Source organism: Bacillus cereus group sp. MG20 (assembly GCF_040459885.1).
GTDB classification, from domain to species: Bacteria; Bacillota; Bacilli; order Bacillales; family Bacillaceae_G; genus Bacillus_A; species Bacillus_A cereus.
Genome location: NZ_JARVHF010000001.1, coordinates 1,499,145 through 1,556,815, shown reverse-complemented (window position 1 = coordinate 1,556,815; position 57,671 = coordinate 1,499,145). Strand labels below are relative to the sequence as shown.

Below are 57,671 nucleotides of genomic sequence, written 5' to 3'. Positions count from 1 at the left end.
GCTATTTTTTTCATCGCCTAAAGAAATATGGTTTATAATAGGATTAAGGCGCAATAGACTGGTTAATAGCGGGACAAGACGAAAAATAGAAAAGAGAATTTCTTGTTTTGTGTAAATGTTTTTTATAATATTTGACATGTTGACAGATTATGAAATGAAAGTGAGTGATCCATGTGGATCTAACGCAAATTCAAAACCCTAGTTTTTTGAAAGATATGTCTATCAGTGAACTAGAGGGATTGAGTGAGGATATTCGTAAGTTTTTAATTGAAGAGCTCTCTCAAACAGGTGGACATATTGCACCTAATTTAGGTGTAGTAGAACTCACAATTGCTCTGCACAAATTATTTGATAGCCCGCAAGATAAATTTTTATGGGATGTAGGACATCAATCCTATGTACATAAAATTTTAACTGGACGCGCGAAAGAGTTTGGTACATTAAGGCAATATCAAGGTCTATGTGGTTTCCCGAAACGTTGCGAGAGTGAGCATGATGTATGGGAAACTGGTCATAGCTCGACTTCGTTATCGGCTGCAATGGGAATGGCTCTGGCACGTGATTTAAAGAAAACGAAAGAATATGTTATACCAATTATTGGAGATGGTGCTTTAACAGGTGGAATGGCCTTAGAGGCATTGAACCATATTGGACATGAAAAAACAGACATGATTGTTATTTTGAATGATAATGAAATGTCAATTGCACCAAACGTTGGTGCGCTTCATAATGTACTCGGTCGTTTACGTACCGCAGGAAAATATCACTGGGTAAAAGATGAATTAGAGTATATATTAAAGAAAATCCCAGCAGTTGGCGGGAAAGTGGCTGCGACAGCAGAGAAAATAAAAGATAGTCTTAAATATTTACTAGTATCTGGTGTCTTTTTCGAAGAGTTAGGCTTTACATATTTAGGTCCAGTCGATGGGCATGATTATGAAAAGTTATTCGAAACGTTGCAATATGCAAAGAAAACAAAAGGCCCAGTACTTGTTCACGTTATTACGAAAAAAGGAAAAGGTTATAAACCGGCTGAGAGTGACGTTATTGGAACTTGGCATGGAACAGGACCTTATAAAATTGAATCAGGTGACTTCGTTAAGCCAAAAGAAGTTGCACCAGCATGGAGTGCTGTCGTTAGTGAAACAGTACTTAAGCTGGCGAGAGCGGATGAGCGTATCGTAGCAATTACACCTGCAATGCCTGTTGGATCAAAACTTGAGAAATTCCAAAAAGAATTCCCAGATCGTATGATTGATGTAGGTATTGCAGAACAGCACGCTACAACAATGGCAGCAGGTATGGCAACGCAAGGAATGAAGCCATTCTTAGCAATTTATTCGACATTTTTACAAAGAGCATATGACCAAGTTGTTCATGATATATGCCGCCAAAATTTAAATGTTTTCATCGGAATAGATCGCTCGGGATTAGTAGGAGCAGATGGTGAAACGCATCAAGGCGTATTTGATATCTCATTCTTACGTCACTTGCCGAATATGGTGCTTATGATGCCGAAAGATGAAAATGAAGGGCAACATTTAGTTTATACGGCGATGCAATATGAAGATGGACCAATCGCATTGCGTTATGCTCGTGGTAATGGACTTGGCGTTCATATGGATGAAGAATTAAAGGCGATTCCAATCGGTACGTGGGAGACGTTAAAAGAGGGTACACAAGTAGCTATTTTAACGTTTGGTACGACAATACCAATGGCAATGGAAGCAGCTGAGCGTCTTGAAAAAGCTGGGGTTTCAGTGAAAGTAGTGAATGCTCGCTTTATTAAACCAATGGATGAAGCATATTTACATGATCTTCTAGGGAAGAATATACCGATTTTAACGATTGAAGAAGCTTGTTTAATCGGTGGTTTTGGAACAGGAGTAGTTGAATTTGCATCTGAAAATGGTTACCATAGTGCATTAGTTGAACGAATGGGTATTCCAGACCGCTTCATAGAGCACGGAAGTGTAACAAAATTATTAGAAGAAATTGGTTTAACGACAGATGCTGTTGTAGACCGTATTCATACAATGATTCCATCAAAACAAAAAAGGGCGTAACAAATGAGCGTAAAAAAAGAAAGAGTAGATGTACTATTAGTAGAGCGAGGACTTATAGAAACGCGTGAGAAAGCAAAGCGCGCCATTATGGCCGGACTCGTATATGCAAATGAGATGAGACTTGATAAGCCAGGAGAGAAAATCTCGCAAGATACTGAGATTACGGTGAAGGGACAAGTTATGCCGTATGTAAGTCGTGGTGGTTATAAACTTGAAAAGGCATTAGAGACATTTCATCTTGATTTACAAGATAAAGTTATGATAGATATTGGTTCATCAACTGGTGGCTTTACAGATTGCGCGCTTCAAAATGGAGCGAAATTATCTTATGCATTAGATGTAGGATACAATCAGCTAGCGTGGAAATTACGTCAAGATGAGCGTGTTGTTGTAATGGAACGAACAAACTTCCGTTACGTGACACCAGCAGACTTAGAACGTGGTTTACCTCAATTTGCAAGTATTGATGTTTCATTTATATCATTAAAGCTTATACTGCCAGTTTTAAAAACAATGCTTATGCCTAACGGAGATGTAGCAGCGTTAATTAAACCGCAGTTTGAAGCTGGAAGAGAGCAAGTTGGGAAAAAGGGTATCGTTCGTGATAGAAAAGTACATGAAGCTGTTGTAGAGATGATTGTCGAGTTTGCTTTAAAAGAGGGCTATGATGTGGAAGGTTTAACATTCTCACCAATTACGGGTGGGGATGGTAATATTGAATTTTTAATTCATCTGAAATGGCATGGTGAACGTGAGAATGGCGAAAATCATTCTCCGATTTCTATAGAGCAAGTTGTTACAGAAGCGCATGACGTTCTAAAACAAAAAGGGAAAGGGGAATAACATATGTTGTTCCTCTTTTTGCTGTAATTGTATAATGATTGTAAAAACAATTGTGTACAAGAAACGAATTATAAGTTAACATAAATAAGTGAAGTATACCAATGTTTAAACTATGGTAAGAGATAGTGTGAGGTGCAAATGTATGAATAAAGGTCAGCGCCATATTAAAATCAGGGAAATTATTGCAAACAAAGAAATTGAAACACAAGATGAATTAGTTGATATTTTACGTAATGAGGGATTTAATGTAACGCAAGCAACAGTATCGCGCGATATTAAAGAACTGCACTTAGTGAAGGTGCCATTACATGATGGGCGCTATAAATATAGCTTGCCAGCAGATCAACGATTTAACCCGTTACAAAAATTAAAACGAAATCTAGTGGATTCATTTGTAAAATTAGACACGGCAGGACATATGCTTGTGCTAAAAACATTGCCTGGTAACGCTCATTCACTTGGAGCACTTATTGATCATTTAGAGTGGGATGAGATCATCGGAACCATCTGTGGTGATGATACTTGCTTAATTATTTGCCGTACACCTGACGATACAGGTGTTGTCTCTGATCGTTTCTTAAATATGTTGTAACAAAAAATCTTGTTTGCTTTCCATCGTAAAGTGGGAAGTGAACAAGATATTTTTATTGGTCAAAAATATGATTTTTCAATTGTAATATAATATTTTGTTTGCATAAAGTTAGAAAATAGATGGATTGACCCGTAAAACAAATGTTTGGTACAATGAAGCGGGTTAGAAGAGTATATACATACAAATATATAGCATGATTATTTGAATGAAGAACTGAGAAAATCCTTTAGTAAGGGATTATTTTATAACGAGGTGAATGGGGCATTGTTATCGGAATTATCGATTAGAAACTTTGCTATTATTGAAGCATTAAATATTTCTTTTCAAAAAGGTTTAACGGTTTTAAGCGGTGAAACAGGGGCCGGAAAATCGATTATTATTGATGCGATTAGTTTACTTGTAGGTGGCCGTGGGTCAGCAGAATTTGTTCGATATGGAACAGAAAAGGCTGAGATTGAAGGGCTGTTTTATGTTGAAGATGATAAGCATCCATGTATTGAAAAGGCAGAAGAGTTAGATATAGAAATAGAAGATGGCATGATTATTTTAAAGCGTGATATTGCTGCGAACGGGAAGAGTGTATGTCGTGTAAATGGGAAGCTTGTTACACTTAGCATATTAAAAGAAATTGGGAAAACACTTGTTGATATTCATGGACAGCATGAAACGCAAGATTTAATGAATGAAGAACGACATCTGTTTATGCTTGATCACTTTGATGGGGATCGAATCGTTAAACAACTAGACATATATCAAAACGTATACGCTGACTATGAAAAATTAAAAAAACAATTGAAATCGTTAAGTGAAAATGAACAACAGATGGCACATCGCTTAGATTTAATTCAATTTCAGCATGAAGAAATTCGCAAAGCCGATTTAAAGATGGATGAAGAAAATGAATTAACTGAGGAACGATTGCAAATTTCTAATTTTGAAAAGATTTATAAAGCATTAGGTGATGCATATCGTTCATTGAGTGCTGACGGACAAGGATTAGATAATGTAAGAAGCGCAATGGGACAAATGGAAAGTATTACACATTTAGATGAAATGTATCAAGAGAATCATGATTCAATTGCAAATAGCTATTACTTATTAGAAGAGGTTGCATATCAACTGAGAGAAAAGCTCGATATGATGGAATATGATCCAAATCGTTTAGATGAAATCGAAACACGTTTGAATGAAATTCGTATGCTAAAGAGAAAATATGGAAATACTGTAGAAGAGATTTTAGCGTATGCAGATAAAATTGAACAAGAAATATTTACAATTGAAAATAAAGACGTTCATATTGAAACGACGAAGAAACAGTTGAAGGAATTAGAAAGTGTTATTCTGAAAGAAGCAACGTTGTTAAGTAATATGCGTCATGAGCTTGCAGAACACCTTACAAATGCAATCCATCAGGAATTAAAAGAATTATATATGGAAAAAACGAAATTTGAAGTGAGAATTATGAAGAGAGAAGGAAATGCAGAAGAGCCCCTTGTGGAAGGTGCACCGGTAAGACTTACGGCGGATGGTTACGATCATGTGGAATTTTATATTTCGACGAACCCAGGAGAGCCGCTAAAACCACTTTCAAAGGTTGCTTCTGGCGGAGAGTTATCTCGTATCATTTTAGCTTTAAAAAGCATTTTTTCTAAGCATCAAGGGGTTGCATCTGTTATTTTTGATGAAGTGGATACGGGTGTAAGTGGCCGGGTCGCACAGGCTATTGCTGAAAAAATTTATCGAGTATCAGTAAACTCGCAAGTGCTTTGCATTACGCACTTACCTCAAGTAGCTTCAATGGCAGATTCGCATTTATTTATTCGAAAACAAGTAGCGAATGATCGGACAATTACATCAGTTACTGTTTTAACTATGGAGGATAAAGTAACAGAAATAGCTCGAATGATTTCTGGTGTGGAAATCACAGATTTAACGACGGAGCATGCGAAAGAATTACTTACGCAAGCGCATCATTTTAAACAGACAGCAGAGGCTATCCAGTAATGGATAGCTTTTTTTCTCAAATGACGATTTCTTAATTCTTCCGGTTATAAATAAAGCACTGCAAGGAGAGATTAAAAAGTGAAGCCAAGAGGCTGAATGTGGGGTAGGAGCGAGGAGAGTGAACAAGTTGAAATTAGAAAAATTTCGAAAAATAATAGGTCTTTGTCTCCTTGTTTCTTTAGTTTTTATTGGATGTTTTAAACCGCTTCGAACGTTTATTTCATCACCGAAACAACTTGTTGTTTTTGAAGGACAACAATCAGAAATATCATCATTACCAGTTTTCAAAGCTTCATCCACAAATCGTCATGTATTTACAGTGAGTTCGAATGAACAAAAACAAGGACTTATGGTAAATTCTCATCAAAATGGTGAAGCTGATATGGTATTTCAGCTTGCGGGTTTTCCAGTGAAAAAAGTAAATGTGAAAGTGTTAAAAGATTTTAAAGTGATTCCAGGTGGACAATCAATTGGTGTGAAATTAAATACAAAAGGTGTACTTGTTGTAGGCCATCATTTAATTCAAACTGAAAAAGGTAAAATATCTCCTGGTGAAACAGCAGGTGTACAAATTGGAGATATGATTACTGAAATTAATGGTAAAACCATTGAAAGAATGAGTGATGTAGCACCGTTTATTCATAATAGTGGAGAAACAGGTGAACCGCTTAATCTTGTATTGTTAAGAGATGGAAAATATATTCGCACGAAGCTAACGCCGCAAAAAGACAATGGTGAATCGTCTTATCGAATTGGTTTGTATATCCGTGATTCGGCAGCTGGAATTGGAACGATGACATTTGTTCATCCGGATTCTATGAAATATGGGGCGCTTGGTCATGTTATTTCTGATAATGATACAAAAAAGCCGATTCAAGTCGAAGATGGACAAATTATGCGCTCGACAGTTACATCAATTGAAAGAGGCAGTCATGGGAATCCAGGCGAGAAATTAGCAAGATTTTCACCAGATCGTGAAGTGATTGGCAATATTACAATTAATAGTCCATATGGTATTTTTGGAAAATTAAATACGAATATGAAAAACGGTATAATGGATAAAGCAATGCCTATCGCATTATCTCATCAAGTAAAAGAAGGACCGGCAAAAATATTAACAGTTATTGATCAAGATAAAGTAGAAGCGTTTGATATTGAAGTCGTTAGTACAGTGCAGCAAAAATTCCCAGCTACAAAGGGTATGGTAATAAAAGTAACAGATAAACGTCTATTAGCGAAAACGGGCGGTATCGTACAAGGAATGAGTGGAAGTCCAATTGTACAAAATGGAAAAGTAATTGGTGCTGTTACACATGTATTTGTAAATGATCCAACATCAGGATATGGTGTTCATATTGAATGGATGTTACATCAAGCTGGAATTAATATTTATGATCAAGAGAAAAAAGCGAGCTAATACATATTAGCTCGCTTTTTCTGTTGAAAAATTCGTTGAAATTTTGTAAAAGCTCCGCAAGAGGTGTTTTTTGTTGTAAAATAAAAGAAAAGGGTTGAACGTTTCGTTGTATTTCTATGATGGAATGTGTTGCGAAAGGGAATAAATGAACGATAAACATATTTTTTTGTGATTTTATCGGAAAGTAAGAAACTTTAAAAGGGAATTTTCACACAATTGTCGAACAATTCATGTAGCCTAGAAGGATACACATGTCGGAGAATCGATTCGGTAAGGGAGGAAAAGCTGTGGAGAAAATTAAAGTATGTCTTGTGGATGATAATAAAGAACTAGTGTCAATGTTAGAGAGCTATGTAGCTGCTCAAGATGATATGGAAGTAATCGGTACTGCTTATAATGGTCAAGAGTGTTTAAACTTATTAACAGATAAGCAACCTGATGTACTCGTTTTAGACATTATTATGCCACACTTAGATGGTTTAGCTGTATTGGAAAAAATGCGACATATTGAAAGGTTAAAACAGCCTAGCGTAATTATGTTGACAGCATTCGGGCAAGAAGATGTGACGAAAAAAGCAGTTGACTTAGGTGCCTCATATTTCATATTAAAACCATTTGATATGGAGAATTTAACGAGTCATATTCGTCAAGTGAGTGGTAAAGCAAATGCTATGATTAAACGTCCACTACCATCATTCCGATCAGCAACAACAGTAGATGGAAAACCGAAAAATTTAGATGCGAGTATTACGAGTATCATTCATGAAATTGGTGTACCCGCTCATATTAAAGGATATATGTATTTACGAGAAGCAATCTCCATGGTATACAACGATATCGAATTATTAGGATCGATTACGAAAGTATTGTATCCAGATATCGCAAAGAAATATAATACCACAGCAAGCCGTGTGGAGCGAGCAATTCGTCACGCGATTGAAGTAGCTTGGAGCCGTGGGAATATTGATTCTATTTCGTCCTTATTCGGTTATACAGTATCCATGTCAAAAGCAAAACCTACGAACTCTGAGTTTATCGCAATGGTTGCGGATAAGCTGAGACTTGAACATAAAGCTAGCTGAGAGTAAAGATAGTAAGGGTTTACTCTTTAGCTAAGCCGACAAATTCTTGAAATCTATACTTAATATCAATTTTAAAACCAATAAACTTTTCACTCAATGACCAATGAATTTTATGATTCGTTGGTCTTTTTATTTTGTTGAGAAAAAGAGATTATTTCATACTATGGAAAATAAAACCTATTTTTAGTAATATTACATATAAGTGAGTTTTTTATAAGGTAATTAAATAGGTATAGATAGGGAGAAGGGGAATGAAAAATAAAATTTTAACTTGGTTAGGAATAGTAGCAGCTATGGGAGTTCTTGCTGTAGCAGTTACATTTGGAATGTTAGAACTTGCCGATAATCCAGCAGATAAAGAGGTGAGTGCTCAAATAGACAAAAAAGAAGACCAAACGATAGTAGGTAGAGAGGTAGATGGAGTCTTTGTTGATGTGTATGTTACTGAAAATTCTACTGAAAGCGAAGTCATTACAGCGATGCATCACATGACTCATCAAAAAGTGGTGGCAGAACGAAAATCGGGCTCTATCCCAATGGTTCAAAATAATGCTAAAAAGTTAAAAGAAATCATAAATAAGAGTAGCTTTGCGAAGAAAAATGAGCTTTTAGCAATTGCTGATAGATGGGTGAAAAAAGATTTTAGTAAAATTGTAGAAGATCACAATTATTTCTCGGATGCTCAAGAAGATAACGTTTGTAAAGCAACTAGAGCAATGGATGCGTTAGAAGAGCAACATTATATTTTAACTACATTCGGGGAGGAAAAGGCGAAAGAACTATACGAATCAGGGGATGCTCCGCACGTTCAATAAAAAATAATATAAAGGCTTTCTAGTTTTGTATTATCGTGTTTTAAGGATGCAATGGGGACTTATAAATAAATAGTCTGCTTTCTTTATGACTTGTAACAAAAAAGAAAAGATATGATTCATTATTAAATGATGAAGGAACGGCTAAATTGCACCGAAGTACATCTATTAAAGAATTTTAGTAGGGAAAGTATCCATGGTATAATGGAGGGCAATAAAAAGCCCTGCAAAACAGGACTGTATTATTCTTCGTCTTTATTTTGTTTTTCTAATTCAACTAGCTTTTGAATTAAAATGTGCTGCGGCATGTGCATGAGTTGTTCAAGTGGAACACCTAGTGCTTTTGATAAGCGGACTGCAGTATCTGGAGAAATTTGTAATGGTCTCATAGAAGTACCTCCTTTTTCGTATAGTATAGCATAAGATTGGGGGAGTGAGGATGACTCTTATATTTGCACATCGTGGTGCGGCTGGAATGTACCCAGAAAATACAATGATTTCATTTGAAGCGGCTGAGTCTTTTAGAGCGGATGGAATTGAACTTGATGTTCAATTAACGAAAGATGGAAAAGTTGTCGTCATTCATGATGAAACGGTGGACCGAACAACAAATGGAAAAGGTGCGGTTCGGAATTATGTATATGAGGATTTATGCAAGTTAGATGCAAGTTATAAATTTGGTGATAAAGTGGGGTTTTGTAAAATACCACTTTTAGAAGAGGTATTAGAATGGCTTGAACGAACGAGTTTGCTACTTAATATTGAACTTAAAAATAATAAAATTCCATACAGAGGTTTAGAGGAAGAAGTTATAACGCTTGTACGGAAATTTAGTTTAGAGGATCGTGTTATATTTTCTTCGTTTAATCACTACAGCATGAAACGGTGTCATATGATGGCTCCTGATATTCAAACAGCAATTTTATATCGCGAAGGTTTGCATAGTCCGTGGGCATACGCGAAAAAAATGGGGGCTACAGCAGTACATCCGAATTATCGTTACCTTCAAGATGCTATTGCTGAACTAACGATGGAAAGTGGTGTAGAGGTTCGCCCTTATACAATTAATGAAGAAACGCTTATGCGTAAATATTTTGATATGAATATATCGGCGATTATTACTGATTACCCTGAAACGGCAAGAACGTTGTTGCCAATAAAAAAATGAGACCGCGTGTAACGGTCTCATTTTTTTATTTATAAATAGTGGGGCCTTCCTATCTTCTAAAGCGAGCCTGTACTTTATTTCGTTTACGGTCTCGGTGCAAGACGAAGCCACCGAAGATATAAAACCCGAGCCCGAAGCAGAGAGCACCGATTAAAAATTGTAACCACAGTATAGAGATTGGTGGAAATAGAATCCCGAATACAGTATCTCTCATTAACTTTATACCAAACACAGCTAATGAAATAGGGATGAGTGCTAATAGTAGAGCAACGTAACGCTGCATACATAACTCTCCTTTTCAGATTATTTCGTATATTTTAATGATGTTATACGGAAAGGGGGTTTGTCAAGAGGGTGCTGAACGAGTAAGATAAGGGTGTGAAAAAATTTGCAGAGTTACTTCGAGAGGAAGTGTAATATATGAAACAAAAAGTATTAATTGTTGGTGCAGGTGAAGGCGGGAGCGCACTGCTGAATCTGTTACATAGTTCGAATATATTTCAAATTATAGGGATTATTGATATAAATCCGTTGGCAAAAGGATTACAAATTGCTAAGGAATATAGAATTGCAATTGGAGAAAGTGTAACTCCATTTCTTTCTATGCATATCGATGTAATATTTGATATGACAGGTGAAGATGATGTACATAAAGTTTTATTGGAAAAAAAGAAAAAAGACACTCTTCTTATACCAGGTGATATTGCAAAAATTGTTACAGGATTAGCGCATGAGAAGGAAGGGTTAATTGGGCGGTTAGAGGAACAAACGCAACAAGGAGAATTAATTTTAAATTCTACGCATGACGGCATGATCGTAATTGATCGAGAGGGACAAGTTCGTCTTTTTAATAAAAGTGCGGAGCGTATTATCGGATATAAAAAAGAAGAGGCGATAGGAAAATATATTTTAGAAGTCATTCCCACTAGTAAATTACTTCGCATTATACGTACGAAACAAATAGAAGTAAATTATGAACTAACATTAGAGAATGGAAAGAAAATTATTACAACGCGTATACCGATATTAAAAGAAGGCGGAGAGGTACAAGGGGCATTTGCAATTTTTAAAGATATAACAGAAGTTGTAGATTTAGCGGAAGAAGTTACAGACTTAAAAGAAATTCAAACACTATTAGAGGCAATTATCAACTCATCTGAAGAAGCGATTTCGGTTGTGGATGAAAAAGGAAGAGGTTTAGTCATTAACCCGGCATATACGAAATTAACGGGTCTAACAGAAGAAGATATTATTGGGAAGCCTGCTACAACTGATATTGTAGAAGGCGAAAGTATGCATATGAAAGTACTTCGAACGCGTCGTGCGGTGCGCGGAATACATATGAAGATTGGGCAAAAAAAGCGCGATGTAATTGTAAACGTAGCGCCAGTTATTGTGGATGGAATATTGAAAGGAAGCGTTGGCGTTATCCGTGACGTGTCGGAAATTCAAAAGTTAACAAATGAATTGAATAGAGCAAGGCAAATTATTCGCACATTAGAAGCAAAATATTCATTTGATGATATTGTCGGAAATTCAGATGAAACAACGGCAGCTATCGAACAGGCGAAGCTAGGAGCGAATACACCAGCAACGGTACTGTTACGCGGTGAATCTGGGACTGGTAAAGAATTGTTTGCACATGCAATCCATAATGGAAGTAATCGAAAATACAATAAATTCGTCCGTGTAAACTGTGCGGCTATTTCGGAGACGTTGTTAGAAAGTGAATTATTTGGTTATGAGGAAGGGGCGTTTTCTGGAGCGAAAAGAGGCGGGAAACGTGGGTTCTTTGAGGAAGCGAATAACGGTAGTATTTTTTTAGATGAAATAGGGGAGTTATCTGCAAATACACAAGCGAAACTCCTTCGTGTATTGCAGGAAAAAGAAATTGTAAAAGTTGGTGGGACGAAAGCGATACCCATTAATGTTCGAGTAATTGCAGCGACACATGTGAATTTAGAAAAGGCTATTCTAGAAGGGAAGTTTAGGGAGGATTTATATTATCGATTAAATAAAATTCCAATTCAAATTCCATCTCTTCGTCAACGTAAAGGAGATATACCGAAAATTGCGGACAGGTTGATTCAAAAAATTAATCAAGATTATGGTCGTAATGTAGAAGGGCTCACTGATTCAGCTATTTTATATTTACAATCATACGAATGGCCAGGAAATGTGAGAGAACTTGAAAATATTTTAGGACGAGCGATTATTTTTATGAATTATAACGAGATCTATATTGATGTACAACATTTACCACCATTACATAATGAAGAGCAGGTGGAGTCAAAGCAATCTCATTTATTACCTGAATTAGAAGAAAAGCCACTTGAACATTTAGTAACAGAGTTTGAAGGGAATATTATTCATGAATATTTGGAGAGATTTGATGGGAATAAAACACAAACTGCAAAAGCGTTAGGAATTTCCGTTCGAAATTTATATTATAAGCTAGAAAAGTATGACCATGCAAAAAATAGCATGCAATAAATTGCGTACCGTGCAATTTATTGCATGGTATACAAAAAGCGACAAAATAAGACAGAATCTTTCGTTATTTTCCAAAGTATTGATTTTACTGCATTTTGAATGCGTTTTCATTATTGGTAAGACCACTTTTAAAAGTTGGCACGGTATTTGCTTTATAAATAGACGAGGGACGACGGAAAGGGTTGATTACAAAATATGAAGTTAGAATACTTAATTGATCAAGCAGCGGGACAGCCTAAAAAAACTGTAGCTGTAGCAGTAGCTGAAGATCATGAAGTAATTGAAGCTGTAGCGAAAGCAATTAAATTACAGCTAGCTCAATTTCGTCTATATGGAAATCAAGAAAAAATAATGGGGATGCTACAAGAACATGGTTTACAAACTTCAGAACATGTTGAAGTGATTGCAGCAATGTCTAATGCAGAGGCTGCAGAACTTTCTGTTAAAGCTGTGAGAAATGGTGAGGCAGACGTGCTTATGAAGGGTAACATCCCAACAGCGAATATTTTGAAGGCTGTGTTAAACAAAGAGTGGGGCCTACGTAAAGGTAGCGTACTTTCACATGTAGCAGCATTTGAAGTTCCAAATTATGATCGTCTTATTTTCGTTACAGATGCAGCGATGAACATCGCACCTGATGTAACACAAAAAGCTGCTATTATACAAAATACTGTAGAAGTTGCCCGGGCAATAGGAATCGACTTGCCAAAAGTGGCACCAATTGCAGCAGTAGAAGTTGTGAATCCAGCGATGCAGGCGACAATTGATGCAGCGATGTTAACACAAATGAATCGCCGCGGACAAATTAAAGATTGTATCGTTGATGGACCACTTGCTTTAGATAATGCAGTATCACAAATTGCAGCAGAGCATAAAGGCATAGTAAGTGATGTAGCAGGTAAGGCAGATATTTTACTCGTCCCAACGATTGAAGCTGGAAATGTGCTATATAAATCACTCGTATACTTTGCGGATGCAAAAGTAGGAGCAATGATTGCTGGCGCAAAAGCACCGATTGTTTTAACATCTCGTGCTGATTCAGCAGAAACAAAAGTATATTCATTAGCATTGGCAGTTGCGACTGCTTCAAAATAAACCAAAAAGGGTAAAACATTAGGGGGAAACGACAATGACATTAGAAATCTTCGAATACTTAGAAAAATATGATTATGAGCAAGTGGTATTTTGTCAAGATAAAGAATCTGGTTTAAAAGCAATTATTGCAATTCATGATACAACACTTGGACCGGCTCTTGGTGGAACAAGAATGTGGACATATGATTCTGAAGAAGCGGCGATTGAAGATGCATTGCGTCTTGCAAAAGGGATGACATACAAAAACGCAGCAGCTGGTTTAAACTTAGGTGGTGCGAAAACAGTAATTATTGGTGATCCTCGTAAAGATAAGAGCGAAGCAATGTTCCGTGCACTAGGACGTTATATCCAAGGACTAAACGGACGATACATTACAGCTGAAGATGTTGGTACAACAGTAGATGATATGGATATTATCCACGAAGAAACTGACTTTGTAACAGGTATCTCACCATCATTCGGTTCTTCTGGTAACCCATCTCCAGTAACTGCATACGGTGTTTATCGTGGTATGAAAGCAGCTGCAAAAGAAGCTTTCGGTACTGACAATTTAGAAGGAAAAGTAATTGCTGTTCAAGGCGTTGGTAACGTAGCATATCATCTATGCAAACATTTACACGCTGAAGGAGCAAAATTAATCGTTACAGATATTAATAAAGAAGCTGTACAACGTGCTGTAGAAGAATTCGGTGCATCAGCAGTTGAACCAAATGAAATTTACGGTGTGGAATGCGATATTTACGCACCATGTGCATTAGGCGCAACAGTTAATGATGAAACTATTCCACAACTTAAAGCAAAAGTAATCGCAGGTTCTGCAAATAACCAATTAAAAGAAGATCGTCACGGTGACATCATTCATGAAATGGGTATTGTATACGCACCAGATTATGTAATTAATGCAGGTGGCGTAATTAACGTAGCAGACGAATTATATGGATACAATAGAGAACGTGCACTAAAACGTGTTGAGTCTATTTATGACACGATTGCAAAAGTAATCGAAATTTCAAAACGCGATGGCATAGCAACTTATGTAGCGGCAGATCGTCTAGCTGAAGAGCGCATTGCAAGCTTGAAGAATTCTCGTAGCACTTACTTACGCAACGGTCACGATATTATTAGCCGTCGCTAATCATTCATATATAACTTTTACAAAAGGTGTGGTTACCTCTTATGAGGTTTCCACTTCCTTTTGAATTTATTAGTGGAGGTAGCAACATTGTCTGTAAATCGAATTCTTGTTATTAACCCAGGTAGTACATCCACAAAAATTGGTGTTTTTGATAATGAAAGACCCGTTCTAGAAGAAACGATTCGTCATGACGTAGAACAGATTGGAAAATATAAGAGAATTATCGACCAATATGAGTTTCGAAAAGAAACGATTTTAGAAGTTCTACATTCTCATGGTATTAACATTTCAAAATTAAACGCTGTTTGTGGGCGTGGTGGATTACTTCGTCCAATCGAAGGCGGTACGTATACAGTAAACGATGCGATGTTAGAAGATTTGAAAAATGGCTTTAGCGGTCATCACGCTTCAAACCTTGGAGGCATTTTAGCATATGAAATTGCTTCTGGATTAAACATTCCTGCATTCATTGTAGATCCTGTCGTTGTAGATGAGATGGAGCCGGTTGCTCGTATAAGTGGCATTGCTGGTATGGAACGCAAAAGTATCTTCCATGCATTAAATCAAAAAGCAGTTGCTCGTAAAGTAGCTGAACAGTTAAATCACAAATACGAGGATTTAAATTTATTAGTTACACATATGGGTGGCGGTATTACAGTTGGTGCTCATAAAAAAGGAAGAGTAATCGATGTGAATAACGGTTTAAACGGAGAAGGACCATTTAGTCCAGAGCGCGCTGGTACAGTACCAGTAGGGCAACTAGTAGAAATGTGTTTCTCTGGTGAGTATTACCGTGATGAAATGATTAAAAAACTTGTCGGACAAGGTGGACTTGTAAGTTTAATCGGTACAAATGATGCGATTAAAGTAGAGCAAATGGTTGAAAAAGGTGATCCTGAAGCAACTCTTATTTATAAAGCAATGGCATATCAAGTTGCAAAAGAGATTGGCGGAGCTAGCGCTGTACTTCACGGGAAAATCGATGCAATCGTATTAACTGGTGGATTGGCATACAGTAAAATTCTTGTCGATGAAATAAAAGAGCGAGTGGACTGGATTGCAGATGTTATCGTACATCCAGGCGAAGATGAGTTAGAAGCGTTAGCAGAAGGAGCACTTCGTGTATTACGTGAAGAAGAAGCTCCAAAAGAATACGTTGTACGTGAAAAAGAAACGGTAGCTAGGGGTTGAGATAATGGCAAAAGAATATGATTTAGTCATCGTTGGCGGCGGTACTGGTGGATATGTTGCTGCAATTCGTGCATCACAATTAGGGTTAAAAACAGCACTAGTCGAAAAAGAAAATCTTGGTGGTACTTGTTTACACAAAGGATGTATTCCTAGTAAGGCTCTTTTACGTAGTGCGGAAGTATATGCAACTGCTAAAAAAAGCGAAGAGTTCGGAGTTATTGCAAGCAATGTAGAACTAAACTTTGCGAAAGTACAAGAGCGTAAAGAGAAGATTGTAACGCAGCTTCATAAAGGCGTTCAACATTTAATGAAACAAGGTAAAATTGATGTGTTTGAAGGTATTGGTCGTATTCTTGGCCCGTCTATTTTCTCTCCTATGCCAGGGACAATTTCAGTTGAACTTGCAAGTGGAGAAGAGAATGAAATGTTAATTCCAAAAAATGTACTTGTTGCAACAGGTTCTCGTCCAAATTCATTACCAGGTTTAGAATTAGATGGAGAATACGTAATGTCTTCGGATCATGCCCTAAAAATGGAAACGCTTCCTAGTTCGATTATTATCGTTGGTGGCGGTGTAATCGGTATTGAGTGGGCATCTATGCTTGCTGACTTCGGTGTAGAAGTTACAGTATTAGAGTATGCAAAAACGATATTACCACTAGAAGATCAAGACGTTTCAAAAGAAATGCAACGTCTATTCAAGAAAAAAGGTATTAAAGTGGTAACTGGTGCAAAAGTATTACCAGAAACATTGGTAAAAGATAATGGAGTAACAATCCAAGCTGAACACAACGGTGAAAATAAAGAATTTAAAGCAGAAAAAATGCTTGTATCTGTAGGAAGACAAGCGAATACGCAAAATATTGGCTTAGAGAACACAGATATCGTTGTGGAAAAAGGATACATTCAAACAAATGAGTTTTATCAAACGAAAGAATCGCATATTTACGCAATTGGAGATGTAATCGGTGGCCTGCAACTTGCTCACGTTGCTTCTCATGAAGGAATTGCTGCAGTAGAACATATTGCAGGGAAAGAAGTTACACCAATTGATTACTCTATGGTATCAAAATGCGTATATAGCAGTCCAGAAGTTGCTTCTGTTGGCTTAACAGAACAAGAAGCGAAAGAAAAAGGCTATAAGTTAAAAGTAGGTAAGTTCTCATTCCGCGCAATCGGAAAAGCACTTGTATACGGAGAATCAGATGGTTTCGTAAAACTTGTAGTTGATGAAGAGACAAATGACATTCTTGGTGTTCATATGATTGGACCACATGTAACAGATATGATTTCTGAAGCTGGTCTTGCAAGAGTACTTGATGCAACACCTTGGGAAGTAGCACATACAATTCATCCGCATCCATCATTATCTGAGGCGATTGGTGAAGCAGCACTTGCTGTAGATGGAAGAGCGTTACACGCATAAAAATGTGGATTTAGGAGGTTATGAAAAATGGCAGAAGTAAAAGAAAAGCGCCATGAAGAGCTTGGCTTAAGTGATGAGCAAGTATTAGAAATGTTCCGTACGATGTTACTTGCACGTAAAATCGACGAACGTATGTGGTTATTAAACCGCGCTGGTAAAATTCCATTCGTAATTTCTTGTCAAGGACAAGAGGCTGCACAAGTTGGAGCGGCGTTCGCTCTTGATAGAGAGAAAGATTATGCATTACCATACTATCGTGATATGGGTGTTGTACTAGCATTTGGTATGACAGCTAAAGAGCTTATGTTGTCTGCTTTCGCGAAAGCTGGAGATCCAAACTCTGGTGGTCGTCAAATGCCTGGTCACTTCGGTCAAAAGAAAAATCGTATTGTTACAGGTTCATCTCCAGTAACAACGCAAGTACCACATGCAGTTGGTATTGCACTAGCTGGAAAAATGGAGAAGAAAGATTTAGTAACGTTCGTTACATTTGGAGAAGGTTCTTCAAACCAAGGTGACTTCCATGAAGGGGCAAACTTTGCTGGTGTACACAAACTACCTGTTATTTTTATGTGTGAAAATAACAAATATGCAATCTCTATTCCGGTTGAAAAACAATTAGCATGTAAAAACGTATCAGATCGTGCAATTGGTTATGGTATGCCTGGATATACAATAGACGGAAACGATCCGCTTGCAGTATATAAAGCTGTAAAAGAAGCAGCAGATCGCGGTCGTCGTGGTGAAGGCCCAACTTTAATTGAAACAGTATCATATCGTTTAACAGCACATTCTAGTGACGATGATGATCGTGTTTATCGTGATAAAGAAGAAGTAGAAGAAGCAAAGAAAAAAGATTCAATTATAACATTCGCGGCTTATTTAAAAGAAGCTGGTGTGTTAACTGAGGAATCGGAAAAACAAATGTTAGACGAAATTATGCATATCGTAAATGAAGCAACAGAATATGCAGAAAATGCTCCGTATGCAGCACCTGAAGATGCATTGAAGCACGTATACGCAGAATAGGGGGAACGTTTCATGGCTGTAATGTCTTATATTGATGCTATTACATTAGCAATGCGCGAAGAAATGGAACGCGATGAGAAAGTATTCGTTTTAGGAGAAGATGTTGGTAAAAAAGGTGGCGTGTTTAAAGCGACACACGGTTTGTATGATCAATTTGGTGAAGATCGTGCGCTTGATGCACCGCTTGCAGAATCTGCAATTGCTGGGGTAGCAATTGGTGCAGCAATGTATGGTATGCGTCCAATCGCTGAAATGCAGTTTGCTGATTTCATCATGCCAGCAGTAAACCAAATTGTTTCTGAGGCAGCAAAAATTCGTTATCGTTCTAATAATGATTGGACTTGTCCAGTTACAATCCGTGCACCATTTGGTGGGGGTGTTCACGGTGCATTGTATCATTCACAATCTGTAGAAGCGATGTTTGCAAACCAGCCAGGTTTAAAAATCGTTATCCCTTCTACACCATATGATGCAAAAGGCTTATTAAAAGCAGCCATTCGTGATGAAGATCCAGTATTATTCTTCGAACATAAACGTGCATATCGTTTAATTAAAGGTGAAGTGCCGGAGGATGACTACGTATTACCAATCGGAAAAGCAGATGTAAAACGTGAAGGTGATGATATTACAGTTATCACGTACGGATTATGTGTTCATTTTGCTCTTCAAGCAGCTGAAAAGTTAGCACAAGATGGCATCTCTGCACACATTCTTGATTTACGTACTGTATATCCATTAGATAAAGAAGCAATCATTGAAGCAGCTTCTAAAACAGGTAAAGTTCTTCTTGTAACAGAAGACAATAAAGAAGGAAGCATTATGAGTGAAGTGGCAGCAATTATTGCTGAAAACTGTCTATTTGATTTAGATGCGCCAATCGCACGTCTTGCAGGTCCAGACGTTCCAGCAATGCCATATGCACCAACAATGGAAAAATTCTTTATGGTAAATCCAGATAAAGTTGAAAAAGCAATGCGTGAACTTGCGGAATTTTAATCGGGGGGACTATACATGGCTGTAGAAAATATTACAATGCCTCAGCTCGGGGAGAGCGTTACAGAGGGCACAATTAGTAAATGGCTCGTTAATGTTGGCGATCACGTAAACAAGTATGATCCGCTTGCAGAAGTAATGACTGATAAAGTAAATGCTGAAGTACCATCTTCTTTCACTGGTATTGTGAAAGAGTTAATCGCTGGTGAAGGTGATACGTTAGCTGTAGGTGAAGTAGTTTGTGTGATTCAAGTAGAAGGCGCAGACGAAGTAGCAGCAACAGCTGTTGAGGAAAAAACGAAAGAAGAACCAAAGGCAGCAGCAATTACGCCTGAAAAAGCACCGAAAGTAAAACAACCAACTGATGGAAAACCACGTTTTTCACCAGCTGTGTTAAAACTTGCGGGTGAGCATAACGTTGATTTAGATCTAGTAGAGGGTACGGGAGCAAACGGCCGTATCACTCGTAAAGATATTTTAAAGCTAGTGGAATCTGGAAATATTCCGCAAGCAGGTGCGGCGAAGAAAGAGGAAGCTGTAGCGGCAGTAGTAGAAGCTCGCCCAGAAGCACCAAAAGCAGCACCAGTAGCGCAAAAAGTAGAAGCTGCGAAACCAGTTTCTGTACCTACAATGCCTGGAGATATCGAAATTCCAGTAACAGGTGTGCGTAAAGCAATCGCAGCGAACATGTTACGTAGTAAACACGAAGCACCACATGCTTGGATGATGATTGAAGTAGATGTGACAAACCTTGTGTCATACCGTAACTCAATCAAAGGTGACTTTAAGAAGCGTGAAGGCTTTAACTTAACGTTCTTTGCTTTCTTCGTAAAAGCAGTAGCACAAGCGTTAAAAGAGTATCCTCAAATCAATTCAATGTGGGCTGGCGATAAAATTGTTCAGAAGAAAGATATTAACCTTTCTATCGCTGTTGCAACAGAGGAAGAACTATTTGTACCAGTAATTAAGCAAGCGGACGAGAAAACAATTAAAGGTATCGCTCGTGAAATTACAGAACTTGCAGGAAAAGTACGCACGAAATCGTTAAAAGCAGACGAAATGCAAGGTGGAACATTTACAATTAATAACACAGGATCATTCGGTTCTGTTCAATCTATGGGTATTATTAATTACCCACAAGCGGCTATTTTACAAGTTGAATCAATTGTAAAACGCCCAGTAATTATGGATAACGGTATGTTCGGTGCTCGTGACATGGTTAACTTATGTTTATCACTTGATCACCGCGTACTTGATGGTTTAATTTGTGGTAAGTTCTTAGGGCGTGTTAAAGAAATTTTAGAAAACATGTCAGAAAATAATACATCTGTATATTAATAAAAAGCTCGCTTATGCGAGCTTTTTATCATCTTATTTCTTCATCTACATCCTACTATATGTATAAATACCTTTCCCAGTAATCTTACAATAAACGATTATGTATTAGGAATTTACGAAAATACATTGCTGATATATGGTATATGGATATAAAATAAGAAAAGAATAATTTTTTTGGCAAATCTTACTGATGAAACTGTAGTATAATATATTGTATTGTATGAAAAAGAGAGTTATTCTATATAAGTGTTTTATAGATAATGTGTAATCAGTCGTCAAAACATGAAGAATGTTGACTCCTGGTTTTTTATTTTTGCCGTAACAATGTTTCAGGAGGATGTCATGAAAAGAAGTACCGAGTTTCTAAAAAGTTTAGATGTAAAATTAATTTTAATTTTGTGTGCACTATGTGTGACGAGTATAGCTGCTATATATAGCAGTCAGCAAACGGGACAGTATGGAGCTGCAAACTTTGCTATGAAACAAGGTGTTAACTACATAATTGGGGTTGTATTGTTACTTCTTGTTGCAAGCATTGATTTAGATCAGTTACAAAAATTATCTTGGCCGCTTTATATTGCTGGGTTTGCTTCACTTATTCTTTTGAAAGTATTACCACCATCAGGTTTTACACCTGAAAAATTAGGTGCAAAAAGATGGTTTGTTTTCCCAGTATTTGGACAAATTCAGCCGTCTGAGTTTTTCAAAATTGCATTGCTACTTGTAGTAGCGAGTATAGCAGTAAAACATAATGCACAGTATATGGCAAGGACATTCCAAACAGATTTAAAGCTAGTAGGTAAAATTATGCTAGTGTCACTTCCACCTATGGCGGTTGTATATAGTCAACCGGATACAGGTATGGTGTTCTTATATGCTGCTGCTATTGCATGTATTTTATTTATGTCAGGTATTCAAAAGAAATTGATAGCATTATGTACAGTTATTCCGTTGACCATATTATCTGCTTTAATATTTATTTTCTTTAAGTATCAAGATTTTTTCTATAATAATTTAGTTACTTTACTAAAACCTCACCAACAGTCGCGTATTGTAGGTTGGTTAAATCCATTTGAAAATGCAGATCAAGGTTATCAAACGCAACAATCGATTTTAGCTGTAGGTAGTGGAGGAATGGAAGGTAAAGGGTTTGGGGGAGGAAGCGTCTATATCCCAGAGAAGCATACTGACTTTATTTTCGCTACAATTGCCGAAGAAGGTGGATTTATCGTAGCAGCGTTAGTTGTCTTCTTGTTCCTGTTGCTACTATATCGAACAATTATTATTGGTTATTCCGCTGATAATTTATTTGGTACATTATTATGCGCTGGATCTATCGGTATATTAACAGTTCAAATATTCCAAAACATCGGTATGATCGTTGGGTTAATGCCTGTAAAAGGTATTGCATTACCTTTCTTATCGTATGGGGGAAGTTCCTTATTCTCGAATATGATTATGATGGGGCTAATACTATCGGTACGGAAAACTTATAAAAAATATATGTTTTCAGTTAAGTAAAAAAAGCTGGTTCGTTTTTAAACGAACCAGCTTTTTTTACATATATGCTCATAAACGTTGCAAACTAAAACAGGATAGCAGTTTGAGACGGGTAAGGAGTGCAAAGTGATGCATATGCATATTTTTGAAGGAGCACGGCATCTTTCTAATAGTGAATGGGTTATTCGGGCTATTATAGCATACATATTTTTAATATTAGTTGCGAAAGCAATGGGGCAAAGGTCTATCGCACAACTTCGTTTTTTAGATGTTGTATTAGTGTTATTGCTGGGTGGGAATATTTCTAACGCATTGTCTGATGAAAAAGTAGGGTTACTGGGCTCGATGATTACAACGTTCATACTCGTTGTACTTCATATTATAAGCTCAGTTTTAATGCTGAAATGGGATAGATGGAGACGCTTTTTAGAGCCAGCACCTATCATTCTTATACATAATGGTTCCATTGATTTTAGCAATTTGAAAAAGGCGAGAATTACCGTGGAATATTTGTTTTCGGAACTTCGTATGCGAAATGTGAGCGATATTCAAACGATTAAATTAGCATTATGGGAAGCGAACGGTGTCGTTTCTATATTTCGGTATCCAGAATATGAAGCAGTTTCGCGGCTTGATCTTAAAGTGGCGGGAAGAAAATCTCCAGTTTCTTTTATATTAGTAAAGGATGGGAGGATTCAGAAAGATGTTCTTGCATTATTAGGAAAAACAGAAGCGTGGGCGAGAGAATTTCTAGAGGAGAGTACAGAAGTAGAATCCATTATGTTAGCTACAGTAGATGAATCACATAAAATAAATATTTTGTTAAAAAAATGAAAAATATACGCATTTTGTCTTTTCGTACATATGATACAATAGTGTGGACAACGAAAAAGGAGGCGATACGGTGGGATATGTAGAAGAATTACGAAAAATAGTTGGTCATCGCCCTTTAATTTTAGTTGGTGCTGTTGTACTCGTTATAGATGAAAATGGTTATGTTTTATTGCAGCAGCGGACAGAGCCGTACGGAAAATGGGGGCTACCTGGCGGGCTAATGGAGCTTAGTGAATCACCAGAAGAAACAGCTTATCGTGAAGTATATGAAGAGACAGGAATAAAAGTGAAGAACTTGCGACTAATCAATGTATTTTCTGGAGCGAACTACTTTACAAAATTAGCAAATGGTGATGAATTTCAATCTGTAACAACCGCCTATTATACGGATGAATACGAAGGGGATTTTGTTATGAATAAAGAAGAAGCTGTTCAGCTTAAATTCTTTTCAGTAACAGAACTACCTGACTATATTGTAGGATCGCATAAAAAAATGATTGTTGAATATATGAAGATTATGGAAAAAAAGATATAATAAAAGTGAAAGAAATACAAAAACACAGCTCTGGTTGGTAGTCCAGACGCATGATTTCATGTCAGTAACCTTCCCCTCCGGGATGTCCCGTATTTCTAATTTTTTAAAGGAGGGGCTGTCAATGGAGTTGACAGTATATCACGATGGCCAATTTTTTGTTGGAATCATTACATGTAAAGAACAAGGGAAATTGTATGGAGCAAGGTATATTTTTGGAGCGGAACCGTCAGATGAAGAAGTGCTTATGTTTGTGAATAGTTCACTTTTAGAGCATTTTCAGCATTTTGCAAAATGTGGTGTAGAAGTTAAAGAAAAACAGCGTCCTAAAAACATAAAGCGTATCATACGACAAGCAGCAAAAGAAACAAATGTTAAACGTTTTACTAAGGCGCAAGAGGCGATTAGTTTATCTTATGAATTGCATAAACAAGAAAAGAAAGTGCAGTCTAAGGAGAAGCGAGAAGCTGAAAAAGAAAGAAGACGTTTAATTAAAGTACAAAAAGCAAAGCAAAAACATCGTGGTCATTAAAGAAAAGGTGTTAGAGCAATTGCTCTAACACCTTTTCTATACTTAAATACAAGTAAACTTACTTGTATTTCATAAACATTAACTGGTAAGATACAAATAGGTAGTTTTAGAGGAGGGAAAAGAGTGATTAATTTTAACTTTTTTATGAATGATGTTGTCCGCCAAGCGCGTGAAGAGATTGTCTCTGCTGGATATACAGAATTGACGACGCCAGAAGCGGTAGAAGAAGCGTTTAAAAGAAATGGAACAACACTTGTAATGGTAAACTCTGTATGTGGTTGTGCAGGTGGTATTGCTCGTCCTGCTGCTGCGCATTCCGTACATTATGATAAACGTCCTAACCACCTTGTAACGGTGTTTGCAGGTCAAGATAAAGAAGCGACAGCAAGAGCGCGTGAATATTTCGAAGGGTACCCACCTTCTTCTCCATCATTTGCTTTATTAAAAGATGGAAAAATTGTAACGATGGTAGAGCGTCATGAAATTGAAGGTCATGAACCGATGCAAGTTATTGCGAAACTACAATCATATTTTGAAGAGAATTGTGAAGAACTATAAAAAATAAGAGAAAAGGCGGCACGTCCACAATCAAGTGGATGTGCCGCCTTTTTTATTTATTATTAAAATTTCAGAGATATGCATAGTTATGTTATTTTATGCATTATTTTATACATAACAAATAGCATTTATATTGTTTTATTATTTATTTTTATTTTATATATTGCATAAAAATAAAAGTGCTGATACAATACAAACATCGAATAAATATTCTATTAAACTTTTAAATATACATTATTAGGGGGAAGAAAGATGAAGAAGTTAGTATCAATATCGTTTGCACTTATTTTAATTGTAAGTATATTCAGCGCTTGTAGTAATGGGGAATCGAAAGAAACAAAAGGAAATAAGAAAGTACTCGTAATGGGGACTTCAGCAGATTATAAACCATATGAATACGTGGAAGCTTCAAAAAGTGATGAAATTATTGGTTTTGATGTTGATGTTGCTAAATATATCGGAAAAGAACTTGGGTATGAAGTGAAAGTGAAAGATATGGATTTTGGTGGTTTATTAGCATCTCTTAGTTCAGGAAAAGTTGATTTCGTAATGGCAGGCATGACGCCAACTGCAGAGCGTAAAAATAATGTTGATTTTACAGATATTTATTTTGTTGCGAAAAATATGGTTGTTTCTAAAAAGGATTCTAACATTAAATCTGTAGAGGATTTAAAAGGGAAAAAAGTAGGGGTACAAACAGGATCTATTCAAGAAGAGAAAGCGGCAGAATTTAAAAAACAAGTAGATTTCCAAGTTGAGGGACGTGACCGTATACCAGAAATCGTACAAGAAATTAAAGCTGGTCGTTTTGACGCTGCAATTATAGAAGACACAGTTGCTAAAAATTATTTAGAGAAAATGAAAGATTTACAAGGAATTGAAATTAAAGAAGCGCCAGAAGAAGTTGGAGCAGCAATTGCCCTTCCGAAAAACAGTGATAAAACAGCTGAATTTAATAAAGTAATTAAAAAAATGCAAGAAAATGGAGAAATGGATAAATTAGTGAAGAAATGGTTTGGCAGCGGAAAATAAGCTGCCTTTCACTTTTCTGTGAGGGGAATGAAAAGAATGAACTTAGATTTTTCGGCGATTACGCCTTCGATACCATATATACTAAAAGGTTTAGAAGTTACTTTGAAAATTGTAGCGGTATCAGCTTTAGCAGGATTTATTTTAGGAACGTTATTAGCACTTTGTAAAATTGCTAGAATACGAGCATTAAATATAGCAGCAGATTTTTATACATCAATTTTTCGTGGTACACCACTTGTATTGCAATTAATGATTATTTATTTCGGTGTCCCGCAAATAATTGGTTATGAAATACCAGCATTCTTAGCAGCTGTACTTGCATTTAGCTTGAATTCAGGTGCATACATGTCAGAAGTAATTCGTGCTGGTATTCAAGCAGTTGATAAAGGACAAACAGAAGCAGCAATGGCTTTAGGGATACCATACGGAAAAATGATGAGAAATATTATTTTCCCTCAAGCATTAAAAAATATATTACCAGCGCTTGTGAACGAATTTGCGACACTTACGAAAGAATCAGCTGTAGTAACAGTAATAGGCGCGACTGATTTAATGCGTCGTGCTTACATTGTAGGTGGTGAGACATTTAAATATCTTGAACCATTACTTTTTGTTGGACTGATTTATTATATGTTAGTCATTATTCTTACATTAGTCGGGAAGGCAATTGAAGGGAGAATGAAGAAAAGTGATTAAAATTGAAAACCTTCATAAATCATTTGGTAAAAACGAAGTATTAAAAGGAATTACAACAACGATTGAAAAAGGGGAAGTAGTTGCAATTATAGGACCTTCTGGATCAGGAAAATCAACATTTTTACGTTGTATGAATATGTTAGAAGCACCAACGGATGGTCACATTTGGATTGGAACGGAAGAAGTAACGAATCCGAAAACGAATGTTATGCATGTTCGTGAAAATGTCGGTATGGTATTTCAGCATTTTCACTTATTTCCTCATATGACTGTATTAGAAAATATTGCGTATGCCCCTATCAATGTAAAAGGGGTAACGAAGCAAGAAGCTGAAAAGAAAGCTGAGAAACTTTTAGAAAAGGTTGGATTAGTAGATAAAAAAAATACGTATCCGAATCGTTTGTCGGGAGGACAAAAGCAACGTGTAGCAATTGCAAGAGCGTTAGCGATGGAACCGGAAGTTATGTTATTTGATGAACCGACATCGGCGCTAGATCCAGAGATGGTGAAAGAAGTGTTAGAAGTTATGAAATCGTTAGTTACGACAGGAATGACGATGGCTATTGTTACACATGAAATGGGCTTTGCAAAAGAAGTGGCAGATCGTGTTCTTTTCTTGGACGGAGGAAAGCTTGTAGAAGATAGTGCGCCAGAAGAATTTTTTGCAGCGCCGAAAAGTGAACGTGCGCAACAATTTTTACAAAAAATATTGTAATATGAAAAGGTTATGTGAATAATAAGTAGAAAAGGATGACATTGTGTCATCCTTTTTTTATACTAGCTGTAAATACGTTTATACATATAGGAGCAATGATATGTTCAAAATTGGATACCGTACAGTAAAAACAGCAATAGGGACAGGCGCGGCAGTTTTTATTGCTCAGTTATTAGGATTAGAATTTTATAGTTCAGCAGGTATTTTAGTTATTTTATGTGTACAAAATACGAAGCGCAAATCGCTTCAAGTGTCGTTACATCGTTTTCTAGCGTGTGTATTATCAATGGTATTCGCGTTTTGTATTTTTGAAACGATCGGCTATACACCACTTGCAATTAGTATATTGTTACTTACATTTATTCCGACTGCAGTAATGCTTAAAATTCAAGAAGGTATTGTCACGAGTTCAGTTATTGTTATGCATCTATATTCATTGAAGCAAATTACATGGCTTATAGTTGGAAATGAAATTGCTATATTAACAATAGGAATTAGCGTGGCGTTATTAGTAAATATGTATATGCCGAGTAGTGAAAATAAGCTAAAAGAGTATCAGGATAAAATAGAGAGTAATTTTAAAACGATTTTGTTTGAAATGGTTGTGTATTTACGAAATCGAGAAAGTAGTTGGAGTGGAGCAGAACTCATTGAAACCGAGAATATGTTAAATGAAGCAAGAGATTTATCGTTTAAAAAACTTGAGAATGCATTTATGCGAGAAGATGATTATTACTATCGTTATTTTAATATGCGTATGCAACAATTCGAAATTTTAGAGCGAATGATACCATTAGCAGCTTCTTTATCGTGGACGTATGAACAAGCTGACATGATTGCAGATGTTGTTGAAAACATTGGTAATGCTATTAGCCCTGAGAGTACAGGCGTTATTTCCTTAAGGCAGCTTCAAGAAATGAGGGAATTATTTAGAGACATGCCATTGCCAGCTACACGCGAAGAATTTGAGATACGTGCGAAACTTGTTCAACTTGTGTATGAAATGGAACAATATTTACTCATTAAAAGTCGCTTTAAGGGAAAGGATAATATAAAAGAACTTATATAGAAGGTAGGAATTATCTATGCCGTATCTTCTCTCTATCATATTATGTCTTTCTTTATCACCGATTTGGCCTCTTGGGGATAATCCACGTGCCGGAGATCCTTTTATTATTGTAAATAAAGCAACGAATAAATTAGCTTACATTGACGATGGAAAGATTCAAAAGGTTTTTCCAGTAGCGACAGGGAAAACGAATGAATTAACTCCAGAAGGAACTTTTGATGTTGTAATGAAAGCGAAGGATCCGTATTACATTGCGAAGGATATTCCAGGTGGATCGCCAAAAAATCCACTTGGATCAAGGTGGATTGGATTTAATGCAAGAGGAACTGATGGAAGTAAATATGGAATACATGGAACAAACCAACCGAGTTCAATTGGAAAGTATATTTCACAAGGATGTATAAGAATGAAGAAAAACGATGTGGAATATTTGTTTGATCGTATTCCAATTGGAACGAAAGTATGGATTGTGAAATCGAAAAAATCATTTCAGCAATTGGCAAAAGAAAAAGGAGCCGTTGCATATGAAGAAGCCAACGAAAAGGTTGGCTTTTTCTATTGTAATAAGTTGTCTTGACATGTGTACATAACCATGCGTTAATGAAAGTATAGAAAGATAAAATTAGATAAAGGGGTTGCTCATATGTACTTGAATCCAAAACTTTCGTATATGCAGTTTTTTATGGGATTTCTATTTGTTATTACATTCATATTGGCAACTTTTAATATATGTTCTTATCTTGTAGCGATTGTATGTATGGCATTACTTAATCTCACTTTTGTTATTGGGGCATTTCAGCAGAAACAATATACAAGTTTTGTAATAGCACTTGTAATGTCATTTTCCTTTAGTATTGTAGCGATTGTGTTTTATATAAAATAAACCATCTCGATGTCGAGATGGTTTATTTTGTCATGTGTAAAAAGTAAAAAAAGGACGAACACATCGCCCTTTTTACCAAAACATACTCGCGCCAGCAAGTAATGTTGTTACAAGCATAGAAATTAGCATCACATAAACCATAATTTTTTGAGCTTTTTTATGCATCGTTATACCTCCTTGCAAATCAGTACAATTTCATTGTAACGAGAAATGAAATTATGGACAAGGGGAGAGTAAGGACAAAATTCGGGAAGGGGTTGCAAAATATAACAGGAAATTTGAGTGTGTGTAGAGAATATAGTAAAAGGGTATATTGTTAATTTTTAGTTGGGCAAGCTGAAGAATGGAGATACGATGATGAAAATATACGAAACAGATCGTTTATATTTAAAGGAAATTGATGAGTCGTATGCTGAAACAGTTCTTCAATATTACGACAGAAATCGTGAGTTTTTAAAAGCTTGGGAAGAGTATAGACCGGATGATTTTTTTACGCTAGATTATCAAAAGAAAAAGTTGCAAAAGGATAGAAAAGAGTTCGAAGAAGGGAAAATCATCAGACTATGGATTTTTAAAAAGGGTGATGATACGAAAATAATTGGGTGTATTTCATTTAATTTAATCGTTCGTGGCATTTATCAATCTTGTGTACTCGGTTATAAATTAGATAAAGCAGAGTTAAACAAAGGGTATACGACAGAAGCGCTTAGAAAAGCAATTCAAGTTGCTTTTGAGGGATTTCAGTTACATCGTATAGAAGCTCCGATTATGCCTCGTAATTTAGCATCTATACAAGTAGTGACGAAGATAGGCTTTCAATATGAAGGCGTGTCTAGGAAGATGTTAATGGTAAATGGCGTGTGGGAGGATCATATGCGCTGGGTATTGTTAAATGAGTAATAGAAAGCAGATGGTTATCTAGACATGTAAACCATCTGTTTTTTGTCTTGTATTTCGAAACTTTTGCGAAATTCTGTTATAATTAATAGTGTTACATACATAATGGTAGTGCAGGAGGCGCAGTCTTATGATTAATCAAGAACGTTTAGTAAATGAATTTATGGAATTAGTACAAGTAGATTCTGAAACGAAATTTGAAGCAGAAATCTGCAAAGTATTAACGAAGAAATTTACAGATTTAGGTGTAGAAGTATTTGAAGATGACACAATGGCTGTAACTGGTCATGGTGCAGGTAACTTAATTTGTACTTTACCAGCAACAAAAGATGGTGTTGATACAATTTACTTTACTTCTCATATGGATACAGTAGTTCCTGGTAATGGAATTAAGCCTTCTATTAAAGATGGATATATCGTATCAGATGGTACAACAATTTTGGGCGCGGATGATAAAGCTGGATTAGCATCAATGTTCGAAGCAATCCGTGTTTTAAAAGAGAAAAATATCTCTCACGGTAAAATTGAATTTATTATTACAGTCGGAGAAGAATCAGGTCTTGTTGGTGCAAAAGCTTTAGATCGTGAGCGTATTACAGCGAAGTATGGCTACGCATTAGATAGCGATGGAAAAGTTGGTGAAATCGTTGTTGCAGCTCCAACACAAGCGAAAGTGAACGCAATTATTCGCGGGAAAACAGCTCACGCTGGTGTAGCACCGGAGAAAGGTGTATCTGCAATTACTATCGCAGCGAAAGCAATTGCGAAGATGCCACTTGGTCGCATTGACTCTGAAACGACTGCAAACATTGGACGTTTTGAAGGTGGTACACAAACGAATATCGTTTGCGATCATGTACAAATCTTTGCAGAAGCTCGTTCTTTAATCAATGAGAAAATGGAAGCACAAGTTGCGAAAATGAAAGAAGCATTTGAAACAACTGCAAAAGAAATGGGTGGTCATGCAGACGTTGAAGTAAACGTTATGTACCCAGGATTTAAATTTGCTGATGGCGATCACGTTGTAGAAGTTGCAAAACGTGCAGCTGAAAAAATTGGTCGTACACCTTCTCTTCACCAAAGTGGTGGCGGAAGTGATGCAAACGTAATTGCAGGACACGGTATCCCAACAGTTAACTTGGCAGTTGGTTATGAAGAAATTCATACAACAAACGAGAAGATTCCTGTTGAAGAGTTAGCAAAAACAGCAGAATTAGTTGTTGCAATTATTGAAGAAGTAGCGAAGTAATAGAATAGAAAAAGCGTGTAAATCAATTGTGATTTACACGCTTTTTATTTTGATTCGATTGTTTTTACAAGGCGTATAAGCCAATACAAGAAAAATCATAGCAGTATATAATATTAGACGAGAGAAAAATCCAAACGTATTCATGTTGAAAATTGGAAGGAGTAAATAATTATGATGATTAATATAACTACAAGGAACATATAGTTAATTTCACCATAATCAGCCTCTTTCACATGTGTATCCTCTTTATATGGATTATAAAAAAGAACAAGTAATTATTATAACTATTGTGCAAAATTTGATATAATAAAAGAACGAACGTTCTGATTAGGGAGTGAGTACTATGCGAGAAATGTATCCGAAAAATGGTCGTGTAATTTTACATGTAGATATGAATTGCTTTTTCGCATCTGTTGAAATTGCTCATGATCCATCATTACAAGGAAAGCCATTAGCGGTTGCTGGAAATGAAAAAGAGAGAAAAGGAATTATTATAACATGTAGTTATGAGGCGAGAGAATACGGAATACGTACGACGATGCCCCTTTGGGAAGCGAAAAGGTTATGCCCGCAATTAGTTGTAAGGCGTCCTAATTTCACATTATATCGCGAAGCTTCATTTCAAATGTTTCAAGTCCTTTCCCGTTTTACAGAAAAGATACAACCAGTCTCAATAGATGAAGGGTATTTAGATATTACAGATTGCTACGCACTTGGTTCTCCTCTTGAAATAGCAAAGATGATTCAACAAGCACTATTAACAGAGTTGCAGCTTCCGTGTAGTATTGGAATCGCTCCAAATCTTTTCCTAGCAAAGACCGCTTCAGATATGAAAAAACCACTTGGTATTACCGTGCTTCGAAAACGCGATATTCCAGAACTGATTTGGCCACGTCCAGTTGGAGCAATGCATGGAATTGGTGAGAAAACAGCTGGAAAATTAAATGATATTCATATACAGACAATTGAACAGTTGGCAAAGGGAGACGAGCATATCATTCGCGCTAAAATTGGCAAGCACGGTGTTGATTTGCAAAGGCGTGCAAAAGGTATGGATGATAGGGAAGTGGATCCGAGTCAAATGGGACAGCATAAAAGTGTCGGTAACTCGATGACTTTTTCAAAGGATATGGATGAAGAGAAAGAATTACTTGATATGTTAGAACGTTTATCAAAGTCAGTGAGTAAAAGGTTACAAAAGCGAACCCTTGTCAGCTATAATATTCAAATTATGATTAAATACCATGATAGGCGAACAGTAACACGGAGTAAGCAATTGAAAAATGCGATTTCGGAAGAACGCGATATTTTTCAAGCAGCATCCCGTTTATGGAAGCAACATTGGGATGGTGATTCCGTTCGTTTACTAGGTGTTACAGCTACTGAAATAGAGTGGAAGACAGAATCGGTGAAACAATTAGATTTGTTTTCATTTGAAGAGGATGCAAAAAAAGAACCGCTACTTGCTGTCATTGATCAAATTAATGATAAGTATGGAACACTGCTTTTACAACGAGGTAGTCAACTACTACGTAAGCAAGAGAAGTCGTTTCAACAAAAGTTAGAAAATAAATTTATGTAGAAGGTGTCATGAAGTAGTAAAAATCATGACACCTTTCCTATTTAACTCGCTTCTAAATCTAAAGAAGTCTTCCATCCAGCTCCAGTAACGCCAGATTCTAATAGCATTCTACTTACTATTTTTTCAATTAAGATAGCTGCATTTGTCTTGCAATGTAATGTAGCCTGTATACAAACTTTTTGATTAGAATCTACATCTTCACTATACAACTCTTTTAAACTGAGCCCTTCTGTACTTACCATATGCATAAGTAAAAAACGAATATGTGCTTCAGTTTCTTCTGAACAAGTAAGGGAAAGTAAGTAGTTCGTTTGTTCAGGTGATTCTTCTTTTGATTTTTTATTCATAAAAAGAGCAATTGGGCGAAGAAGTATATTTGCTAGTAACACGCCGGCTGCACCTAATATAGCTGCAACGAGGAAACCGGCGCCTGTAAGAGTACCGACAGCAGCTGCACACCATAAAGTAGCTGCCGTATTTAGCCCTCTAATACTAAAACCATCGCGGATAATAACGCCACCCCCTAAAAAACCAATGCCACTAACGACTTGAGCAGCAATGCGTGAGGGGCTAGCATCATGATCAAGCATGACGGATAATAAAACAAATATACAGGCACCAAGTGATACGAGAGCATTTGTCCGTAACCCAGCCATTCGATGTCTCCATTGTCTTTCCATTCCGATGCAAGCTCCTACAATAATTGCTATAACTAATCTGAATATAATATCGTACCATACCATCATGGTCACCTCCATATATAAATATGTGTTATGTCTTTTAGAATGAGCGGGGAATACCCACTCATTCTTATTTTTACAACCAGCTATGAAACTTTTTAATATAAAGCTTTTTCAGGAATTGTGTTAAAAAAGCGTAGCCTAATAGTATTCCTACTAACCAAGGGAAGTAGCTAAGTGGCAATGCTTGTAAACCAACGGCTGCACCAAGTGGTGAGAATGGAATATAAATCCCGATTGCCATAATAAGAGCGGTTAATAAAACGACGGGTGTTGATGCAGCACTTTGAATAAATGGAATCTTCTGTGTTCGTATCATGTGAACAATTAAAGTTTGTGTTAACAATCCAACCACAAACCAACCGGACTGGAATAATGATTGCTCGCTCGGTGTATTTGCGCCAAATACATTCCACATGACTACGTATGTGATAATATCAAATATGGAACTAATTGGGCCGATACAAATAATGAAGTTTCGTAAGTTTGCAGTATCCCATTTTCGGGGTTTTTCTAGAAACTCTTTATCCATTTTGTCCCATGGAATAGAAAGTTGTGAAATATCATAAAGTAAGTTTTGAATTAAAAGATGAATGGCAAGCATCGGTAAAAAAGGAATGAAAGCACTTGCTACTAACACGCTAAACACATTACCGAAGTTAGAGCTAGCTGTCATCTTAATATATTTTAAAATATTTCCGAATGTAGTACGTCCTTCTACAATCCCGGCTTCTAATATAGTTAAACTTTTTTCGAGTAGAATAATATCAGAAGCTTCTTTCGCAATATCAGTAGCAGTATCAACAGATATTCCGACATCAGCTTCACGTAATGCTACAGCATCGTTAATGCCATCTCCCATGTAACCTACAGTGTGTCCGTTTCCTTGTAATGCGTGTATAATGCGAGATTTTTGCATTGGATTAAGCTTCGCAAATACAGTCGTTTCTTCAGCAAGTTTTGCTAATGCTTTATCTGGTAAAGAATCAATCTCGTAACCGAGGATTGGTTCGCCGATATCTAATCCAACTTCTTTACAAACTTTTCGTGTAACAATTTCGTTATCGCCAGTTAAAATTTTTACTTGTACACCATGCTTTTGTAATGCTTGAATTGCAGCTGCTGCAGATGGTTTCGGTGGATCTAAAAAGCCGATATATCCAGCGAGAATCATATCAGTTTCGTCTTTTACTGCGTACTCTTTATCATTTATGTTTCTATCTTTTTTATAAGCCACAGCAATAACCCGCATACCTTCACTATTCAATGTCTCGCTTAGTTTTTTGACATTTGAGCGTATTTCCTCAGTGAGTGTAACGATTTTTTTATCCACTTCAGTGTAGTTGCAAATTGATAAAATTTCTTCTACGGCACCTTTACAAACCATTGTATGTTCACCTGAAATATCTTTTACGATGACTGACATACGCCGGCGGGCGAAATCGAATGGAATTTCATCTAGCTTTTGAAAAGCTGATGGGTCAAATGTATTGTTTTCCTCTGTATGCTTAATAACAGCTTTATCTATTAAGTTTTTCAATCCAGTTTGATAGAAACTATTTAAATAGGCAAATTGCAAGACACGATTGCATTTATTTCCATTAGAATCTAAGTGACGAACAAGGACAACTTTATCTTCTGTTAAAGTTCCGGTTTTATCTGTACAAAGAATGTTCATAGCACCTAAGTTTTGAATAGAATTTAGCTGTTTTACAATTACTTTTTGTTTAGACATGTTAACGGCACCTTTAGCTAAATTAGCAGTTACAATCATTGGTAACATTTCAGGTGTAAGGCCAACAGCAACGGCAATAGCGAAGAAGAAAGCTTCTTGCCAATCTCCCTTTGTCAATCCGTTAATGAGAAGGACGATAGGCGCCATAATAAGCATGAATGTAATTAAGAGCCAGCTTACTTTGTTTACACCTTTATCAAAGCTTGTTTCTACACGCTTTCCGATCACCTTATTTGTTAAAGAGCCGAAATACGTATCGGTACTTGTTGAGATGACAACAGCTTTTGCGCTACCACTTACAATATTTGTTCCCATGAAGCAAAGGTTTTCCATATCGAGTGGATTGTAATTTTTTTTCATGTTTTTCGGTAAGATATGCTTATTTTCTGTATGGTAGCAGTGTTCGTATTTTTCTATAGGAAGTGCTTCCCCTGTCAAAGAAGATTGATTAACAAATAAATCTTTAGCGGATACAACACGCACATCAGCTGGAACGATATCACCTGCTGAAAGGGAAATAATATCGCCAGGTACAAGTTCTTCAATTGGAATTTCTGTTGTGTAATTTCGATTTAAATTCGTTACATTTTTTGTTTCATGTACAAATCCATTTATTCTAAATACGCTCGCAGTTGTTCGAACCATAGCCTTTAACTTATCGGCAGCTTTTTGAGAACGAAATTCTTGGGAAAACCGAATCGTTGCACTAAGTAGTACCATTGCAGATACGACAATTGTTCCTTGTATGTCATCTGTGAAAAAGGAGAGTGCTCCAAGAGCTAATAAAACGAAAATAAATGGATTTTTAAATGCCAGCAGAAATTGAATGTACCACGGCGCCATTTTATTATGAGCTATTTCGTTCGGACCGTATAAAGAAAGTCTACGAGCCACTTCTTGTTTAGATAATCCATCTTGTGTTGTTTCTAGAAGTTTTAACGCAGAGATTACATCTTGTGTTGCAACCTCCACTAATAATTCGTTATTTGTTTTCATGCTATCTTGCTCATAAGCATGCTTTGTTTCTTGTCTTTGTAAATTAAACATCGGTAGTTCCTCCTCTGTCATGAAGGAGGAAACAATCTGTTACCTAACTATTTGAAATGGTGAGGAACAGTTTCTTTCCTACCTACATGATGAAATATGAATGTAAAACGTATGGGTATCTGGGCCGAATCATCAATTGCCAACTGTTCCTCACCTCCGTACAATTTAGTAGTTTCTGAATATGCTATGTTTGTTTCATAGTAAGGTGCATATAGACGTAAAAAGACCTTTACTCAAAACGAGTAAAGGTCTGAATTCGCAGTTAAAAGAGTCCACAACAAAGACTGCTAGTAGACATAAATAAAAACAGTTTTTGTGTATGACAAAATACATGCACCTCTCCCTCGTTGAGTTTTAGCACTGTATAGCATAGGTACTGAAACCAGCTACGTTAAAAAAGGCCTTCATTCCGACCTTTCCTGTTGACCCATTGGCGTCTCTCGACATTTTTGGGCAGCAGCGTTTCTCTATACAGGAGCCTCACCTAACAGAGACCATATTCAATTACATGTTGAATGTTAGCACTGTAAAATCGTAGTGTCAATATCTTTTTTATCTGTGTTTTTAAAATATTAAATGGATTTATAATAGATATATGGGATGAAATGCATGATATTAATTATAAATAATGTGGAAAATAAGTATTTTTATAAAAGGGGAATTTGTAATGGTACCACAAAATTTTATTATAAATATTGAGAATCAAAAGTGGTTGTTTAATGAGCAGGAAGATTTATGTTCTCACGGGGAAATTTATTTAAATGTGGATGGAACGATTATTACACAAACAGGTATGGATGAGGAATGGGGAATAAGTGAATCAGCTTTAGCTCTGTTACGAACTTTAGATAAAGAATATATTTGTGATATTGAAAATGAAGAGGGGCTTATTTTGCACGGATGTGGCACTATGCTCATGTTAGGATGCCCAATTTCAATTCATTGGACTATAAACCATATAGGTGAAAATGTGGTTTTAAAGGATTTTATCAAAGTTATTTCTACTGATCAAAAGGCTATATACTATGAAGGCTTCATATAGAAGTAAATGAAAATGAATATAGAAAACAAATTGTTTCTTTTGCGCTACAAGCAAAAGAATTATTCAATAAATCAAGTGAAAAGATAATTTTAGATGAGTTTGATCAAAGTATGTATACAGACTTTTGGACGGAATATAATCATTTGCTAAATAAGTATAAATAAAAAAGCACTGTAACCAGTGCTTTTTTATTATAGATTACGAGATTGTAGGGTTTTCAAAAATAACAATCTCTGAACTGTTTGTAGTTGAAACGCGTTGGGCGTAATATGTTAAAGCTGAAGAAATATATGCTGGTAACGTATCATTTGTATGTGATGTTGTATATTCATGGATTAATTCCTTTAAAGTTGTCCATTCTAATTGTGCTGGGTGATCAGACACGAAAGAACTTACCCAGCGATCAAATGAAGATGAAAAATCAGTTTGTAAACGAAATACTTCTTTCATAATAAAACGCTCCCTTAAAATGTAGTATAATCATTTTAACACAAAACACGAACGTTTGCTAAATTTTTTAAGTATAATGTTCGTGTTATATAGTTGTCTAGATGATTGGTTATGTAAATTCAATTTGCCATTTGAAATAACATTCCGTAAGATGAGAGATAGAGTATATTTAGAGCTGGAGGAAAGAAAGTGGAATTTGTATTTTTAGGAACTGGTGCAGGTGTTCCTTCAAAAGGAAGGAACGTTTCAGCAATTGCTTTACAATTGTTAGAAGAACGAGGACAAACTTGGTTATTTGATTGTGGCGAGGCCACGCAACATCAAATATTACATACATCTGTACGTCCGCGCCGCATTGAAAAAATATTTATTACGCATTTACATGGCGATCATATTTTTGGATTGCCTGGTTTATTAGGTAGCCGTTCATTTCAAGGAGGAACTACGCCTTTAACGGTGTATGGACCGAAAGGAATTAAACAATTTATTGAAGTGGCATTATCGGTAAGTACGACACATGTGAAATATCCACTTGAAGTTGTGGAGATAACAGAAGAAGGTACCGTATTTGAAGATAATGAATTTTATGTAGAAACGAAAAGATTGTCACACGGTATAGAATGTTTTGGATATCGTATTGTAGAGAAAGATATACAAGGTGCTCTTTTAGTTGATAAGTTGCTTGAGATGGGTGTGAAACCAGGTCCAATCTTTAAACGTTTAAAGGATGGAGAAGTAGTTGAATTAGAGGATGGCACGATATTAAATGGAAATGAGTTTATCGGCCCACCTCAAAAAGGAAGAATTATTACTATCTTAGGTGATACGCGATATTGCGAAGCGAGTAGGGAGCTTGCGCAAGATGCAGATGTACTTGTCCATGAAGCGACTTTCGCAGCAGAAGATGAGCAACAAGCGCATGATTATTTTCATTCCACATCTAAGCAAGCTGCGAGCATTGCACTTCAGGCAAATGCGAAGCGATTAATCTTAACTCACATTAGTTCTCGCTATCAAGGAGATACATATAAGGAATTATTGAAAGAGGCAAGAGAGTTGTTTTCTAATACAGAAATAGCGACAGATTTGAAATCATTCCCAGTAGAAAAATAATAATTTTGTAAAAAATGGTAACGGTGGGTTACCATTTTTTTATGTCTAAAAAAATTTAAAAATAAAACTGTTATTATTTTATACTTATACTTGGATGATACAGAAAATTAGAATGGTTTGAATATATACGATAAAAATACGAAATAATGATTATTTAGAAAAACTGTTATATAAGTCAGATGACATACAAGTGATACAAATAGCAGGAATGGACTTTTATTCAGAACTTTTAAAATTCAACAAAAGTAAGCGTTTTATAAAAAACAAGCTATAATGAGGGCAGATTATAATTTATGATAAGTCACATGCTTTTTAGTTATTATCGTAACAAGTGAAGTTGACTAAACCATGAGAGAGTAACATGAGAATTATAATAGGAAAGATATCGCTTGTTTATGCTATCCTTGCAATGGCTTCTGTGTTAAACTTTGGATTGCTACCAGACTTTATTGTGGATTATCTTATATCATTTTTTAATGAAAATAATGCTAAGATTCTTATGTATTATTATAACTGGTATTATTTCAGGTTATATTGGATTACTTTTATTTAAAAATTATCCAATTCATACAGCAGAACAAATTCGTGGTACAACTGGAAAAGCGACAGATGTAGCAGGTTAATAGAATAGTAGAATAAATTTTTGCATAGAGGTTTAGGGGGAGTTATGATGAAGTATCGCTCAGTATTTGATATTATCGGTCCAGTTATGATTGGACCATCAAGTTCACATACAGCAGGCGCGGCAAGAATGGGGCAAGTTGCTCGCCAGCTGTTTCGTCATGAACCAGAAAGAGTAAGCATTTCGTTATATGGATCATTTGCAAAGACGTATCGAGGGCATGGTACGGATGTAGCACTAATCGGTGGAATATTAGGATTTGAAACAGATGACTTACGTATTCCAGAGGCGCTAGAAATAGCAAAAGAGCGCGGAATTGAAGTGGAATTCATTGAAGAAGATGCCAATGCACCTCACCCAAATACAGCGAAAATTCGTTTGTATAAAGGTGAAGAAGAAATTGAAGTTGTTGCTTGCTCAATTGGTGGCGGTAAAATTGAAGTTGTAGAATTAAACGGATTCGATCTTCAATTATCAGGCACAAGTCCAGCACTACTTATTGTAAATAACGATCGCTTTGGTGCTATTGCAGCAGTAGCTTCAATCCTTGCTACAAACGAGATTAACATTAGTACAATGAGTGTTTCTCGTAAAGAAAAAGGAAGAAGAGCGCTTATGGTTATTGAAACAGATGAATTATTAGCAGATGAAGTGATTGAAGAAATAAAAGCGCAACAAAATATTTGTCAAGTAACTATTATGGATTAATTGCAGGGGGGACACACCATGTTTCGGAACGCAGCGGAACTAGTGGCGCAAGCTAAAGAACAAAATGTAAAAATCGCAGAAATTATGATTCAATGTGAAATGGAAACAAGAAGTATTTCACGTGAAGAAGTAATTGCTGGTATGGAAAAGAACTTAGTCGTGATGGAACAAGCAGTAGAACGTGGTATTCGCGGCGTGAAATCACCAACTGGTTTAACTGGTGGAGATGCTGTAAAAGTTCAAGCGTATATGAAGAGTGGAAAAGGCTTATCTGGAGATACGATTTTGGATGCAGTAAGCAAAGCTGTTGCAACAAATGAAGTAAACGCAGCGATGGGAATTATTTGTGCAACACCAACAGCAGGGTCTGCTGGAACAGTGCCAGGTGTACTATTTGCGCTAAGAGAAAAATTGCAGCCTACACGTGAAGAAATGATTGAATTCTTATTTACAGCAGGAGCTTTCGGTATGGTTGTTGCGAATAACGCTTGTATTTCTGGTGCTGCAGGAGGATGCCAAGCTGAAGTTGGTTCAGCAAGTGGAATGGCGGCTGCAGCTGCAGTTGAGATGGCTGGTGGAACACAAGATCAAGCAGCTACAGCGATGGCAATTTCATTAAAGAACATGCTTGGTTTAGTGTGTGATCCTGTTGCAGGACTTGTAGAAGTACCTTGTGTAAAACGTAATGCAGCAGGAGCTGCAAATGCGATGATTTCAGCAGATTTAGCATTAGCTGGTGTAACGAGTACAATTCCATGTGATGAAGTAATTGAGGCAATGTTTAGAATCGGACAAACGATGCCAGTAGCACTTCGTGAAACAGCGGAAGGTGGACTTGCAGCAACGCCGACTGGTCGTCGCCTGCAAGAAGAGATTTTTGGGAAGAACAATAACTAAGTGTAATTATAGAAAAAGGAGCTCAAATAAACTTGAGCTCCTTTTTTTATTTTTCTTTTGTTAGTTGTTCTAATGTTTTTCCAAGATTATGTGATCGTTCCGTTGCCTGTGTAATACAAGAAATAAGTGCTTGTTGAAATTTATGTTCTTGTAATACTTCAATACCTGCTTCGGTAGTTCCGCCAGGAGAAGTAATTTCCTTTCGCAAAATAGAAGGGTGTTTGTCACTTGCTTTTAGCATTTCAGCAGCACCAATCATCGTTTGAAGAATAAGTGATTTTGCAACATCTTCTTTTAAACCAATTTTTTTTGCAGCTTCTTCCATAGCTTCCACTACGTAATAAATATAAGCAGGTCCACTTCCGGATAATGCAGTGACAGCATGCATATCTTCTTCCTCTACAACAGAGACGAGACCAATCGTTTCAAATAAAGATGTTGCAGTGCGAATATGTTCCGCTGTTGCATGTTTCGAAGGGGAGATAGCGGTAGCTGATTTTAAAATGGCTGCGGATGTATTTGGCATTGCACGAATAATTGGAACGTCTTTTTGAAGTAGTTTTCTAATTGAGTGAGTAGAAACACCTGCTAGTAATGAAATAATAAGCACGTTATTATTTATGTATTCTTTAAAAGGGATAAGCGCCTCTGCAACATCCTTTGGTTTCATTGCTAGAAAAAGAATATTTGCATCAGTAAGTAATTCTTTTTTATTATGAGTACCTTTGACACCGTATTTTTTATGTAGCTCTTGTAATCTTGTCTCGTTAGAACGATTACTTACAGTAATTTGTTCACATTTAACAACATTTGCATGTAACAAGCCACCAATAATAGCTTCAGCAATAGAGCCTGCACCGAGAAAGGAAATGTTTTGAATAGACATGATGTTCCTCCTTTAATTTTGGTTAGAAATTCTTATAAATGTACATACATTCGTTTTTTTATAGGAAACACCTCTTTTTATCTGAAAATAATGACAAATATATATAGAAGTTGTAAACTGAAGAAGTATTCATTTTTGAACCGGAAAGAGACAGGGGGGCTAAGCATGACGGCGATTCACCGAATGGAGATTCCTGTACCATTTGCAGTGGAAACTGTGAATGTGTTTTTAGTTGAGGGGGAGACATTAACATTAATTGATACAGGGACGAATACAGAAGAGGCAAGAAATGCGTTAGAAAGTCAATTAGGTGCATTAGGACATACGATAGAAGATATTGAAACAGTAGTCATTACGCATCATCATGCAGATCATTGTGGACTTTTAAATATATTTTCTGAGAAGACGAATATTATTGGACATCCTTGGAATGAGCCTTGGATCACACAAAATCCAGAGTTTTTAAAGCGGTATCATGAATTTTTTAGAGAGACGGCCTTACAGTTTGGTGTGCCAGTAGCATTTTTGAAAGACGAGTCGTTATTGACGACGAGGACACTTAAATATTCTTGTAATAGATCGTTAACGCATACTGTGAGAGAAGGAGATCGTATTAATTCTTTGCCTGGATTTACAGTGCTTGAAACACCAGGTCATGCTTCTACTCATATTTCTTTATATAGAGAATCTGATGGAATATTAATTGGTGGAGATGCTCTCATTAGTCATATTTCTTCGAATCCAATACTAGAACCACCATATGAAGGGCAAACAGAACGGGCACGCCCATTACTACAATATAATCAAACATTACAGCGTTTAAGCGAAATGAATATTTCACGCATTTTATCAGGGCATGGGGAAGATGTTCTAAATGTGAAACAACTTATTGAAACGAGATTACAAAAGCAAGAAACACGTGCTTTTAAAGTACTTGAGTTATTAAAGGAAAAACCAATGACAGCATTTGAAGTATGTGTAAAACTATTTCCGGTATTATATAAAGAACAATTACCACTTACTATTTCAGAAACGGTTGGACAATTGGACTATTTAGCATATAATCAACAAGTGATGATTGATGAGTCATCGCAACAATTGATTTATTATGCAAAGTAGGTGACAGCAATGACAGTACGTTTACAAAATAAAGTAATCGTCATTACAGGTGCTTCTAGTGGGATTGGTGAGCAAGTTGCAATGCAAGTTGCAGCACAGGGAGCGACTCCAGTATTAATGGCTCGAACAGAAGAGAAACTACAAGCGTTAGTAGACAAAATTAAAGAAACTTATAATACGCCTTGCTATTATTATGTATTAGATGTAAGTGATGAGATGGAAGTACAGTCTGTTTTTTCAAAGGTATTACAAGAAGTGGGACGTATTGATATATTAGTAAACAATGCGGGATTTGGTATTTTTAAAACGTTTGAAGATGCGTCAATGGGTGAAGTAAAAGATATGTTCCAAGTAAATGTATTTGGATTAGTAGCATGTACGAAAGCGGTACTACCTTATATGGTAAACAAGAATGAAGGACATATTATTAATATTGCTTCACTTGCTGGAAAAATTGCAACTCCGAAATCGAGTGCTTATGCAGCAACGAAACATGCCGTATTAGGATTTACGAATAGTTTACGCATGGAATTAGCCAATACAGATATTTATGTTACAGCAATTAATCCAGGTCCGATAGATACAAACTTTTTTGAAATAGCGGATCAATCTGGTACATATGTAAAGAATATGGGACGTTACATGTTAAAACCAACATACGTAGCAGAACAAATCGTAAAGTCGATGCACACGAAAAAACGTGAAGTAAACTTACCGAAGTGGATGGGAATTGGCCCGAAACTTTATGCTTTATTCCCAGGTTTATTTGAACGTGTAGCAGGTAAATCATTAAGTAAAAAATAGGAGATTTCCATATGGAAATCTCCTATTTTTTATTGTTTTCCAGTTACATAATCATAAACAATATCCTCAATTTCCTCGTATAAATCAATTTCAATATTTGAATGAGTCACCGTTTGAATATGTTTCACTAGCATTTCCTGATCTTCTTTTGATATTGGACTGCATTGATATTGTTGAAAACTTTTTATAATCATTTTCTCAATTAATTTTTCGTTCATATTTTTCCCCGCCTGTATGTACGTATGTATTGTTTTATTGTACTTGAAGTGAAATAAAAAAACTACTATGCACTATTTTTGTATAAAAATTCGGTTGAGTATATTATTTTTCTAATAAAATTAAGTTTTTTTAGATTTAAAAATTTATAAATATTTAATTGACTCTATAAATATACAATATTATAATCATACTTAATTTAAAGAATCGATATGAGGAGGAACTTATGAAAGTCGCAATTATTGGAGCCACTGGATATGGGGGCATTGAGTTAATTCGTTTATTAGAACAACATCCATATTTTTCGATAGCATCTCTCCATTCTTTTTCACAAGTTGGTGAGTGTATAACAAATGTATATCCGCATCTTCGAAATGTCCTTTTTCATACGTTACAAGAAATTGATGTGGAGACGATAGGAAAAGAAGCAGAAATCGTATTTCTAGCAACCCCAGCAGGAGTATCGGCGGAGTTAACTCCCAAGTTATTAGCAGAAGGTTTAAAAGTAATTGACCTATCTGGAGACTTTCGTATGATAGATCCTTCGTCATATGAACTGTGGTATAAAAGGCCAGCAGCGAAAGAAGAAATTCTTAGAAAAGCAGTGTATGGGTTAAGTGAATGGAAAAGGACTGGGATTCAAAAGGCAAATTTAATTGCAAACCCAGGATGTTTTGCTACAGCCACATTGCTAGCGATAGCGCCGTTAGTACGTAGCGGCATGATTGAAGAAGATTCGATTATTATTGATGCGAAATCAGGGGTATCAGGAGCAGGTAAAACACCAACAACAATGACTCATTTTCCTGAGCTATATGATAACTTGCACATTTATAAAGTGAATGAGCATCAGCACGTTCCAGAGATTGAGCAAATGCTTACAGAATGGAATAGTGAATCACAGCCAATTACATTTAGCACACATTTAATACCGATATCACGAGGAATCATGATTACACTTTATGCAAAAGTAAAACAAAAGATGGAAATAAAGCAAATTCAAAAATTGTATGAAGAAACGTATGAACAATCGCCTTTCATCCGAATTTGTACGCAAGGGAAATTTCCAAGTCCAAAAGAAGTGAGAGGCTCAAATTATTGTGATATTGGCATAGCTTACGATGAAAGAGCTGAAAGAGTTACGGTCGTTTCTGTTATAGACAATATGATGAAAGGCGCGGCTGGGCAAGCGATTCAAAATGCAAACATAATAGCGGGACTAGAAGAGACAACAGGTTTACAACATATGCCGCTTTATCTATAAGGGGGACATGATGATTAAAGTAGCGTCTATTACAAAATTAGAAAATGGTTCAATTGTAACGCCGAAAGGCTTTTCTGCAATTGGTACTGCAAATGGTTTAAAAAAGGAGAAAAAGGATTTAGGTGCCATCGTTTGTGATGTACCTGCATCATGTGCCGCTGTGTATACAACGAATCAAATACAAGCAGCTCCTTTGCAAGTAACGAAGGATAGTATAACGGCAGAAGGGAAGTTACAAGCAATTATCGTTAATAGTGGAAATGCAAATGCTTGTACTGGAATGAAAGGATTACAAGACGCATACGAGATGCGCGCATTAGGGGCGGAACATTTTGGGATGAAAGAAAATTACGTTGCAGTAGCTTCAACAGGTGTAATTGGTGTTCCACTGCCGATGGATATAATCCGAAAGGGAGTTGCAACTCTTATACCAACGAAGGAAGAAAGTGAAGCATATTGTTTTTCTGAAGCAATTTTAACGACGGATCTTATAACGAAAGAAACTTGCTATGAAATGATTATTGATGGGAAGAAAGTGGCGATTGCGGGTGTTGCAAAAGGTTCAGGGATGATTCATCCGAATATGGCAACGATGCTTAGTTTTATTACGACAGATGCTCATATAGAGCATGACGTATTGCAAACAGTGTTATCCCAAATTACGAATCATACATTTAATCAAATTACGGTAGATGGAGATACTTCTACGAATGATATGGTCATCGTTATGGCAAGTGGATTATCAGAAACAAGACCGATAAATATGGAACATACAGATTGGGAAACTTTCGTATGTGCTTTACAGAAGGTATGTGAAGATTTAGCGAAAAAAATTGCGCAAGATGGTGAAGGAGCTAAGAAGTTAATAGAAGTAAATGTGCTAGGAGCTCAAACGAATGAAGAGGCAAAAAAAATTGCAAAGCAAATAGTCGGTTCGAGTCTTGTGAAAACAGCAATACATGGTGAAGACCCAAACTGGGGGCGAATTATTAGCAGTATTGGACAAAGTGAAGTAGCTATTAATCCGAACACAATTGACATTACTCTTCAATCTATATCGGTATTAAAAAATAGTGAGCCTCAAATATTTTCTGAAGAAGAAATGAAAGAGAGATTACAAGAAGATGAAATAGTCATTAATGTGTACTTACACTTAGGTGAAGAGACAGGATCAGCTTGGGGCTGTGACTTAAGCTATGAATATGTGAAAATAAATGCTTGTTATCGTACATAAGGAGAGAGAAGATGAGCGATTATATTGTAGTGAAATGCGGCGGTAGTATGTTGAATCAATTAAATGCTGTGTTTTTTGATTGTATAAAGAAATTGCAACAGAAGTATAAAGTAGTGATTGTTCATGGTGGTGGGCCAGAAATTGATGCCAAATTAAAAGATTGTAACATCAACGTAGAAAAAAGAGATGGATTACGCGTAACACCAAAAGAAGTTATGGATGTTGTTCAAATGGTGCTATGCGGAAGTACGAATAAAAAACTCGTAATGAATTTACAAAAGCATAATTTACTTGCTGTAGGTTGTTCGGGGTGTGACGGTAATTTACTTCAAGTTCAACCTGTCAGCGAGGAGATAGGATATGTGGGAGAAGTAAGTTATGTAGAAACAGCCTTATTAAAAGGATTAATAAATATGGGGTATATTCCTGTTATTGCTCCAATCGGGGTAAATGGTAATGAAATTTATAACATAAATGCGGACAATGCTGCAGCTGGGATTGCGGCCGCGTTAGGGGCAAAAGAGCTTATTTTTATTACGGATGTAGATGGAATATTACATGAAGGGAATTTGGTAAAGGAAACGGATGAATCTGAAATTGCAACTTTTATAGAAACAGGTGTTATTACAGGTGGGATGATTCCGAAAGTACAGGCGGCACTAGCATCATTAAAAATGGGAGTGCAAAAGATAAGTATTGTGAATGGTACAAAAGATTTTACTGAGGTTACGGGAGAGTGTATTGGAACGACGGTAACGAAAGGTGTGAGTATTGCATGACGAGTCATCTTTTTCAAACGTATGGCAGAAGAACTATTGAGTTTGTAAAGGGAACTGGAACGAAAGTTATTGATAATAAAGGTAAGCAATATTTAGATTTTACATCAGGAATTGGCGTATGTAATTTAGGACATTGTCACCCTACTGTTCTCAAAGGTGTACAAGAGCAACTTGATGATATATGGCATATATCTAACCTGTTTACAAACAGCTTACAAGAAGAAGTTGCGTCATTATTAACAGAAAATAGAGCATTAGATTATGTGTTTTTCTGTAATAGTGGGGCAGAGGCAAATGAAGCGGCTTTAAAGTTAGCACGTAAGCATACTGGAAAATCTCTCGTCGTAACATGCCAGCAGTCTTTTCACGGTAGAACATTTGGAACGATGAGTGCAACGGGCCAAGATAAGGTGAAAGAAGGATTTGGTCCATTACTTCCATCTTTTTTACATATCCCTTTTAACGATATTAAAGCATTAGAGGAAGTAATGAATGAAGAAGTTGCGGCGGTAATGGTAGAAGTTGTTCAAGGAGAGGGAGGAGTAATACCTGCTGATCTATCTTTTTTGAAAGAGATTGAAAAATTATGTAATAAGTTCGGTTCCTTATTTATTATAGACGAAGTACAAACGGGGATAGGAAGAACTGGAACACTATTCGCTTATGAACAAGTGGGAATAGAGCCTGATATCGTTACCGTTGCAAAGGCACTTGGGAATGGGATTCCTGTCGGAGCGATGATTGGCGGGAAAGAGCTCGGAACGTCGTTTACTGCAGGATCACACGGTTCAACTTTTGGCGGGAATTACATCGCGATGGCTGCAGCGAAAGAAGTATTGCAAGTGAGTAAAAAACCATCGTTTTTAAAAGAAGTACAAGAAAAAGGCGAGTACGTATTAGAGAAGTTGCAAGAGGAATTACAGCATGTCGAATGTATTCAAAATATACGTGGTAAGGGGCTTATGATTGGGATTGAGTGTAAGCATGAAGTTGCAAGTTTTATAGAACAACTAGAAAACGAAGGACTTCTCGTATTACAAGCAGGCCCTAATGTTATAAGACTATTACCGCCACTCATTGTCACGAATGAAGAGTTAGAACAGGCAGTATATATAATAAAAAAAGTAGTTTGTACAAAAAACGTATCAATCATATAAGGGGGAAGTTTCATGTCAACTGTACAAGTACCGAAATTAAATACGAAAGATCTTTTAACACTAGAAGAATTAACGAAAGAAGAAATTATTTCTTTAATTGAGTTCGCTATATATTTAAAAAAGAATAAGCAAGAGCCTTTATTACAAGGCAAAATATTAGGGCTTATTTTTGATAAGCATTCAACTCGTACTCGTGTATCTTTTGAAGCGGGAATGGTACAACTCGGGGGACATGGTATGTTTTTAAGTGGGAAAGAGATGCAAATGGGAAGAGGAGAAACCGTTTCAGATACTGCGAAAGTATTATCGCAGTATATTGACGGGATCATGATACGTACATTCTCACACGCGGATGTAGAAGAGCTTGCAAAAGAATCGAGTATTCCTGTTATTAACGGTTTAACGGATGATCATCATCCTTGTCAAGCATTGGCAGACCTCATGACGATATATGAAGAAACAAATACATTTAAAGGAATAAAATTAGCTTACGTAGGTGACGGAAATAATGTATGTCATTCATTGTTGCTAGCGAGTACAAAAGTCGGAATGCATATGACTGTTGCAACGCCTGTAGGATATGAACCGAATGAAGAGATTGTAAAAAAAGCGTTAGCGATTGCCAAGGAAACAGGAGCTGAAATTGAAGTTTTGCATGATCCTGAATTAGCGGTGAATGAAGCAGATTTCATTTATACTGACGTTTGGATGAGCATGGGGCAAGAGGGCGAAGAAGAGAAATATTCTTTATTTCAACCTTACCAAATCAATAACGAACTTGTTAAGCATGCGAAACAAACATATCGTTTCTTACACTGTTTACCTGCCCATCGTGAAGAAGAAGTAACAGGCGAAATTATAGATGGACCACAGTCTATCGTATTTGAGCAAGCTGGTAATCGATTGCATGCTCAAAAAGCGTTATTAGTGAGTTTATTTAAAAATGTAGAAGAGCCTTCCTAAAAGGGAGGTTTTTTTATATTAAAATGTCGGATGTATATTTGGTTAACCATTTCGATATCATTTATAATAAAAGAGAAAACTAAATTTGTTTTTCAGAGTGTGTAAGGACATACTACATATAAAAATATAGTTAAAGAGATGATGAGGGTGAAAACAACTAAGAAAACATATTCGTTTTTTCAGCGGATGTGGAGAATATTAAAGTTTCAATATTATAAGTTGCTTCGATCGCCAGAAGGCGCAAAGAAAGTATCGTTAGGGTTTGCTATAGGATTCGGCTTAGAAATGTTAGTCATTTATACGGCATCGCTCGTATATGTAGTATTTTATCCAATCGTCAGGTTAGCAAAGGGATCTTTTCCTGCGGCAGTTATTGGCAATATTATTGGGAAAATATCGTTTCTCCCAGTATTTTTATTTCCGCTTGCGTATGCGCTAGGAAAAATGATTTATCCATTTCATGTACAGAAAATTCATCATGAACCATTTACGATAGCGGACTTGTTTTCAAGTCACATTTTTACGATATTAAAGAGCTTATTACAAAGTGAAGTGTATGTATTAATTGGAATGACGATTTTAGGAGTTGTGTTTGGTCTCATTTCATATTTCGTTGTGCATTATTTATACGAAAAGAACCGTAAGTTACGCTTGAAGAAAAGGAAGAAACGAGTGAGAGAACCACTTGTACAATTATAAACAATGTCACATTCATTTTCTCCTTTGAATATGTTTAAGAAAAAGGAGGAGAGGATAATGTATTATTATTACGTACCTCAAGTATATCCATATGTAAATTATTATCCGGTTTATGATACGAGTAGACAATACGAATTATATCGGCAACAACAATTACAGCAATTATCACAAATACCACAATTACCACAACAACAGCCTACACAGGAAAAAAAACCATATTTAACAACATGGCCATATTCCAATGTGTACTATGGTAACTATTACGAATCATAAAGCTGCTTCTATTTAGAAGCAGCTTTATACGTTTGTTTTCAAAATTAAATTTTGAATGGTTTGAAGAGAATGAATGAGCTTTTCGCGCTCTTCCTCAGATAATGTTTGGAAATTTTCTTTTAGTTTGTCTAAAATGAATTGCTGATACTGATTTACTAATAATTTCCCTTCAGCTGTTAGAGAAATTAAAATGACCCGTCGATCTTTTTCGCTATAATGACGCTCTATTAGTTCTTCTTGAATAAGTTTGTTTAATAGAGGTGTCATGTTAGGCCGTGAAATCGCTAGCCGCTTGCCGATTTCGGAAACTGCTAATGTGCCGTTTTCATGCAAAAGCAGTAATACTTGTGTATGTGATGGCGGCATATGTCTTTGAGAAGAAAATTCTCCAGGAAGCATAAATTTGCGATAAAAAAGAGGCACTAGCGAAAGAAGATGATCAACAATACGTTCCCACTCGCGTGATTCCATATAAAGGCCCCCTTCCACTATCATTGTAACAAAAAAGACATGTTATAAAAATAGAATTGTTTCATGGGAATTTTAATATTTGTAGGCCAACACTTTTTTTGTAAATGAATCGGCAATAATCGTATAGCCTTTATCATTTGGGTGTACTTGGTCAAAGAGCAATTCTTTTTTATCATTCGATATTAATTTACGAATTGGCAAAACGATAGATGGTTGATTCACTTTTGCAATGGAATAAACGGATTCATTCCAGCCGTCTAAAAACATATCTGCATAACTTGCGATGGAGTCATCGAGTTGTAACGGGTTATAGAGTTCAGAAAGAATGAGTAAAGCATCCGGATTTTGATCTCGGACTGTCTTTACAATATTTTTTACATCCGCTTCAAAATGAGCTTTTTCTTTATTTAACATTTTAATACCGTCTATAACACCGACATCACGATTTAAGCGAAATAAATTATTTCCCCCAATATTAATTGTAATGATATTTGCTGCTCTAATTTTTTGCTTTACATCTTCTGATTGAACTTTTTTAGCGAGACGATCTGTTGTAAGACCGTTTATCCCAAGGTTTTCTACAGTAATTGGTTTATGAGTTTGTGCTTCTATTTGTTTAGAGGCTAATTCAGCAAATCCACCTTGTGTCGATCCATATCCTTTAGCGAGTGAATCACCTAATACAAGATGATAAAATGATTCGTTTGTTTGCTTATCAATCCAATTTGGGGCAGATGTTTTTTCTGTTTTTTCTTCAGATTCATTTTGTTTTGTCTCGTCGTTCTTTTCAAAATAAGAATAAGAAATGATCAGAAGGAGGAGACAAACAATTGTTAAGATGACTTTTTTCATAAATTCATCCTCCTTGTAATTGGTAATTGTATCATATTCAGCAGTATTAGCAATGTAAGGGCATATTATATGTTTATGAAAAGTTTATAATAACTTTACAGAAAATTTGTTGAAGTTTGTCAAAAAATATTGACGATAGGAAAGAACTTTATATATGATAATGTCAGATAAGGTGAAATTTTAATTAGTGGGAGCTTTATTTCCTATTAATTGTTAGTCTTCATCAATCGAGCGTTTAAGGGGACTACTCGTTAGCGCAGGGTGAAATGAAAATTGTGTCTCTAATAGAAGAAAAAAGGTATGTGGTTAGAGACAGATAGGGATTCATTTCATTATTTCTGGTAATTGTATAAGGGGGATTTTTTGTGAAAAAGTCAAAAAAAATGCTAGCTGGAGCAACTCTTGCGATTGGTGTAATGGCACCGCAAGTAATGCCAGCAACAGCTCATGCAGATGAGAACACTGGGGAGAGTACAGTTAACTTACGAATTCTAGAAACATCAGATATTCACGTTAACTTAATGAATTACGATTATTATCAAACGAAAACAGATAATAAAGTAGGTCTTGTACAAACGGCAACACTCGTTAATAAAGCACGTGAAGAAGTGAAAAACTCTGTCCTATTTGATGATGGGGATGCATTACAAGGGACACCGCTTGGGGATTACGTAGCGAATAAAATAAAAGATCCGAAGAATCGTGTGGATCCTAGTTATACACATCCATTATATCGTGTAATGAATTTAATGAAGTATGACGTCATCTCTCTTGGGAATCATGAATTTAACTACGGTTTAGATTATTTAAACAAGGTGATTGAAAAAACGGATTTCCCGGTTATTAACTCGAATGTATATAAAGTTGACCATGATGATAAGGAAGAGAACGATGAAAATTATTTTAAACCATATCATATTTTAAAGAAAGAAGTAGTGGATGAAGCAGGCCAAAAACAAATAGTGAAAATTGGTGTAATGGGATTTGTTCCACCACAAATCATGAACTGGGATAAAGCGAACTTAGAAGGAAAAGTAAAAGCGAAAGACATCGTCGCAACAGCAAAAATAATGGCGAAAAAAATGCAAAATGAGGGTGCAGATATTATCGTTGCATTGGCTCATTCAGGCGTCGATAAGAGCGAATATAAAGAAGTAAATAAAATGGAAAATGCATCATATCATTTAGCAACACAAGTTCCAGGCGTAGATGCAGTATTAATGGGACATTCACATACTGAAGTGAAGGACGTATTTAATGGTGTTCCAGTTGTAATGCCGGGTGTTTTTGGTAGTAACTTAGGTATTATTGATATGCAATTGAAAAAGGTAAACGGAAAATGGGAAGTGCAAAAAGATCAGTCTAAGCCGCAACTTCGTCCGATTGCTGATAGTAAAGGTAATCCATTAGTAGAATCTGATCAAAAATTAGTTAATGAAATTAAAGATGAACATGAAAAGACAATCGAATATGTAAATACACATGTAGGTGAAACGAAAGCACCAATTAATAGTTATTTTTCATTAGTACAAGATGATCCTTCCGTACAAATTGTGACAAATGCGCAAAAATGGTATGTAGAACAAGAACTTAAAAAACCAGAGTACGAAAAGATTAGAGATATTCCGGTTTTATCTGCAGGTGCACCATTTAAAGCAGGTGGCCGAAACGGTGCTGCATATTATACTGATATTCCAGCTGGAACGTTAGCAATTAAAAACGTTGCAGATTTATATGTATATCCGAATACGTTATATGCTGTAAAAGTAAACGGAGCGCAAGTGAAAGAATGGCTTGAAATGTCTGCAGGTCAGTTTAATCAAATTAATCCAAAGAAAACAGAAGAACAGCCGTTAGTAAATATAGGCTATCCTACATATAACTTTGATATTTTAGATGGCTTAAAATACGAAATTGATGTAACGCAACCGGCGAAATACGATAAAGATGGAAAAATTGTAAATGCAAATACGAATCGTATTGTAAATATGACATATGAAGGTAAGCCAGTAGCTGATGATCAAAAGTTCATCGTCGCTACAAATAACTATCGTGGAAGTAGTCAAACGTTCCCAGGTGTAAGTGAAGGGGAAGTTGTATACCAATCACAAGATGAAACACGTCAAATCATTGTGAAGTATATGCAAAAAATAAAAAATATTGATCCAGCAGCTGATCAAAATTGGACGTTTAAACCGATTGTTGCAGATAAATTAAATACAACATTTGATTCTTCACCAAATGCACAAAAGTATATAAAGAAAGATGGGAACATATCATATGTTGGACCATCTGAGAATCAATTTGCTAAATATGCAATTGATATAACGAAGAAAAATGATGATAAAGAAACTGGTGAAGGAAATCCAACAACACCGCCAACAGGTGGTGGAGAAAATCCGACGACACCACCGAAAGGTGATGGAGAAAACCCAACGACACCGCCAACAGGTAATGGAGAAAACCCAACACCACCAACAGAAGAAGGTGATAATGGTAATGAACCAAAGCAAGATGGAAACAATACTGGATCTGGACAAACTACAACAGATGATCAAAATACAAAAGAAACAACAACTGTAGGTGAAAATAAAGAAGCTGAAAAAGATGAACGTGATTTACCGAAAACAGGTGCAAGTATTGCTTCTACAATTGGAGCTGGTCTTGCGTTTGTTGGAGCTGGATTACTTATGTTATTTAGAAGAAAGAAAGCGAATAGATAGTCAAGAAATATAAAAAGGATTACCGATTTGGTAATCCTTTTTGTTATATTATGAAACTGGTACTGCTTTTTCTTTTTTCCATGAAAGACCGAATCCAGTAAAACCGACAATAATGGTTACGACTGGACATGCTAAACAGAAGATTGCGTATGGCAGGTAATCGAATGTTGGAACGCTAAGAACGTTTGTTAAGAATACGCCACTTACACCCCATGGTACGAGTGGATTAATTACTGTACCAGCATCTTCTAATACTCGTGATAAATTACGACGTTCTAAACCGACTTCATCGTATTTATTAGCAAATGCTTGTCCTGTTAAAACGATGGATAAGTACTGCTCACCAAGTAAGAAGTTTACACCAATTGCAGTTGAAGCAGTAGAAATAATTAAGCGTGTACTAGTTTTTACGAAGCTAGAGATAATATTCATCAGCTGCGCTATAATACCCATTCCTTGTAATAATCCTCCCATACAAAGAGCTAGGAAAATAAGAGCAATTGACATCATCATACTTTGCAGGCCACCGCGAGATAATAAGCTATCAATATCTTTGATACCAGTTTTAGAAACGTAACCGTCTTGCATAATTTTAATTAAATCAGCTAAAGAAGTGCTAGGTTTAAAAATAAAGAGAATAATAATTCCTACCACAATTCCTGCAAGTAATGTTGGAACTGCGGGTACCTTTTTAAATGCGAATAGGAACAGTAATAAAATAGGAATCAGTGTAACGATAGAAATCGTTGCATTTTTTTCTAGTGTGTTAATAAATGCTGAGAAATCAACGTTTCCACCAGATCCGCTTCCTAAAATGAAAAATGCGATAAAAGCAATAATGAAAGCTGGAACTGTTGTCCAAAGCATGTTACGAATATGTTCAAATAAATCTACACCCGTTACAGCAGGCGCTAAGTTTGTTGTATCAGATAAAGGAGACATTTTATCTCCGAAGAATGCACCAGAAATAATTGCACCAGCAATAAGAGCTGGATCGTATCCAAGGGCAGTACCCATTCCCATAAAAGCAAGTCCTACAGTTGCAGCAGTTGTAAAAGCACTACCGATACTCGTTCCAACAATTGCACAAACAACAAAAACAGTTGGAACGAAAATTTTTGGAGATACAAGCTGGAAGCCGTATACCATTAAAGTCGGAATAGTTCCAGCTGCGATCCAAACGCTAATTAATACGCCTACAAGTAAGAAAATAAATATAGATGGAATACCAGCTGAAATACTACTAATCATCCCTTTCTCCATAGTAGACCAAGAGATTCTCTTCAGGAATCCAAATGCTAATAAAAGAACGATACCAAATAAAATTGGGATGTGTGGTGAAACTTCTAATTGAATAACACTAAAACCAATACAGAAAAAGATAAAAATTGTTAAAAGAACAGACTCAATTTTTGAAACCATTGTTTTCCCCTCCTAAGTAATGTAAAATAGCTCTTTTTTATATAAAATTCGCCAATATTGTATATTTCCTTCTAAAATTTAGAATTTTGTGACAAATTACCGGTAATTGTTAGTCCTTCTATATGATACGGAAATGATTGGATAAAAAAACGTCCCTGCATATAATTATGCAGGGACGAAGAAATCGCGGTACCACCCTAGCTTGTGAAATGAATGCGTCACAAAATAAAGGGTCATATGATATGCGCTTATAAAATAAAAAACGCCCCTGCAATATATGCAGGGACGAAAAATTCGCGGTACCACCCTAAATTGTGAAACAGTGTCGTTTCACCACTCTTTAGACATAACGGTCTATAACCGTCTTTCACTACTCCTCACGTTTCGTAAAAGAAGCTCCAGGGGGTAATTCATAATTCGCTCTGTACTGGTTCGCACCGACCACCAGCTCTCTGAAATCAGAAATCGAAATACTACTAAATCCTATCAACGCCGATTCATATGATGTTAGTTAAATTTTTATCATATTTTCATCTTACATGTCAATAAAAATATTAAATGTTTTTTTAGGGAAATAAAGGATAATTGTTTTTAACGCTGTAAAAATGTACGTTATAATGAATTTGAAAGGGGGAGGAAAGAGTGAAGAAAAAAATAATTCTTTTTACCACTTTATTAGTTATTGGAGGAAGTGCTGGAATTTACACAGCTTTTGCGGCTGAATCAGAGCAGTTGAAACAAAAGCAAATACAACAGTCAGAAGTGAAGAAAGTAAAAGAAATAGAAGAGAAGAAATCAATGGAAAAAGCAGCAGAAAAACTAGGAGTTTCTACTGAGGGGAAAACAAAAGAAGAGGTTACGAAAGAAGTAAATACCGCTAGATTTGAGAAGCGTCATGATTTATTAATTGAGCACGCTAAGCAACTTGGAATTGATACAGAGGGGAAAAAAGATGAAGAAATTATTTTAGAAATTGGAAAGATACAGCATGGAAAGTAGAACAACTTATCGTATGATAAGTTGTTCTTTTTTAAGAACTATTTGATTTTAAAATAATTGACAGTCATTCGGATTTAATGTTAACTATATTTATAAACAAGTTAACATTAGGGGTGACAATTGTGACAATAAATAGTAGAACGATTGAAAAATCATCTTATACATATGAAGAATTAGCAGAGAAAAATAAAGCTTACGTATGGCACCCATTTACACAAATGAAAGATTATTTAGAAGAAGATCCTGTCATTATTGAACGTGGAGAGGGAAGAAAACTATACGATGTAAATGGTAATGAATATTGGGATGGTGTTTCATCTATATGGTTAAATGTTCACGGACATCAAGTACCGGAATTAGATGAAGCAATTCGTGAGCAATTAAATAAAATTGCTCATTCTACTATGTTAGGACTTGCTAACGTTCCATCTATTTTATTAGCAGAAAAAATTATTGAGGTTGTACCAGATGGATTGAAGAAGGTATTCTATTCTGATTCAGGTTCTACCGCTGTTGAAATTGCAATTAAGATGGCTTTCCAATATTGGCAGCATAAAGGGAAACCAAAGAAACAAAGATTCGTTACATTAAAAGAAGCATATCACGGTGATACAATTGGAGCTGTTTCGGTAGGAGCAATAGACTTGTTTCACCAAGTGTATAGTTCGCTCTTATTTGATGCGATTAAAATGC

57 protein-coding genes, 1 pseudogene, 1 riboswitch and 1 other annotated feature (1 of these 60 only partly in view) are annotated in these 57,671 nt (G+C 36.1%); of the genes and pseudogenes, 47 read left to right on the top strand and 11 right to left on the bottom strand.

The window, feature by feature from the left end; all coding sequences use genetic code 11:
- The first annotated feature begins 173 nt into the window (after window positions 1-173).
- From dxs to QCI81_RS07830, 7 genes are all read left to right on the top strand, one after another.
- Window positions 174-2,066: a 1-deoxy-D-xylulose-5-phosphate synthase gene (gene dxs, locus QCI81_RS07860; RefSeq protein WP_071729677.1), complete on the top strand. Its 1,893-nt coding sequence runs from the start codon at window positions 174-176 to the stop codon at window positions 2,064-2,066.
- A gap of 3 nt (window positions 2,067-2,069) precedes the next feature.
- Window positions 2,070-2,909 carry a TlyA family RNA methyltransferase gene (locus QCI81_RS07855; protein WP_000111874.1) on the top strand — a complete coding sequence of 280 codons (840 nt, stop codon included), beginning with the start codon at window positions 2,070-2,072 and terminating at the stop codon, window positions 2,907-2,909.
- 142 nt (window positions 2,910-3,051) lie between these two features.
- Complete coding sequence (gene argR, locus QCI81_RS07850) at window positions 3,052-3,501, top strand: arginine repressor ArgR (RefSeq protein WP_001032580.1); 450 nt, start codon at window positions 3,052-3,054, stop codon at window positions 3,499-3,501.
- 264 nt (window positions 3,502-3,765) lie between these two features.
- Window positions 3,766-5,505: a DNA repair protein RecN gene (gene recN / locus QCI81_RS07845; RefSeq protein WP_000947734.1), complete on the top strand. Its 1,740-nt coding sequence runs from the start codon at window positions 3,766-3,768 to the stop codon at window positions 5,503-5,505.
- 118 nt (window positions 5,506-5,623) lie between these two features.
- Window positions 5,624-6,922, top strand: a complete 1,299-nt coding sequence (gene spoIVB / locus QCI81_RS07840) for a SpoIVB peptidase (RefSeq protein ID WP_002000940.1) — start codon at window positions 5,624-5,626, stop codon at window positions 6,920-6,922.
- A 287-nt stretch (window positions 6,923-7,209) separates the two neighbouring features.
- Window positions 7,210-8,004, top strand: a complete 795-nt coding sequence (gene spo0A / locus QCI81_RS07835; RefSeq protein WP_011110369.1) for a sporulation transcription factor Spo0A — start codon at window positions 7,210-7,212, stop codon at window positions 8,002-8,004.
- Window positions 8,005-8,255: 251 nt separating this feature from the next.
- A complete protein-coding gene (locus QCI81_RS07830; RefSeq protein WP_071729680.1) occupies window positions 8,256-8,819 on the top strand; it encodes a PRK06770 family protein in 564 nt (187 codons plus the stop codon).
- A gap of 239 nt (window positions 8,820-9,058) precedes the next feature.
- Here the strand turns inward: QCI81_RS07830 and QCI81_RS07825 are convergent, their stop codons facing one another.
- Window positions 9,059-9,205 (bottom strand): YycC family protein, encoded by a 147-nt coding sequence (locus tag QCI81_RS07825; protein WP_001247671.1) that lies wholly within the window; start codon window positions 9,203-9,205, stop codon window positions 9,059-9,061.
- A 50-nt stretch (window positions 9,206-9,255) separates the two neighbouring features.
- Between QCI81_RS07825 and QCI81_RS07820 the strand changes: the two genes are divergently transcribed.
- A complete protein-coding gene (locus QCI81_RS07820; protein ID WP_353810656.1) occupies window positions 9,256-9,984 on the top strand; it encodes a glycerophosphodiester phosphodiesterase in 729 nt (242 codons plus the stop codon).
- Between the two features lie 49 nt (window positions 9,985-10,033).
- On the opposite strand, the gene QCI81_RS07815 is transcribed toward QCI81_RS07820, so the two are convergent.
- Window positions 10,034-10,267, bottom strand: a complete 234-nt coding sequence (locus tag QCI81_RS07815; protein WP_001190211.1) for a DUF2627 domain-containing protein — start codon at window positions 10,265-10,267, stop codon at window positions 10,034-10,036.
- A 137-nt stretch (window positions 10,268-10,404) separates the two neighbouring features.
- Here QCI81_RS07815 and QCI81_RS07810 point away from each other — a divergent pair, with 137 nt between their 5' ends.
- The 19 genes from QCI81_RS07810 (at window position 10,405) to QCI81_RS07720 (ending at window position 29,035) form a co-directional block, all read left to right on the top strand.
- Window positions 10,405-12,477 carry a sigma 54-interacting transcriptional regulator gene (locus QCI81_RS07810; RefSeq protein ID WP_353810655.1) on the top strand — a complete coding sequence of 691 codons (2,073 nt, stop codon included), beginning with the start codon at window positions 10,405-10,407 and terminating at the stop codon, window positions 12,475-12,477.
- Between the two features lie 195 nt (window positions 12,478-12,672).
- Window positions 12,673-13,572: a phosphate butyryltransferase gene (yqiS, locus tag QCI81_RS07805; protein WP_000764675.1), complete on the top strand. Its 900-nt coding sequence runs from the start codon at window positions 12,673-12,675 to the stop codon at window positions 13,570-13,572.
- A 34-nt stretch (window positions 13,573-13,606) separates the two neighbouring features.
- Window positions 13,607-14,707 (top strand): leucine dehydrogenase, encoded by a 1,101-nt coding sequence (locus QCI81_RS07800; protein ID WP_000171355.1) that lies wholly within the window; start codon window positions 13,607-13,609, stop codon window positions 14,705-14,707.
- 87 nt (window positions 14,708-14,794) lie between these two features.
- Complete coding sequence (gene buk, locus QCI81_RS07795) at window positions 14,795-15,898, top strand: butyrate kinase (protein ID WP_000115781.1); 1,104 nt, start codon at window positions 14,795-14,797, stop codon at window positions 15,896-15,898.
- Window positions 15,899-15,902: 4 nt separating this feature from the next.
- The gene (gene lpdA, locus QCI81_RS07790) at window positions 15,903-17,324 is read left to right on the top strand and encodes a dihydrolipoyl dehydrogenase (RefSeq protein WP_001051295.1); all 1,422 of its coding nucleotides are present in this window, start codon (window positions 15,903-15,905) and stop codon (window positions 17,322-17,324) included.
- Window positions 17,325-17,351: 27 nt separating this feature from the next.
- On the top strand, window positions 17,352-18,353 hold the full coding sequence (gene bfmBAA, locus QCI81_RS07785) for a 3-methyl-2-oxobutanoate dehydrogenase subunit alpha (protein ID WP_000852551.1): 1,002 nt from the start codon (window positions 17,352-17,354) through the stop codon (window positions 18,351-18,353).
- 12 nt (window positions 18,354-18,365) lie between these two features.
- Window positions 18,366-19,349 (top strand): 3-methyl-2-oxobutanoate dehydrogenase subunit beta, encoded by a 984-nt coding sequence (gene bfmBAB, locus QCI81_RS07780; protein ID WP_000290071.1) that lies wholly within the window; start codon window positions 18,366-18,368, stop codon window positions 19,347-19,349.
- A 15-nt stretch (window positions 19,350-19,364) separates the two neighbouring features.
- On the top strand, window positions 19,365-20,684 hold the full coding sequence (locus QCI81_RS07775) for a dihydrolipoamide acetyltransferase family protein (RefSeq protein WP_070180493.1): 1,320 nt from the start codon (window positions 19,365-19,367) through the stop codon (window positions 20,682-20,684).
- A gap of 342 nt (window positions 20,685-21,026) precedes the next feature.
- Window positions 21,027-22,205 carry an FtsW/RodA/SpoVE family cell cycle protein gene (locus QCI81_RS07770; RefSeq protein WP_000831181.1) on the top strand — a complete coding sequence of 393 codons (1,179 nt, stop codon included), beginning with the start codon at window positions 21,027-21,029 and terminating at the stop codon, window positions 22,203-22,205.
- A gap of 108 nt (window positions 22,206-22,313) precedes the next feature.
- Window positions 22,314-23,018, top strand: a complete 705-nt coding sequence (locus QCI81_RS07765) for a DUF421 domain-containing protein (RefSeq protein WP_069356182.1) — start codon at window positions 22,314-22,316, stop codon at window positions 23,016-23,018.
- 70 nt (window positions 23,019-23,088) lie between these two features.
- Window positions 23,089-23,553, top strand: a complete 465-nt coding sequence (locus tag QCI81_RS07760) for an NUDIX hydrolase (protein ID WP_065229330.1) — start codon at window positions 23,089-23,091, stop codon at window positions 23,551-23,553.
- Between the two features lie 121 nt (window positions 23,554-23,674).
- On the top strand, window positions 23,675-24,082 hold the full coding sequence (locus QCI81_RS07755) for a YjdF family protein (protein WP_000424203.1): 408 nt from the start codon (window positions 23,675-23,677) through the stop codon (window positions 24,080-24,082).
- 144 nt (window positions 24,083-24,226) lie between these two features.
- Entirely contained in the window at window positions 24,227-24,640 is a 414-nt protein-coding gene (locus tag QCI81_RS07750; protein ID WP_001979317.1) for a BrxA/BrxB family bacilliredoxin, read from the top strand.
- 252 nt (window positions 24,641-24,892) lie between these two features.
- Window positions 24,893-25,672 (top strand): transporter substrate-binding domain-containing protein, encoded by a 780-nt coding sequence (locus tag QCI81_RS07745; RefSeq protein ID WP_000737678.1) that lies wholly within the window; start codon window positions 24,893-24,895, stop codon window positions 25,670-25,672.
- 36 nt (window positions 25,673-25,708) lie between these two features.
- Window positions 25,709-26,368 (top strand): amino acid ABC transporter permease, encoded by a 660-nt coding sequence (locus QCI81_RS07740; RefSeq protein ID WP_001046915.1) that lies wholly within the window; start codon window positions 25,709-25,711, stop codon window positions 26,366-26,368.
- Window positions 26,361-27,083, top strand: coding sequence for an amino acid ABC transporter ATP-binding protein (locus QCI81_RS07735; protein ID WP_071729693.1), 723 nt, complete (start codon window positions 26,361-26,363; stop codon window positions 27,081-27,083). The genes QCI81_RS07740 and QCI81_RS07735 overlap by 8 nt, the downstream gene beginning before the upstream one ends.
- A gap of 100 nt (window positions 27,084-27,183) precedes the next feature.
- Window positions 27,184-28,152: an aromatic acid exporter family protein gene (locus QCI81_RS07730; RefSeq protein ID WP_000472671.1), complete on the top strand. Its 969-nt coding sequence runs from the start codon at window positions 27,184-27,186 to the stop codon at window positions 28,150-28,152.
- 16 nt (window positions 28,153-28,168) lie between these two features.
- Window positions 28,169-28,729 (top strand): L,D-transpeptidase, encoded by a 561-nt coding sequence (locus QCI81_RS07725; RefSeq protein WP_001146564.1) that lies wholly within the window; start codon window positions 28,169-28,171, stop codon window positions 28,727-28,729.
- Window positions 28,730-28,795: 66 nt separating this feature from the next.
- Entirely contained in the window at window positions 28,796-29,035 is a 240-nt protein-coding gene (locus QCI81_RS07720) for a DUF3894 domain-containing protein (protein WP_000281167.1), read from the top strand.
- Window positions 29,036-29,107: 72 nt separating this feature from the next.
- Here the strand turns inward: QCI81_RS07720 and prli42 are convergent, their stop codons facing one another.
- Entirely contained in the window at window positions 29,108-29,200 is a 93-nt protein-coding gene (gene prli42, locus QCI81_RS07715; RefSeq protein WP_000549037.1) for a stressosome-associated protein Prli42, read from the bottom strand.
- A gap of 189 nt (window positions 29,201-29,389) precedes the next feature.
- Between prli42 and QCI81_RS07710 the strand changes: the two genes are divergently transcribed.
- The 3 genes from QCI81_RS07710 to QCI81_RS07700 all read left to right on the top strand — a co-directional run bounded on the left by QCI81_RS07710 (window position 29,390) and on the right by QCI81_RS07700 (window position 32,763).
- Window positions 29,390-29,935 carry a GNAT family N-acetyltransferase gene (locus tag QCI81_RS07710; protein WP_025118231.1) on the top strand — a complete coding sequence of 182 codons (546 nt, stop codon included), beginning with the start codon at window positions 29,390-29,392 and terminating at the stop codon, window positions 29,933-29,935.
- Window positions 29,936-30,062: 127 nt separating this feature from the next.
- Entirely contained in the window at window positions 30,063-31,181 is a 1,119-nt protein-coding gene (locus tag QCI81_RS07705) for a tripeptidase T (protein WP_000609816.1), read from the top strand.
- A 343-nt stretch (window positions 31,182-31,524) separates the two neighbouring features.
- Window positions 31,525-32,763, top strand: a complete 1,239-nt coding sequence (locus tag QCI81_RS07700) for a DNA polymerase IV (RefSeq protein WP_098852219.1) — start codon at window positions 31,525-31,527, stop codon at window positions 32,761-32,763.
- A gap of 41 nt (window positions 32,764-32,804) precedes the next feature.
- On the opposite strand, the gene QCI81_RS07695 is transcribed toward QCI81_RS07700, so the two are convergent.
- A complete protein-coding gene (locus QCI81_RS07695) occupies window positions 32,805-33,506 on the bottom strand; it encodes an MgtC/SapB family protein (RefSeq protein ID WP_140155615.1) in 702 nt (233 codons plus the stop codon).
- A 73-nt stretch (window positions 33,507-33,579) separates the two neighbouring features.
- Window positions 33,580-36,285 carry a magnesium-translocating P-type ATPase gene (gene mgtA / locus QCI81_RS07690; RefSeq protein WP_142340435.1) on the bottom strand — a complete coding sequence of 902 codons (2,706 nt, stop codon included), beginning with the start codon at window positions 36,283-36,285 and terminating at the stop codon, window positions 33,580-33,582.
- 331 nt (window positions 36,286-36,616) lie between these two features.
- A riboswitch (M-box (ykoK) riboswitch) is annotated at window positions 36,617-36,784 on the bottom strand.
- 168 nt (window positions 36,785-36,952) lie between these two features.
- Between mgtA and QCI81_RS07685 the strand changes: the two are divergent.
- Window positions 36,953-37,491, top strand: a pseudogene (locus QCI81_RS07685) (hypothetical protein).
- A gap of 34 nt (window positions 37,492-37,525) precedes the next feature.
- On the opposite strand, the gene QCI81_RS07680 reads toward QCI81_RS07685, so the two are convergent.
- Window positions 37,526-37,777 (bottom strand): DUF3932 family protein, encoded by a 252-nt coding sequence (locus QCI81_RS07680; protein ID WP_000665709.1) that lies wholly within the window; start codon window positions 37,775-37,777, stop codon window positions 37,526-37,528.
- 189 nt (window positions 37,778-37,966) lie between these two features.
- Here QCI81_RS07680 and rnz point away from each other — a divergent pair, with 189 nt between their 5' ends.
- The 4 genes from rnz (at window position 37,967) to sdaAA (ending at window position 41,117) form a co-directional block, all read left to right on the top strand.
- The gene (gene rnz, locus QCI81_RS07675) at window positions 37,967-38,890 is read left to right on the top strand and encodes a ribonuclease Z (protein WP_000397454.1); all 924 of its coding nucleotides are present in this window, start codon (window positions 37,967-37,969) and stop codon (window positions 38,888-38,890) included.
- Between the two features lie 476 nt (window positions 38,891-39,366).
- Window positions 39,367-39,513 (top strand): hypothetical protein, encoded by a 147-nt coding sequence (locus QCI81_RS07670; protein ID WP_000699983.1) that lies wholly within the window; start codon window positions 39,367-39,369, stop codon window positions 39,511-39,513.
- A gap of 47 nt (window positions 39,514-39,560) precedes the next feature.
- Window positions 39,561-40,220 (top strand): L-serine ammonia-lyase, iron-sulfur-dependent subunit beta, encoded by a 660-nt coding sequence (sdaAB, locus tag QCI81_RS07665; RefSeq protein WP_000877449.1) that lies wholly within the window; start codon window positions 39,561-39,563, stop codon window positions 40,218-40,220.
- Window positions 40,221-40,238: 18 nt separating this feature from the next.
- Complete coding sequence (gene sdaAA / locus QCI81_RS07660; RefSeq protein ID WP_000489461.1) at window positions 40,239-41,117, top strand: L-serine ammonia-lyase, iron-sulfur-dependent, subunit alpha; 879 nt, start codon at window positions 40,239-40,241, stop codon at window positions 41,115-41,117.
- A gap of 46 nt (window positions 41,118-41,163) precedes the next feature.
- Here the strand turns inward: sdaAA and proI are convergent, their stop codons facing one another.
- Window positions 41,164-42,003 carry a pyrroline-5-carboxylate reductase ProI gene (gene proI, locus QCI81_RS07655; protein ID WP_000027242.1) on the bottom strand — a complete coding sequence of 280 codons (840 nt, stop codon included), beginning with the start codon at window positions 42,001-42,003 and terminating at the stop codon, window positions 41,164-41,166.
- A gap of 165 nt (window positions 42,004-42,168) precedes the next feature.
- On the opposite strand from proI, the gene QCI81_RS07650 reads away from it, so the two are divergent.
- Both QCI81_RS07650 and QCI81_RS07645 read left to right on the top strand, forming a co-directional pair.
- Window positions 42,169-43,122, top strand: a complete 954-nt coding sequence (locus QCI81_RS07650; protein ID WP_016080348.1) for an MBL fold metallo-hydrolase — start codon at window positions 42,169-42,171, stop codon at window positions 43,120-43,122.
- A 9-nt stretch (window positions 43,123-43,131) separates the two neighbouring features.
- A complete protein-coding gene (locus QCI81_RS07645) occupies window positions 43,132-43,926 on the top strand; it encodes an SDR family NAD(P)-dependent oxidoreductase (RefSeq protein ID WP_071729702.1) in 795 nt (264 codons plus the stop codon).
- A gap of 29 nt (window positions 43,927-43,955) precedes the next feature.
- Here the strand turns inward: QCI81_RS07645 and QCI81_RS07640 are convergent, their stop codons facing one another.
- Window positions 43,956-44,144, bottom strand: a complete 189-nt coding sequence (locus QCI81_RS07640; protein ID WP_001003222.1) for a YqzH family protein — start codon at window positions 44,142-44,144, stop codon at window positions 43,956-43,958.
- Between the two features lie 224 nt (window positions 44,145-44,368).
- Here QCI81_RS07640 and argC point away from each other — a divergent pair, with 224 nt between their 5' ends.
- The 7 genes from argC (at window position 44,369) to QCI81_RS07605 (ending at window position 50,511) form a co-directional block, all read left to right on the top strand.
- Window positions 44,369-45,406 (top strand): N-acetyl-gamma-glutamyl-phosphate reductase, encoded by a 1,038-nt coding sequence (gene argC, locus QCI81_RS07635; RefSeq protein WP_071729704.1) that lies wholly within the window; start codon window positions 44,369-44,371, stop codon window positions 45,404-45,406.
- Window positions 45,407-45,416: 10 nt separating this feature from the next.
- Entirely contained in the window at window positions 45,417-46,640 is a 1,224-nt protein-coding gene (argJ, locus tag QCI81_RS07630; RefSeq protein WP_050844495.1) for a bifunctional glutamate N-acetyltransferase/amino-acid acetyltransferase ArgJ, read from the top strand.
- A gap of 11 nt (window positions 46,641-46,651) precedes the next feature.
- Window positions 46,652-47,419: an acetylglutamate kinase gene (gene argB / locus QCI81_RS07625; protein ID WP_001286792.1), complete on the top strand. Its 768-nt coding sequence runs from the start codon at window positions 46,652-46,654 to the stop codon at window positions 47,417-47,419.
- Window positions 47,416-48,576 carry an acetylornithine transaminase gene (locus tag QCI81_RS07620; RefSeq protein WP_071729706.1) on the top strand — a complete coding sequence of 387 codons (1,161 nt, stop codon included), beginning with the start codon at window positions 47,416-47,418 and terminating at the stop codon, window positions 48,574-48,576. The genes argB and QCI81_RS07620 overlap by 4 nt, the downstream gene beginning before the upstream one ends.
- A gap of 12 nt (window positions 48,577-48,588) precedes the next feature.
- On the top strand, window positions 48,589-49,539 hold the full coding sequence (gene argF / locus QCI81_RS07615) for an ornithine carbamoyltransferase (RefSeq protein ID WP_071729708.1): 951 nt from the start codon (window positions 48,589-48,591) through the stop codon (window positions 49,537-49,539).
- 138 nt (window positions 49,540-49,677) lie between these two features.
- A complete protein-coding gene (locus QCI81_RS07610; protein ID WP_063537384.1) occupies window positions 49,678-50,238 on the top strand; it encodes a DUF2062 domain-containing protein in 561 nt (186 codons plus the stop codon).
- A gap of 57 nt (window positions 50,239-50,295) precedes the next feature.
- Window positions 50,296-50,511 carry a hypothetical protein gene (locus QCI81_RS07605; protein WP_000291956.1) on the top strand — a complete coding sequence of 72 codons (216 nt, stop codon included), beginning with the start codon at window positions 50,296-50,298 and terminating at the stop codon, window positions 50,509-50,511.
- 24 nt (window positions 50,512-50,535) lie between these two features.
- On the opposite strand, the gene QCI81_RS07600 is transcribed toward QCI81_RS07605, so the two are convergent.
- Both QCI81_RS07600 and QCI81_RS07595 read right to left on the bottom strand, forming a co-directional pair.
- Window positions 50,536-50,982, bottom strand: coding sequence for a MarR family winged helix-turn-helix transcriptional regulator (locus QCI81_RS07600; RefSeq protein WP_000445819.1), 447 nt, complete (start codon window positions 50,980-50,982; stop codon window positions 50,536-50,538).
- A 72-nt stretch (window positions 50,983-51,054) separates the two neighbouring features.
- Entirely contained in the window at window positions 51,055-51,834 is a 780-nt protein-coding gene (locus QCI81_RS07595) for a GDSL-type esterase/lipase family protein (RefSeq protein WP_353810653.1), read from the bottom strand.
- 365 nt (window positions 51,835-52,199) lie between these two features.
- On the opposite strand from QCI81_RS07595, the gene cpdB reads away from it, so the two are divergent.
- Entirely contained in the window at window positions 52,200-54,557 is a 2,358-nt protein-coding gene (cpdB, locus tag QCI81_RS07590; RefSeq protein WP_071729712.1) for a bifunctional 2',3'-cyclic-nucleotide 2'-phosphodiesterase/3'-nucleotidase, read from the top strand.
- 48 nt (window positions 54,558-54,605) lie between these two features.
- Here cpdB and nhaC read toward each other — a convergent pair whose 3' ends face one another.
- Window positions 54,606-55,979: a Na+/H+ antiporter NhaC gene (nhaC, locus tag QCI81_RS07585; protein ID WP_000253736.1), complete on the bottom strand. Its 1,374-nt coding sequence runs from the start codon at window positions 55,977-55,979 to the stop codon at window positions 54,606-54,608.
- A gap of 278 nt (window positions 55,980-56,257) precedes the next feature.
- Window positions 56,258-56,478 (bottom strand) — a binding site (T-box leader).
- Window positions 56,479-56,621: 143 nt separating this feature from the next.
- Between nhaC and QCI81_RS07580 the strand changes: the two genes are divergently transcribed.
- Complete coding sequence (locus QCI81_RS07580) at window positions 56,622-56,978, top strand: hypothetical protein (RefSeq protein ID WP_000726902.1); 357 nt, start codon at window positions 56,622-56,624, stop codon at window positions 56,976-56,978.
- Window positions 56,979-57,055: 77 nt separating this feature from the next.
- Window positions 57,056-57,671: the start of an adenosylmethionine--8-amino-7-oxononanoate transaminase gene (gene bioA / locus QCI81_RS07575; protein WP_353810652.1), read on the top strand. It continues 818 nt past the right edge of the window; the window shows 616 of its 1,434 coding nt (coding positions 1-616); the start codon lies at window positions 57,056-57,058; its stop codon lies beyond the right edge, outside the window.

Coding starts and splice junctions, on each gene's coding strand:
- QCI81_RS07855 (WP_000111874.1), top strand. CDS start 2,070: ATGAGCGTAAAAAAAGAAAGAGTAGATGTACTATTAGTAGAGCGAGGA.
- argR (WP_001032580.1), top strand. CDS start 3,052: ATGAATAAAGGTCAGCGCCATATTAAAATCAGGGAAATTATTGCAAAC.
- QCI81_RS07830 (WP_071729680.1), top strand. CDS start 8,256: ATGAAAAATAAAATTTTAACTTGGTTAGGAATAGTAGCAGCTATGGGA.
- QCI81_RS07825 (WP_001247671.1), bottom strand. CDS start 9,205: ATGAGACCATTACAAATTTCTCCAGATACTGCAGTCCGCTTATCAAAA.
- QCI81_RS07820 (WP_353810656.1), top strand. CDS start 9,256: ATGACTCTTATATTTGCACATCGTGGTGCGGCTGGAATGTACCCAGAA.
- QCI81_RS07815 (WP_001190211.1), bottom strand. CDS start 10,267: ATGCAGCGTTACGTTGCTCTACTATTAGCACTCATCCCTATTTCATTA.
- QCI81_RS07810 (WP_353810655.1), top strand. CDS start 10,405: ATGAAACAAAAAGTATTAATTGTTGGTGCAGGTGAAGGCGGGAGCGCA.
- yqiS (WP_000764675.1), top strand. CDS start 12,673: ATGAAGTTAGAATACTTAATTGATCAAGCAGCGGGACAGCCTAAAAAA.
- QCI81_RS07800 (WP_000171355.1), top strand. CDS start 13,607: ATGACATTAGAAATCTTCGAATACTTAGAAAAATATGATTATGAGCAA.
- lpdA (WP_001051295.1), top strand. CDS start 15,903: ATGGCAAAAGAATATGATTTAGTCATCGTTGGCGGCGGTACTGGTGGA.
- bfmBAA (WP_000852551.1), top strand. CDS start 17,352: ATGGCAGAAGTAAAAGAAAAGCGCCATGAAGAGCTTGGCTTAAGTGAT.
- bfmBAB (WP_000290071.1), top strand. CDS start 18,366: ATGGCTGTAATGTCTTATATTGATGCTATTACATTAGCAATGCGCGAA.
- QCI81_RS07775 (WP_070180493.1), top strand. CDS start 19,365: ATGGCTGTAGAAAATATTACAATGCCTCAGCTCGGGGAGAGCGTTACA.
- QCI81_RS07770 (WP_000831181.1), top strand. CDS start 21,027: ATGAAAAGAAGTACCGAGTTTCTAAAAAGTTTAGATGTAAAATTAATT.
- QCI81_RS07765 (WP_069356182.1), top strand. CDS start 22,314: ATGCATATGCATATTTTTGAAGGAGCACGGCATCTTTCTAATAGTGAA.
- QCI81_RS07755 (WP_000424203.1), top strand. CDS start 23,675: ATGGAGTTGACAGTATATCACGATGGCCAATTTTTTGTTGGAATCATT.
- QCI81_RS07750 (WP_001979317.1), top strand. CDS start 24,227: ATGAATGATGTTGTCCGCCAAGCGCGTGAAGAGATTGTCTCTGCTGGA.
- QCI81_RS07745 (WP_000737678.1), top strand. CDS start 24,893: ATGAAGAAGTTAGTATCAATATCGTTTGCACTTATTTTAATTGTAAGT.
- QCI81_RS07740 (WP_001046915.1), top strand. CDS start 25,709: ATGAACTTAGATTTTTCGGCGATTACGCCTTCGATACCATATATACTA.
- QCI81_RS07730 (WP_000472671.1), top strand. CDS start 27,184: ATGTTCAAAATTGGATACCGTACAGTAAAAACAGCAATAGGGACAGGC.
- QCI81_RS07725 (WP_001146564.1), top strand. CDS start 28,169: ATGCCGTATCTTCTCTCTATCATATTATGTCTTTCTTTATCACCGATT.
- QCI81_RS07720 (WP_000281167.1), top strand. CDS start 28,796: ATGTACTTGAATCCAAAACTTTCGTATATGCAGTTTTTTATGGGATTT.
- prli42 (WP_000549037.1), bottom strand. CDS start 29,200: ATGCATAAAAAAGCTCAAAAAATTATGGTTTATGTGATGCTAATTTCT.
- QCI81_RS07710 (WP_025118231.1), top strand. CDS start 29,390: ATGATGAAAATATACGAAACAGATCGTTTATATTTAAAGGAAATTGAT.
- QCI81_RS07705 (WP_000609816.1), top strand. CDS start 30,063: ATGATTAATCAAGAACGTTTAGTAAATGAATTTATGGAATTAGTACAA.
- QCI81_RS07700 (WP_098852219.1), top strand. CDS start 31,525: ATGCGAGAAATGTATCCGAAAAATGGTCGTGTAATTTTACATGTAGAT.
- QCI81_RS07695 (WP_140155615.1), bottom strand. CDS start 33,506: ATGGTATGGTACGATATTATATTCAGATTAGTTATAGCAATTATTGTA.
- mgtA (WP_142340435.1), bottom strand. CDS start 36,285: ATGTTTAATTTACAAAGACAAGAAACAAAGCATGCTTATGAGCAAGAT.
- QCI81_RS07680 (WP_000665709.1), bottom strand. CDS start 37,777: ATGAAAGAAGTATTTCGTTTACAAACTGATTTTTCATCTTCATTTGAT.
- QCI81_RS07670 (WP_000699983.1), top strand. CDS start 39,367: ATGAAAATAATGCTAAGATTCTTATGTATTATTATAACTGGTATTATT.
- sdaAB (WP_000877449.1), top strand. CDS start 39,561: ATGAAGTATCGCTCAGTATTTGATATTATCGGTCCAGTTATGATTGGA.
- sdaAA (WP_000489461.1), top strand. CDS start 40,239: ATGTTTCGGAACGCAGCGGAACTAGTGGCGCAAGCTAAAGAACAAAAT.
- proI (WP_000027242.1), bottom strand. CDS start 42,003: ATGTCTATTCAAAACATTTCCTTTCTCGGTGCAGGCTCTATTGCTGAA.
- QCI81_RS07650 (WP_016080348.1), top strand. CDS start 42,169: ATGACGGCGATTCACCGAATGGAGATTCCTGTACCATTTGCAGTGGAA.
- QCI81_RS07645 (WP_071729702.1), top strand. CDS start 43,132: ATGACAGTACGTTTACAAAATAAAGTAATCGTCATTACAGGTGCTTCT.
- QCI81_RS07640 (WP_001003222.1), bottom strand. CDS start 44,144: ATGAACGAAAAATTAATTGAGAAAATGATTATAAAAAGTTTTCAACAA.
- argC (WP_071729704.1), top strand. CDS start 44,369: ATGAAAGTCGCAATTATTGGAGCCACTGGATATGGGGGCATTGAGTTA.
- argJ (WP_050844495.1), top strand. CDS start 45,417: ATGATTAAAGTAGCGTCTATTACAAAATTAGAAAATGGTTCAATTGTA.
- argB (WP_001286792.1), top strand. CDS start 46,652: ATGAGCGATTATATTGTAGTGAAATGCGGCGGTAGTATGTTGAATCAA.
- QCI81_RS07620 (WP_071729706.1), top strand. CDS start 47,416: ATGACGAGTCATCTTTTTCAAACGTATGGCAGAAGAACTATTGAGTTT.
- argF (WP_071729708.1), top strand. CDS start 48,589: ATGTCAACTGTACAAGTACCGAAATTAAATACGAAAGATCTTTTAACA.
- QCI81_RS07610 (WP_063537384.1), top strand. CDS start 49,678: ATGATGAGGGTGAAAACAACTAAGAAAACATATTCGTTTTTTCAGCGG.
- QCI81_RS07605 (WP_000291956.1), top strand. CDS start 50,296: ATGTATTATTATTACGTACCTCAAGTATATCCATATGTAAATTATTAT.
- QCI81_RS07600 (WP_000445819.1), bottom strand. CDS start 50,982: ATGGAATCACGCGAGTGGGAACGTATTGTTGATCATCTTCTTTCGCTA.
- QCI81_RS07595 (WP_353810653.1), bottom strand. CDS start 51,834: ATGAAAAAAGTCATCTTAACAATTGTTTGTCTCCTCCTTCTGATCATT.
- nhaC (WP_000253736.1), bottom strand. CDS start 55,979: ATGGTTTCAAAAATTGAGTCTGTTCTTTTAACAATTTTTATCTTTTTC.